The organism is Ruminiclostridium hungatei (assembly GCF_002051585.1).
GTDB classification, from domain to species: Bacteria; Bacillota; Clostridia; order Acetivibrionales; family DSM-1351; genus Ruminiclostridium; species Ruminiclostridium hungatei.
On sequence record NZ_MZGX01000021.1, the window covers coordinates 1 to 57671 of the forward strand.

Annotated in this window: 56 protein-coding genes and 3 tRNA genes (1 of these 59 running past the window's edge); 9 read left to right on the forward strand and 50 right to left on the reverse strand. The window is 41.5% G+C overall.

The genetic code is table 11. The features are described 5' to 3' along the window. From CLHUN_RS14865 to CLHUN_RS14915, 11 genes are all read right to left on the reverse strand, one after another. The coding region (locus CLHUN_RS14865) for a glycine-rich protein (protein WP_207559172.1) at positions 1-1835 on the reverse strand (1835 nt) is incomplete at its 3' end. A 534-nt stretch (positions 1836-2369) separates the two neighbouring features. Further along, positions 2370-2987 (reverse strand): 5-formyltetrahydrofolate cyclo-ligase, encoded by a 618-nt coding sequence (locus CLHUN_RS14870; protein WP_340148341.1) that lies wholly within the window; start codon positions 2985-2987, stop codon positions 2370-2372. A 28-nt stretch (positions 2988-3015) separates the two neighbouring features. After that, on the reverse strand, positions 3016-3441 hold the full coding sequence (locus CLHUN_RS14875) for a hypothetical protein (RefSeq protein ID WP_080065423.1): 426 nt from the start codon (positions 3439-3441) through the stop codon (positions 3016-3018). Positions 3442-3559: 118 nt separating this feature from the next. Continuing rightward, positions 3560-3877 (reverse strand): hypothetical protein, encoded by a 318-nt coding sequence (locus tag CLHUN_RS14880; RefSeq protein ID WP_080065424.1) that lies wholly within the window; start codon positions 3875-3877, stop codon positions 3560-3562. Positions 3878-4037: 160 nt separating this feature from the next. Continuing rightward, on the reverse strand, positions 4038-5345 hold the full coding sequence (locus tag CLHUN_RS14885; RefSeq protein ID WP_479692032.1) for an amidohydrolase: 1308 nt from the start codon (positions 5343-5345) through the stop codon (positions 4038-4040). 11 nt (positions 5346-5356) lie between these two features. After that, positions 5357-6604, reverse strand: a complete 1248-nt coding sequence (locus CLHUN_RS14890) for an adenosylhomocysteinase (protein WP_080065425.1) — start codon at positions 6602-6604, stop codon at positions 5357-5359. Positions 6605-6744: 140 nt separating this feature from the next. Next, entirely contained in the window at positions 6745-7911 is a 1167-nt protein-coding gene (locus CLHUN_RS14895) for a polysaccharide deacetylase family protein (protein WP_080065426.1), read from the reverse strand. A 97-nt stretch (positions 7912-8008) separates the two neighbouring features. Then, entirely contained in the window at positions 8009-8431 is a 423-nt protein-coding gene (locus CLHUN_RS14900) for a carbohydrate-binding protein (RefSeq protein WP_080065427.1), read from the reverse strand. Between the two features lie 122 nt (positions 8432-8553). Continuing rightward, positions 8554-9723 (reverse strand): class I SAM-dependent methyltransferase, encoded by a 1170-nt coding sequence (locus CLHUN_RS14905; protein ID WP_080065428.1) that lies wholly within the window; start codon positions 9721-9723, stop codon positions 8554-8556. Positions 9724-9804: 81 nt separating this feature from the next. Continuing rightward, positions 9805-10539, reverse strand: a complete 735-nt coding sequence (locus CLHUN_RS14910; RefSeq protein WP_080065429.1) for a pseudouridine synthase — start codon at positions 10537-10539, stop codon at positions 9805-9807. A gap of 40 nt (positions 10540-10579) precedes the next feature. After that, a complete protein-coding gene (locus CLHUN_RS14915; RefSeq protein WP_080065430.1) occupies positions 10580-12010 on the reverse strand; it encodes an RsmF rRNA methyltransferase first C-terminal domain-containing protein in 1431 nt (476 codons plus the stop codon). A gap of 1342 nt (positions 12011-13352) precedes the next feature. Here CLHUN_RS14915 and CLHUN_RS14920 point away from each other — a divergent pair. Beyond that, a tRNA-Glu gene (locus CLHUN_RS14920) sits at positions 13353-13428 on the forward strand. 133 nt (positions 13429-13561) lie between these two features. Here the strand turns inward: CLHUN_RS14920 and CLHUN_RS14925 are convergent. From CLHUN_RS14925 to CLHUN_RS14950, 6 genes are all read right to left on the reverse strand, one after another. Then, positions 13562-14263 carry a M23 family metallopeptidase gene (locus tag CLHUN_RS14925; protein ID WP_080065431.1) on the reverse strand — a complete coding sequence of 234 codons (702 nt, stop codon included), beginning with the start codon at positions 14261-14263 and terminating at the stop codon, positions 13562-13564. A 109-nt stretch (positions 14264-14372) separates the two neighbouring features. Beyond that, positions 14373-14828 carry a peptide deformylase gene (def, locus tag CLHUN_RS14930; protein WP_080065508.1) on the reverse strand — a complete coding sequence of 152 codons (456 nt, stop codon included), beginning with the start codon at positions 14826-14828 and terminating at the stop codon, positions 14373-14375. Between the two features lie 28 nt (positions 14829-14856). Further along, on the reverse strand, positions 14857-15111 hold the full coding sequence (locus tag CLHUN_RS14935; protein WP_080065432.1) for a helix-turn-helix transcriptional regulator: 255 nt from the start codon (positions 15109-15111) through the stop codon (positions 14857-14859). 281 nt (positions 15112-15392) lie between these two features. Continuing rightward, positions 15393-16064 (reverse strand): GntR family transcriptional regulator, encoded by a 672-nt coding sequence (locus CLHUN_RS14940; RefSeq protein WP_080065433.1) that lies wholly within the window; start codon positions 16062-16064, stop codon positions 15393-15395. 118 nt (positions 16065-16182) lie between these two features. Next, the gene (locus CLHUN_RS14945) at positions 16183-18108 is read right to left on the reverse strand and encodes an aconitate hydratase (protein ID WP_080065434.1); all 1926 of its coding nucleotides are present in this window, start codon (positions 18106-18108) and stop codon (positions 16183-16185) included. A gap of 80 nt (positions 18109-18188) precedes the next feature. After that, on the reverse strand, positions 18189-19559 hold the full coding sequence (locus CLHUN_RS14950) for a beta/alpha barrel domain-containing protein (RefSeq protein WP_080065435.1): 1371 nt from the start codon (positions 19557-19559) through the stop codon (positions 18189-18191). 370 nt (positions 19560-19929) lie between these two features. Here CLHUN_RS14950 and CLHUN_RS14955 point away from each other — a divergent pair, with 370 nt between their 5' ends. Continuing rightward, on the forward strand, positions 19930-21183 hold the full coding sequence (locus CLHUN_RS14955) for a methyl-accepting chemotaxis protein (RefSeq protein WP_080065436.1): 1254 nt from the start codon (positions 19930-19932) through the stop codon (positions 21181-21183). A 94-nt stretch (positions 21184-21277) separates the two neighbouring features. Here CLHUN_RS14955 and CLHUN_RS14960 read toward each other — a convergent pair whose 3' ends face one another. From CLHUN_RS14960 to CLHUN_RS14970, 3 genes are all read right to left on the reverse strand, one after another. After that, a complete protein-coding gene (locus CLHUN_RS14960) occupies positions 21278-21481 on the reverse strand; it encodes a type II toxin-antitoxin system antitoxin (RefSeq protein WP_080065437.1) in 204 nt (67 codons plus the stop codon). A gap of 18 nt (positions 21482-21499) precedes the next feature. Beyond that, on the reverse strand, positions 21500-22369 hold the full coding sequence (locus CLHUN_RS14965; protein WP_080065438.1) for an SPFH domain-containing protein: 870 nt from the start codon (positions 22367-22369) through the stop codon (positions 21500-21502). Positions 22370-22450: 81 nt separating this feature from the next. After that, positions 22451-23152, reverse strand: a complete 702-nt coding sequence (locus CLHUN_RS14970; RefSeq protein WP_080065439.1) for a Crp/Fnr family transcriptional regulator — start codon at positions 23150-23152, stop codon at positions 22451-22453. 154 nt (positions 23153-23306) lie between these two features. Between CLHUN_RS14970 and CLHUN_RS14975 the strand changes: the two genes are divergently transcribed. The 4 genes from CLHUN_RS14975 (at position 23307) to CLHUN_RS14990 (ending at position 26337) form a co-directional block, all read left to right on the forward strand. Then, positions 23307-24062: an ATP-binding protein gene (locus tag CLHUN_RS14975; RefSeq protein ID WP_080065440.1), complete on the forward strand. Its 756-nt coding sequence runs from the start codon at positions 23307-23309 to the stop codon at positions 24060-24062. Between the two features lie 234 nt (positions 24063-24296). Further along, on the forward strand, positions 24297-25064 hold the full coding sequence (locus tag CLHUN_RS14980; protein WP_080065441.1) for a 5'-methylthioadenosine/adenosylhomocysteine nucleosidase: 768 nt from the start codon (positions 24297-24299) through the stop codon (positions 25062-25064). Between the two features lie 411 nt (positions 25065-25475). Beyond that, entirely contained in the window at positions 25476-25919 is a 444-nt protein-coding gene (locus tag CLHUN_RS14985) for a cell wall hydrolase (RefSeq protein WP_080065442.1), read from the forward strand. Between the two features lie 52 nt (positions 25920-25971). Beyond that, positions 25972-26337: a hypothetical protein gene (locus CLHUN_RS14990; protein WP_080065443.1), complete on the forward strand. Its 366-nt coding sequence runs from the start codon at positions 25972-25974 to the stop codon at positions 26335-26337. 321 nt (positions 26338-26658) lie between these two features. On the opposite strand, the gene CLHUN_RS14995 is transcribed toward CLHUN_RS14990, so the two are convergent. Beyond that, the gene (locus CLHUN_RS14995) at positions 26659-26925 is read right to left on the reverse strand and encodes a DUF739 family protein (protein WP_242656529.1); all 267 of its coding nucleotides are present in this window, start codon (positions 26923-26925) and stop codon (positions 26659-26661) included. Positions 26926-27085: 160 nt separating this feature from the next. Here CLHUN_RS14995 and CLHUN_RS15000 point away from each other — a divergent pair, with 160 nt between their 5' ends. Further along, a complete protein-coding gene (locus tag CLHUN_RS15000) occupies positions 27086-27718 on the forward strand; it encodes a S24 family peptidase (RefSeq protein ID WP_080065445.1) in 633 nt (210 codons plus the stop codon). Between the two features lie 132 nt (positions 27719-27850). Here the strand turns inward: CLHUN_RS15000 and CLHUN_RS22155 are convergent, their stop codons facing one another. From CLHUN_RS22155 to ruvC, 28 genes are all read right to left on the reverse strand, one after another. Then, positions 27851-28027, reverse strand: a complete 177-nt coding sequence (locus CLHUN_RS22155; RefSeq protein WP_165755767.1) for a hypothetical protein — start codon at positions 28025-28027, stop codon at positions 27851-27853. Positions 28028-28506: 479 nt separating this feature from the next. Further along, positions 28507-29796 carry a nitrogenase component 1 gene (locus CLHUN_RS15005; protein ID WP_080065446.1) on the reverse strand — a complete coding sequence of 430 codons (1290 nt, stop codon included), beginning with the start codon at positions 29794-29796 and terminating at the stop codon, positions 28507-28509. A 2-nt stretch (positions 29797-29798) separates the two neighbouring features. Then, entirely contained in the window at positions 29799-31247 is a 1449-nt protein-coding gene (locus tag CLHUN_RS15010) for a nitrogenase component 1 (protein WP_080065447.1), read from the reverse strand. A 64-nt stretch (positions 31248-31311) separates the two neighbouring features. Beyond that, positions 31312-32067, reverse strand: coding sequence for an amino acid ABC transporter ATP-binding protein (locus CLHUN_RS15015; protein WP_080065448.1), 756 nt, complete (start codon positions 32065-32067; stop codon positions 31312-31314). Next, on the reverse strand, positions 32060-32770 hold the full coding sequence (locus CLHUN_RS15020; protein WP_080065449.1) for an amino acid ABC transporter permease: 711 nt from the start codon (positions 32768-32770) through the stop codon (positions 32060-32062). The genes CLHUN_RS15015 and CLHUN_RS15020 overlap by 8 nt, the downstream gene beginning before the upstream one ends. A 20-nt stretch (positions 32771-32790) precedes the next feature. Beyond that, a complete protein-coding gene (locus CLHUN_RS15025; protein ID WP_080065450.1) occupies positions 32791-33510 on the reverse strand; it encodes an amino acid ABC transporter permease in 720 nt (239 codons plus the stop codon). Positions 33511-33513: 3 nt separating this feature from the next. Further along, positions 33514-34353, reverse strand: a complete 840-nt coding sequence (locus tag CLHUN_RS15030; RefSeq protein ID WP_080065451.1) for a transporter substrate-binding domain-containing protein — start codon at positions 34351-34353, stop codon at positions 33514-33516. A gap of 73 nt (positions 34354-34426) precedes the next feature. Continuing rightward, positions 34427-35179 carry an ABC transporter ATP-binding protein gene (locus CLHUN_RS15035; RefSeq protein ID WP_080065509.1) on the reverse strand — a complete coding sequence of 251 codons (753 nt, stop codon included), beginning with the start codon at positions 35177-35179 and terminating at the stop codon, positions 34427-34429. Between the two features lie 2 nt (positions 35180-35181). After that, a complete protein-coding gene (locus CLHUN_RS15040; protein WP_080065452.1) occupies positions 35182-35949 on the reverse strand; it encodes an ABC transporter permease subunit in 768 nt (255 codons plus the stop codon). 21 nt (positions 35950-35970) lie between these two features. Beyond that, positions 35971-37053, reverse strand: a complete 1083-nt coding sequence (locus CLHUN_RS15045) for an ABC transporter substrate-binding protein (RefSeq protein ID WP_242656530.1) — start codon at positions 37051-37053, stop codon at positions 35971-35973. A gap of 14 nt (positions 37054-37067) precedes the next feature. After that, positions 37068-38159, reverse strand: a complete 1092-nt coding sequence (hisC, locus tag CLHUN_RS15050; RefSeq protein ID WP_080065454.1) for a histidinol-phosphate transaminase — start codon at positions 38157-38159, stop codon at positions 37068-37070. Then, on the reverse strand, positions 38152-39255 hold the full coding sequence (locus CLHUN_RS15055) for an iron-containing alcohol dehydrogenase (protein ID WP_165755768.1): 1104 nt from the start codon (positions 39253-39255) through the stop codon (positions 38152-38154). Before CLHUN_RS15055 ends, hisC begins: the two co-directional genes overlap by 8 nt. Before the next feature lie 48 nt (positions 39256-39303). After that, positions 39304-39762, reverse strand: a complete 459-nt coding sequence (locus CLHUN_RS15060) for a NifB/NifX family molybdenum-iron cluster-binding protein (RefSeq protein ID WP_165755769.1) — start codon at positions 39760-39762, stop codon at positions 39304-39306. A 16-nt stretch (positions 39763-39778) separates the two neighbouring features. Beyond that, on the reverse strand, positions 39779-41077 hold the full coding sequence (locus CLHUN_RS15065; RefSeq protein ID WP_080065457.1) for a nitrogenase component 1: 1299 nt from the start codon (positions 41075-41077) through the stop codon (positions 39779-39781). Beyond that, positions 41077-42540 (reverse strand): nitrogenase component 1, encoded by a 1464-nt coding sequence (locus CLHUN_RS15070; RefSeq protein WP_080065458.1) that lies wholly within the window; start codon positions 42538-42540, stop codon positions 41077-41079. The genes CLHUN_RS15065 and CLHUN_RS15070 overlap by 1 nt, the downstream gene beginning before the upstream one ends. Positions 42541-42567: 27 nt before the next feature. After that, complete coding sequence (gene nifH, locus CLHUN_RS15075; protein ID WP_080065459.1) at positions 42568-43416, reverse strand: nitrogenase iron protein; 849 nt, start codon at positions 43414-43416, stop codon at positions 42568-42570. Positions 43417-43693: 277 nt separating this feature from the next. Beyond that, entirely contained in the window at positions 43694-43762 is a 69-nt protein-coding gene (locus CLHUN_RS22930) for a DUF2292 domain-containing protein (protein ID WP_422785065.1), read from the reverse strand. A gap of 943 nt (positions 43763-44705) precedes the next feature. Further along, a tRNA-Arg gene (locus CLHUN_RS15085) sits at positions 44706-44782 on the reverse strand. Positions 44783-44885: 103 nt separating this feature from the next. After that, positions 44886-44959: transfer RNA gene (locus tag CLHUN_RS15090), tRNA-Gly, on the reverse strand. Positions 44960-45242: 283 nt separating this feature from the next. Beyond that, positions 45243-45722: a metallophosphoesterase gene (locus tag CLHUN_RS15095; RefSeq protein ID WP_080065460.1), complete on the reverse strand. Its 480-nt coding sequence runs from the start codon at positions 45720-45722 to the stop codon at positions 45243-45245. Positions 45723-45976: 254 nt separating this feature from the next. Then, positions 45977-46570, reverse strand: a complete 594-nt coding sequence (locus CLHUN_RS15100; protein ID WP_080065461.1) for an XTP/dITP diphosphatase — start codon at positions 46568-46570, stop codon at positions 45977-45979. Between the two features lie 3 nt (positions 46571-46573). Then, positions 46574-47290, reverse strand: coding sequence for a ribonuclease PH (rph, locus tag CLHUN_RS15105; RefSeq protein WP_080065462.1), 717 nt, complete (start codon positions 47288-47290; stop codon positions 46574-46576). Between the two features lie 157 nt (positions 47291-47447). Beyond that, entirely contained in the window at positions 47448-48629 is a 1182-nt protein-coding gene (locus CLHUN_RS15110) for a GerMN domain-containing protein (RefSeq protein WP_080065463.1), read from the reverse strand. A gap of 136 nt (positions 48630-48765) precedes the next feature. Beyond that, a complete protein-coding gene (locus CLHUN_RS15115; protein WP_080065464.1) occupies positions 48766-50580 on the reverse strand; it encodes an N-acetylmuramoyl-L-alanine amidase in 1815 nt (604 codons plus the stop codon). A 383-nt stretch (positions 50581-50963) separates the two neighbouring features. After that, positions 50964-51476, reverse strand: a complete 513-nt coding sequence (locus tag CLHUN_RS15120; RefSeq protein ID WP_080065465.1) for an epoxyqueuosine reductase QueH — start codon at positions 51474-51476, stop codon at positions 50964-50966. A gap of 59 nt (positions 51477-51535) precedes the next feature. Continuing rightward, positions 51536-52534 carry a Holliday junction branch migration DNA helicase RuvB gene (gene ruvB / locus CLHUN_RS15125; RefSeq protein WP_278247549.1) on the reverse strand — a complete coding sequence of 333 codons (999 nt, stop codon included), beginning with the start codon at positions 52532-52534 and terminating at the stop codon, positions 51536-51538. Positions 52535-52865: 331 nt separating this feature from the next. Then, on the reverse strand, positions 52866-53471 hold the full coding sequence (gene ruvA / locus CLHUN_RS15130; protein ID WP_080065467.1) for a Holliday junction branch migration protein RuvA: 606 nt from the start codon (positions 53469-53471) through the stop codon (positions 52866-52868). A gap of 29 nt (positions 53472-53500) precedes the next feature. Further along, a complete protein-coding gene (gene ruvC, locus CLHUN_RS15135) occupies positions 53501-54001 on the reverse strand; it encodes a crossover junction endodeoxyribonuclease RuvC (protein WP_080065468.1) in 501 nt (166 codons plus the stop codon). A 377-nt stretch (positions 54002-54378) separates the two neighbouring features. Here ruvC and CLHUN_RS15140 point away from each other — a divergent pair, with 377 nt between their 5' ends. Together CLHUN_RS15140 and argH are read left to right on the forward strand one after the other, a co-directional pair. After that, positions 54379-55608, forward strand: a complete 1230-nt coding sequence (locus CLHUN_RS15140; RefSeq protein WP_080065469.1) for an argininosuccinate synthase — start codon at positions 54379-54381, stop codon at positions 55606-55608. Between the two features lie 111 nt (positions 55609-55719). Continuing rightward, positions 55720-57099 carry an argininosuccinate lyase gene (argH, locus tag CLHUN_RS15145; protein ID WP_080065470.1) on the forward strand — a complete coding sequence of 460 codons (1380 nt, stop codon included), beginning with the start codon at positions 55720-55722 and terminating at the stop codon, positions 57097-57099. A 289-nt stretch (positions 57100-57388) separates the two neighbouring features. Here the strand turns inward: argH and CLHUN_RS15150 are convergent, their stop codons facing one another. Next, on the reverse strand, positions 57389-57671 hold the end of the coding sequence (locus CLHUN_RS15150) for an MBL fold metallo-hydrolase (protein ID WP_080065471.1). The gene runs 482 nt beyond the window's last position; 283 of the gene's 765 nt are visible here — the last part of the coding sequence; the start codon falls outside the window, past its right edge — the gene reads right to left on this strand; it ends in the stop codon at positions 57389-57391.

The following is a 57671-nucleotide window of genomic DNA, read 5'->3' on the forward strand; positions in this document are numbered from 1 at the left end:
ATCTCAGGCAGTGCCTTCTTGGTTGAGACTTTTATGGGCAGGCTCCATTCACTGATATTTTCTCCGTCCCGGGACCGCACTCTGTACGTATGCCTTGTATTTTGCTGAAGTTTTGAGTGGGTGAAGGCTAAAGCACTTGTGGTTGAAAGAACTCCATCTGCATTGATTTCATATTCGGCGGCCTCTGGTACGGGAACCCATGAAAGAGTTATTTTACTGCTCTCAGAGTAACTAATGATTCTCGGTATTTGCAATTGGCTATAACCAGTTTCGCACTCTAATGTATTGTATGCTACACCATATATTTCATCTGAGTGCCTGGCTTTTATTTGAACCTTATATTTAGTTCTTGGATCTAGTCCCACAATTTTAATTGCTGATGTAGTAACAGAATTATCCGCTCTTCTTATCCACATAGGAGTACTTGTCAATGTACCTTCTTCTGTAACATATGCATTGTTGAAGGATAACTGGTATTGAGTGTTTAAGAAGTCGTTATCCTGTATGCTTACTTCTATCGCAGTTGATAAAGCATTTACAGGAATTATTCTCAATGCATCAATTTTTTTAAAATTATACGTTAGTTTATCCGATAACCACCCGGTTTCATCAGAGGTCCACAAGTGCAAAGTATGGTTTCCTACCTTCAAAGCTCTGATATCAATGCTTGTTATATCAAATTCAATGCTAGTTCCCTTGCTTGTAATACTCTCCATAGCTACTTTTTCATTTCCATCATCTATTTGATATTTAAATATAATTTCTTCTGAATAGGTATTGTTTAGCATACCTTTTAATAATAAATTAGTCGAAAATGTATCATTTTCATCAGATGTTATGGAAATAGAGGGTGACGTCAGCAACGTGATTTTCACAAATCCGTCTCCAGCTTGTGCACCCTGCAGTATTTCCGTTTGAGTGAATGCTAACCCGCTACTATGAACAGGTTGACCAGTGGGATTTCCATTTGAATCTATAGCATTGCAACCTGTATGTCCTGATATGTATGAGGAACCTCCAGCACCACCTGAGCATCTATACGTATTAGCTATATCGCCGCTATAAGCAATTCCTCCGCCACCGCCATAGTAACCGCCTCCACCTCCGCCGCCAGTTATTCTGCTTCCATAAATACTGTCGCAGCCGTCTCCTCCATATCCCAACCCGCCATTTGTATTACCTGTGCCACCGGACGTCTGTGTTCCTCCGTATACGGTCAAACCAAATTTTGAGGCAATTCCTCCGGACACCCCTCCACCTGCACCTCCAGATATATCAGTTCTATATAAATTTCCTCCGCCACCTCCACCGGCAACCATTATTCTACTTTTTAAAGAAGCAGAGTCATTCCAGCTTCCGTTTACAAGTCTTATATCTGATGCGCCTCCACCACTTGAAGAAGATATCCCATCGGTATTTGTGCCTCCACTTCCCCCTCCATTCCATCCTCCCGGCGAATTTTTATAAGGTTGTGCATTCCTTCCCTTTTGTCCAACATATATATATAAAGTCATATCACTCTGTATGTAAAGTGCACCTTTTGAATATCCACCCTTACCTCCACCATTATCTCCTCCCTGGGCACCATAGCACTCAAATAAATATCTTCCTTTTTTGAGGGCCACATTTTGTACATTACCAGTATAATTAAATGTATACACCGCTTGTTCATAAGCATCATTTGTTGTATAGGCCAGCATGCCGGTTCTTTCAACTTTAGCAGCAGCATTTGCTCTATTTCTCAGTTCAACACCACCGATATTGGCTGATAAAATTATTGAACTGAATAAAATACAAATTGCAACAACTACAGCTATTTTCTTCATCATGTTCATAAGAATCTCCTTGTTTATGTATTTTAAAAAATAATATTAATTCCTTTGGTTCTAAGTGTAGTGTAAACAATAGAACCAAGAATATATCGCAAAATGCAACTACACACGTTAAATTACGTTAGTTAAGTACTAAAGCTAAAAATATCATGCTTGTTTCCTCCAATGAGACTGGCTCCATCGTCGCAACCGCTTATAGATGAATATTTGATTCATTTTCAATTTTGATTAACTGGTTTTATCTTCTGAAATGTACAAATTTAAACAGAACTGCTTAAAAATATTATCACATTAAGCATAATATTGTAAAATTAAGAATTATTTGATTTAGTGGAGAAAACCATAATTTACTTATTTTTTCAAAGCTAGACATTAAAATTTACTTTTTTTAATTTTTTTGTAAAATTAGTTCCCTGTTACCACTAAATAACAGGTATATAAATCTATTTACAGCTTTTGAAGTTTCCTGGCACAAAAAAAGATTGAGGTACCGGCCCGACGCCGACACTTCAATCCTTGTCTGTTCTTCATATATTCCTATATTATTCTTTTTTCAGTAACTATCAAATCCAGAGGTATATCGTGGTTTTCATGGGGAATATGAGCAATTACCTGAAAATCAAAGCACAAACCTATATTCAGACATCTGTCTGATGTACCGGTCAGGTATCTGTCATAGAATCCCCCTCCATATCCCATGCGGTTCCTGTTTTCATCAAAGACACTGCCAGGGACTATTATGACATCATGTTCCTGGGGACTGACAATATCACTTTCAGCCAACAGGGGCTCAAGTATGCCAAAGCTGCCCCTGGCCTTCAATTGGCTGAAATCTCGAATCTGGACGGCATGCATCCGGCTGTTCCCATCCTTATGCTTTTCCAGGCAGGGTACACTTACCCTTTTCCCCTGAGAGAGCCAGCTCCTTATAAGTCCATGAGTGTGAACCTCACTTCCAAAGCTGACAAAGCACATGATAGTCCGGGCTTCAATAACAGCCTGCACAGCCATTAATCTGCAATATATACTTTCAGACCGGTTAAGGAGTTCACACCTATCCAGGTTATCCCTTAACCCAAGGTATTGTTTTCTTATTTCGCTTTTAATTATTCCAAGCTTCCTTTCTGTTGGTAAAATAAAAAGTGTACAGTTAATAAACTGCTATGAGCCCATAAACCTGCTGCTAAAAGCTCAAATCCGGCCCCAGTGACAGTGCCAGCAAAAACCAAAAGATCAGTTGCAGGACAAATACTATAAGAGATACTGTCAGCAACGCCGCCCCGAAAGACCTTCTATCCGAGTCACAATCGTTTGCAACCAAAACCAATCCGGCTATAAGTCCTATTATCTGCCCAATACCCGGGAGAATAACAGACAATGCACAAAGAAAGGTCTTTGACCAGTTACTCATCAGACTTCCACCTGCAGCGGCGGTGTAATTGTTCAACAGAAGCTGTCTTTCAAGTCCGGTCACCTGGCGGGTTTCCCCTGGAAACTGCTGTTGACTTCCGCAATATGACGGTGAAGCAGTATCAGTATTGCTGTTTTTATTGCTCTGGCTACCTTCTGTGTTTATGTCAACTGCTGTATTGCACTGCTCCTGTTCCATCTGCATATCCTCCATGAGCCCTCATTTATCAGTGATATTATACCATAATGCACCAAAATAGAAATAAGACTTTTTATTCATTTTTAAGCCTTAAGTTATGAAGCTCAAGTCTGATAAATCAGGAAACCTCAAGTCCCGTATCACATTCCACCGGAAGATAATATATTCCAATCAAGCCTTTAATAACGTCGTCATAATTGCCTTCAGTGATTTTATGTAAATATCCATTTTCCATATGTATGTATAAGGTTACTTCATAGTTTTCAAAATTATCCATTAAAGCACTTATCATATCTATGGAGTCCATCGGGTTGTAAAAATTTCCTACCCACCGGCGGGAAAATTCTTCATTTTTAAAATCCTTTTGATAGAAGCTGTGTAAAAACCTCCGTATTTCTCCCTGCTTAGTTGACCATATACTCAAAGTTACCGACATTGTAGTTCCCCCATACTCATTAGTTTATCCGACCCTAATAATATTTGACGTTTATCCATAAAAACCTTTATGTATTTTTTGACAATGCAAAAACCCTGACATCAAACAGTGCCAGGGTTTAATTATATAATTATTTGACTGTTATGTCACCCGTAAATGATTACCTGCTAAGGAGCCTTCCGGACAAAGCTTGTACCTCATACTTTATTTTCTCTTCATCGATGCCGGTAAACTGTCTGTTTTGCATGAGTATGTTTCCATCAACAATTACAGTATCCACATCCGATGCCTGCGCGGAGTATACCACTGTCGATAAAGGATTATTCTTCGGGTAAAAGTGAGGCTTATCCGTATCAATCAGGATAATATCGGCCTTCATGCCCTCCGCCAGCACTCCTGTATCTTCAAACCCAATGGCCTTTGCGCCGTTTGCGGTTCCCATTTTCAGCACTGTGGCTGCCTTCATCAACTGCGGGTCCATGGCCGTACCCTTGTGCACAAGTGCCGCCAGGTTCATCTCCTCAAACATGTTAAGGTTGTTGTTGCTGGCTGCACCATCCGTACCCAGGCATACATTTATGCCCCTTTCAAGCATTTCAGGTATCCTGGCGATTCCACTTCCCAGCTTCAGATTGCTTGCAGGATTGTGAGCGACGCTTACACCTTTTTCCTTCAGTATCTCCAGATCGCTGTCTGTAAGATGCACACAATGGGCTGCCAGTACAGGAACGTCCAGAACTCCGGTTTTCTTGCAGATTTCAACAGAAGTCATACCATAGTCCCTCTTGCTGGATTCCACCTCGGCAGTTGTTTCCAGCAGGTGAATATGAACGCCGGTATTAAGCTGTTTTGCAAGCGAGGCCGCATTGGCCAGTGTCCTTTCATTGAACATGTACGTGGAGTGAATTTCCACAAAAACCTTTATGCGGCCCTGTGCGCTGTTGTGGTATTGGTTGTAATAGTCAACGGTTCCCTGGCTTTTATCCAGCCGCTTCAACTCTCCGTCTTCGAAGAATTGAACGGGACTTTTGCAGAGATTCGCCTTTATGCCGGTCTCTGTAACAGCCCTGGCCACCTCATCCATAAACATATACATATCTGCAAAAGCTGTGACTCCAGACCTGAGCATTTCTGCAATGCCCAGCATCGTGCCCCAGTACACGTCCTTGTCGGTAAGTTTTGCTTCGACCGGAAAAATATTATCAAACAGCCACGACTCAAGAGCTATATCGTCGGCATAATTTCTCATCAAAGTCATGGCGCTGTGGGTATGAGTATTGACAAGACCGGGCATGGCAAGCATGCCTTTTCCGTCCAGCTCCTTTTTAAAAGCAGCATTCTCAGGAGGTTTTTGAGAAAGGTAGCTGATCCTCCCGTCGGATATTCCCAGGAAGCCATCATGGATGACCATATTCCGGTCATCCATGGTTATTATATCAACATTTTTTATTAATAAATCCAGCTTCATTATGCCTCCGCTTATTCCGCCCAACTGTTAAGGTATTTTTTCTGTTCCCCGGAAAGCTTGTCAATCTTTACTCCCCAGGATTTAAGCTTCATTTCGGCCACGGCAATGTCAATTTCGGCAGGTACGTCTATAACCTTGTTTCCAAGATTACGGAAATTTTTCAGCATATATTTTGCAGAGAGTGCCTGCAATGCAAAGCTCATATCCATTATCTCGGCAGGATGTCCATCTCCTGCTGCAAGATTAACCAGCCTTCCTTCTGCCAGCAGATTTATCCACCTGCCGTTATCCATTTTATAGCCCATTATATTTTTTCTCTGTTCCTGCTTTTCAACGGCAAGCTTTTCAAGCTGTTCAACTGAAACCTCAACATCAAAATGGCCGGCATTGCATAGAATAGCACCATCCTTCATGTACTTGAAATGCTCCTGGGTTATTACATCACGGCAGCCTGTAACAGTAATGAAGACATCCCCCACCTTTGCCGCCTCGGTCATCTTCATAACCTTATAGCCGTCCATTACAGCTTCCGCAGCCTTTATAGGATCAATCTCCGTAACTATTACATCCGCGCCGAAGCCCTTGGCTCTCATGGCTATCCCCTTGCCGCACCAGCCATAGCCGGCTACTACAACATTCTTGCCTGCCACAATAAGATTGGTGGTTCTGTTGATACCATCCCATACAGATTGACCTGTTCCATATCTGTTGTCAAAAAGATATTTGCAATTTGCGTTATTTACAGCGACCATAGGAAATTTAAGGACGCCTTCCTTTTCCATGGCTTTAAGACGCAGCACTCCGGTAGTGGTTTCTTCACAGCCTCCCATAATATGAGGTATGAGTTCTTTTCTTGTGGTGTGCAGGAGATTGACAAGGTCTCCTCCATCATCAATTATTATATTGGGCTTATATCCGAGAGCCAGGTTCAAATGCTCCTCATATTCCTCCTTGGTGGAATTATACCAGGCATATACATCAAGACCGTCTGCAACAAGGCCGGCAGCCACATCGTCCTGCGTGGATAGAGGATTACTTCCTGTAACGGAAACTTCCCCGCCCCCAATTGCAAATAATTTTGCAAGGTATGCGGTTTTAGCCTCAAGGTGAACCGACACAACCACTCGCACTCCTTTGAAAGGCGCTGTCGCTCTGAAATCCTCCTCAAGGCTTCTCAGGATGGGCATATTTCTTCTAACCCACTCGATTTTCTGCTTTCCCTTGTCAGCCAGTGAAATGTCACGTATAATACTTTTCATAATTATTAACCCCCGTCCTCTTTTGTTTTACCATAAAATTATATGATACATTATATACTGTTTCAACCTGTTAATATTATTCAGCAAATAATGATTTCATTATATTCCATCACTTGTGTAATACCTCACCCTTCCGGGCGTTATTTGCCTATAACCTCCGTAACGGTCTTCATGCTGTAGCCTCTTTTTTTAATGCCTGCAACTATTCCATCCAGCCTGGGAATATCATACTGATTAAAATGAAGGAGAATGATTGAGCCTTTGGAGCAATTATTTACAATATGCTGTTCTATCTTTACGGAAATCTCAGCAGACGTGTGATTTTTTTTCATAGGATTTATAATGCTGCTGTTGGTTTCCAGATTCCAGCCTATGACCTTATAGCCGCAGCTTTGGGCAATTGAAAGTATCCTGTCGCTCTTGTTGCCGCCGCCTCCCGGCAGCCTCAGATATGGAAATTCCTTTTTCATCCTGTCCAGATATTCCTGCCCCAGAACCTTTTTTACGCTGGTTTCCCAACCGGTTATTTCGTTTCGCACCTGCTGATCCGAAAGCTTGGTAAGTGAAGCGTGGTTCAAGGTGTGGTTGCAGATTTGATGACCTTCGGCAATTGCCCTCTTCCATACCTCCGGATAGTCGTCCAATACACTTCCTATAATAAAAAATGTAGACTTGACCTCATATTTTTTCAGTATATCCAGAACCTTTATAACGGTTTTTTTATTGTAGCCGTCATCAAAGGTAAGTGCAACCTTCGTAGTATTTGCACCCTTGTAAATAGTTTTTTGAACCTTTTGGGCATCCATGGCAGTCTGTACTTTTGCTGCCCCTGTGTCCTGAACCTTTTTTTCCGGCTCCTTCACCTGCTCCTTGGGTTTTATGGCGGCACCAGTGCTGTTGACAGCACCGGCTGCCTTGTCACTGCCGATTTTACTGTTTTCCGACTCTTTGCCGTTGGTCACGCTGCCGCTGTTCACACTGGCACTTGTCACACTGGCACCTGTCACACTGGCACCTGTCAAATTGCCTGTACCAGCGACTTTACTGACAGCCTCCGGCTCTTTCGTGGTAAAGGTAATTTTCTGCTGCGCTGCTTGAACACTGTTTTCCATAAATATTTCCGGCAGTAAATTTTTTTGGTGCTTGGCACTCAGATTTACTATTCCGCAATACCAGATAAATATTATTGCCGCAGTACACACCGACAAGGTATATACTGTACGGATAAATATTCTTTTACCTTCACGTGTTACCAGCTTGTTGTATTTTTCGTAAATATTGAGTTTATGTATCAGATTTTTCAGCATATATGTATATCCCTTTGGAAAGCTTTGATATCTCTATTATACTTGGAAAAACCGTTTTGGAACATACTAGAAATAACTTTTTGTAAACTTTATAAGCTTAGCCTGTGACCTTTTTGGCTTTCCTTTTTGTTTCGCCGGTTTTTACTGCTGTACCCCGGGCCTTACCGGGCCTCTCTCCGTCTCCCGCCCCGGCGGCAGCCTTTTTCTGTCTTTTTGCGGATATTTTGTAGACATAATTGTTCCCCGAATTATTATCCCAGTTATTTGCAGAATCCTTAAAGCACAACTCCAGGCTCTTTCCATCCTGAACCTGTATTTCAGCCAAAAATCCTTCCGAAATACGCTCCATTTGAATATAGGAGCTGCTGTCCCAGCCGTCTCCGAAACCAAAATGCAAATAGACACTTTCCGCACCCTCGCTTGCCAGCAATCCCCTGTAGGTTATTTTCAGCCTGTCTCCGCTGTAGAAGGCCTTCCTTGATAATATGACTCCGTTATCTTCATACGTCTTTACTGTCATCCAATCACTCCTGTACATTAATAATATAAATAAAACCAATATTCCTTCCGATTATATATAGAATTTTTAACATTATAACATGCCGGAAACATTTACGTCAATTTTACATAAATGTTATATCTTTACAAGTATGGGGTAATTATCTTCTCCAAAGTGGGATTGACACCCAATAGCCTTTTGATTGTGAGATATTCTTCTATGGCGGCTTTATTGGCACTTCCCGTTTTCTCGGCCCTTATCATGAGATTTTTTGGAGTTTCAAGCGGAGAAACATACTCTACTACCGACACCTTGTAGCCCACCGCCTCCAAAAGCATCACCCTTATGCCGTCGGTAAGCACATCCGCAAGTCTTGCTTTCAATACTCCGTGCCTTATTACATTCTGCAGCGGTTCAAATGAATACTGGCTGAGAATTTCCTTCTGGCAGCAGGGAACCATGACAATGGCTTTGGCATTATTTTTAACGGCCAGCGCTATTGCTTCATCAGTAGCGGTATCACAGGCATGAAGGCTTATGGCCAAATGAATATCCTCCTCCGAAGTATAATTTCTGATATCGGTAACCCGGAATTCCATATTTTTATAGTCCAGCCGGCTGGCAATACTTTGGGATGCTTCAATTACAGTTTTTGAAATATCCAGGCCGGTAAAGTGGCAGTTCTTTTTCAGAACCTCCTTGATATAATAGTTCAGGACAAAAGAAAGATAGGATTTCCCGCAGCCGCAGTCTACCACATTTATTTTTCCATACTTCCCGGACAGGTTTTTCAGCATGTCATCCACCAGTTCGATATAGTGGTCAATCTGGTTATATTTCCTTATCATGTCGTTTTTTATTTTGCCGTTTTCTCCAAGAATACCTATGGCCTTTAGCAATGCATCCGCTTTGCCCACTTTAATGTAATAGTCCCTGTTTGCAATCTGAGAGGTTTCATTATGGCCGCTGCAAGCCTCTGCTGCTTCCTGGTCCCTGGTCTGCATCCTGACATTCCTGTCATCGGCATCTATATGGATGGTGGTTCCCCTTTCCTCGTAAATCAGATTCATCGCTTCATATTGTTCGGCTATTTTGCAGATTCTTGCCCCCAGCCAGGTAATCTCCATTTTGTCATTTCTCCCGTTATACTGGAGAAACAGCCTTTCTTCCTTCAAGGTGACTATTGCCTCATAAAACTTTGTACCGGATTTCAGCTTTATTGTTATTTTCTTAAAGAAATCACCATTTTCTACTATTCTTTGTTCAAGTCCGGATAAAAACAGACCTATTTTCTGAATACTTTGCTTGTTCATTTTTCAGCTCCTTTACAAATTGCCGGCAGGAAGTCGCCAAAAAGCAGCGGCACCGCACCTTTTAATGCCTTTTCCCTATTATTAATGTTTTTGTACAGAGTCCTTGAGGAGCTCAACCTCCTCCGGGGCCAGTTCCCTGCACTCCCCCAGTTCCAGACCTTCGTCCAGCTCAAGCCTGCCCATGCTAAGCCTTTTAAGATAAATAACCTTTTTACCCACTGCTTCAAACATCCTTTTTACCTGATGGAACTTGCCTTCCACAATGGAAAGCCTTATCTCGGACATCTGGCCGGTGCTGAGTATCTCCAGCTTTGCAGGCAGAGTTTTATAGCCGTCGTCCAGGGTTACTCCCTCTTCAAAAGCAGCGGCGTCGGCCTGCTCAACCCTGCCCTCCACACGGGCATAGTATTTCTTGGTAACATGCTTCCTGGGAGATAATATTTCATGCGCGAGCTGCCCGTCATTTGTCATGAGGACAAGCCCCTCGGTATCAATATCCAGCCTGCCGGCGGGGAACAGCTCAAAGCATTTGTACTCCTCAGGCAAAATGTCAAATACCGTCCTCTGTCTGGTATCGGTAGTTGCAGAAATGACTCCCTGGGGCTTGTTCATCATCAGGTATATATATTTCCTGTACTCCAGCTTGATTCCATTCATCATTATTACACTCCCGGCAGGATCAACATGAACTCCGCTGTCTTTTGCAACCTGTCCGTCAACTGTAACCAATCCTTTTTTTACTGCACTTTTTATCTCAGTTCTGGAGCCAAAACCAAAATTGGATAAAACCTTGTCCAGCCGCTGCTTTTGTTTCAAAAATCAAACCTCCCCTAAACAACTGCCCTTTGGATATCTGTCATGCCATTTTTCTCCACCCTTTGGGGTAAAGGTTTTTCAGCATGTCACCCGTCTGCTTCGCCCAGCCCAGTGTATGTCCGTCAACACAGATACCGGTATAGCCTCTTTCCCCAGACTCCTCAGACTCAGTCAGGGTCTCGCCCTTCAGGTAACTGTTTGCCTCTCTGGAACCGGCAGCAAAATTTATTTTTCTTTTCATTTCCTCATATTTCATGGACACAGCCAATGAATGAGACGGAACAAAACCTTTTGGGCCGTTCTCCCCCAGATACCAGCCGAATTTAGCCACCTTCAGGCCCGCCAGGTCCGGGCATGCCCGGGGCAGGTGATAGAAATTGTTTCCTTTCTGAAAAGCAACCCCCTTCAAGTCCAAAGTTGTACTTTCATGAATAAATTCCGCCAATTCCCTGTTAAAGTTCCTTAAATCTTCCATAGTTTCAACAGAATAAGATTTTTCCCATTTTATAGGCCTGCTGTCAGCAGGGGTATCCTCTTCATTTTCAACGCCCTTTTTATTAATCTCCTGCTTTCTCAGCAGGGCTGCAAAATGCCCTTCCCCGTTGAGCCTGTGCGGCCATAAACGGGCTGCCCTTGAAAAATCATATCTTCCGCCCGCCCACTCACTGCGTCCGCCTTCAATACCACCGGCCTTGGGTATTTCCAGGAGCTCATACTCTCCCCGGTGGGCATCCATAAATCCTTCAATCATCAGCTCGTCCTCTTCCGGAGAGAAGGTACAAGTGGAATACAATATTACACCGCCCGGCCTCAACATTTTGTCAACCTCTTGAAGTATATCCCACTGCATGCTGCTGCATTTTTCACATTTGAATTTTTCCCAGCTTTTTACGGCATCCTCGTCTTTTCGGAACATACCCTCTCCCGAACAGGGTGCATCCACCATAATCCTGTCAAAAAACCCTTCAAAGTTCCTGGCCAGCTTATGGGGTGATTCATTTAAAACTATTGCGTTTCTCACACCGCAAAGCTCTATGTTTTTAACAAGGGCCTTTACCCGGTCGGCATTAATATCATTTGAAACCAGCAAGCCCTGCCCGTTAAGCTGGGCCGCCATCTGAACAGATTTCCCTCCGGGAGCTGCACAAAGATCAAGAACCCGTTCTCCGGGCCTGACTCCGATTACCGCCCCCGGCAGCATGGCGCTGGGCTCCTGTATATAATACAAACCTGCGTAATAATAGGGATGTCTGCCCGGATTGTCCCCCTCCCTGTAGTAAAAACCGTCTGTAGTCCATGGAACAGGCTCCAGTTGAAATGGAGAAATCTTAAGAAAATCTTCAACGGATATTTTCAGGGTATTGACTCTCAACCCATAAAATCTAGGCTTTTTATAAGATTCCAGATAGCTGTCGAATTCATCACCCATCAGCCCCTGCATTTTGTTAACAAATTCTTCGGGTAGCTTCATATATAGTAAACAAACTCCTGTCATCAAATTAAACTCCCGTACCCATGCCGTATTACAGGCAATCCGATACAGGAGTTATTATACCACAAAATATGGTACTTTAAAGAAGCGTTCACCATATTTATATTTTTAAGGCTCCCGCCTGCAAAATCAGACTATCCTTGATATTATACCGGTTTGGGCTTCATGTCCATTATATCTGAATAAAATAAGCATAAAATTACCCGCATGTACTGGATAACTTTACCATAGTTAAGTGTACCATGATTATGTAATTTACAAAATATGTATAAGCTCTCTTGGCATTTATCCTACATATATTGGAACAGTTAATCACGAATGGGGGTTAATTCTTTTAAATCCTATCACCAATTACTACGATTCACAATATCAAAGCTATTTAAGCGAAGGATATGCCAGTAACCAATCTGCTGTTTGGGCTTTTTCAGATGCTGTAAATTACATACCTATCATGAAGTCGCAGTCAGTTGCTTACTGCAAGAATGGCTACAGTTTTTTTAGTGGTTTAATGTCCCCTGGGAATATCATGGATTTTATGAATAATTTCAAAGGCAGATATTACGCCTTGGGGATAGTACTAGCAATTGTAAAGGTGCTTTTGATAGAGCTCTTAGTGCTGGCGTAATTATAAAAAGTGAGAGTTCGGTGGGGAGATTCTCAAAAAAGGAGTTTATGGAATTTAGGTGCTTATTATTAACCATTAGTTAAAAATAAAAGGAATGACATGGTATAATTATACCGTGTTATTCCTTTATGATTTGAATATGAAAGGATAAGAATTATGTTCTATGTAATTTGGTTAATACTAACTTCTGTTTTATCAGTTTTAGGAATAGTCCGGTTTAAACCCCACTACCACAATGATGATATGGCATCACCCCTGCTCACTGATATTACTACTGTAACTGTTTTTTTACCCTGCTATTTTATATTATTATGGTTACTCATTCATATAGTATATGCACATGTAAACAGTCTCAAAATAAAAGCAGCCTTAATTTCGTTTTTTTCAATCTCCGGGTTTCTATTATCTCTTTTATTTTTAGATTTTTACTCACTAACTTTCAGAACTTTAATATCTTTTGTATTAATGACTGTAACTTTTATTTATTTTTATATAACAGCCTTTATATATAGAAAAAGTAATTTTTTTCGAAAGAATTAATAACTCATTTGAAAATCATATCAAAGGCAAATGTGGTGATAAATATAAAGAGTATATTTCTCTTTATATGGTGAATTTTACCGTACTCACTTCTTGACACCAAATATTGCCCGTGCTATAATAGCTTTTGTCATTAAGCTGGACAACAGCATATATGGCCCATTGGTCAAGTGGCCTAAGACACCGCCCTCTCACGGCGGTAACAGGGGTTCGAATCCCCTATGGGTCACCAATTGGCGCCTGTGTTTTCTGCGGAAAACACAGGCGTTTTTGCTTTTCAAAAACGTGAAGCGCCTTACGGGCGAGACCAGTCTCCCCGTATGCCCCACTGGCCTCCGGCGGGGTTATGAACTGATGCTGGGGATTCATATGGATTGGGAATCAAACCTTATTCTATCCTTATTGGTGGGAATACCGTCAACTACTTTTTGCCACTTTCCCTCCCGGAATACTTCATACTGTTCAAAAGCACAGGGCAACCCGTTTGCAGTAGCTATGTCACTGCTATCCATAAGCTGAAAATGCAGATGTGGAGCAAAGGAATTGCCTGAATGACCCACCCTGCCAATAACTTCACCCTTTCTTACACTCTGGCCGGCTGTCACCTGGATAGACCCTGTTTGAAGGTGGACCAGCGCAGCATATACCCGGTGGCCGCATTCCAAAATTATGTAGTTGCCCGCAACAGACTGTATATTGTCTTTTTTCGGATTAAAAAGACCGGCATTTTTATAAGCCTTATACAAATCTGAAAGCAAATTTGTTCGTTCCCGTTCTTTATAACCATCCTCAGCTTGGACAACAATCCCATCGCACGGTGCATATACTTCCTGTCCCCAACAGTAATATTCCTTCAGAGGAACTCCCAGAAGAAGATATTGCAGAAAGCTAACGCCATAAGCGGGCCAGCCCCTTCTTTCCCAATCCACTTGTATAAAATCATATGCATATCTTGTTCCAAACCGGTTTGTTCCATGGCTTGGTATTTTTGCTCCAGGAGTGTTTGGAGAGAGCCATTCTCCCCGCAAATGAAACTCTACAATTATGGGTTCACGCGTTTCACTCATCTTTTCTCCTATACGTTCATTGTATGATTACATATCATATCAAACATTTGACAGTAACATGCAAATACATGGTGTTTTTAATATTTTTATGCTTCTGAACCTCTGCCCGTTATCTTCTGATGTATTCCGTCACCTTATCGGTAAACAAAATCCCGTCCAGATGATCGATTTCATGGCACAGGCACTTTGCCAATTCCCCGGTTCCTGTGAGCCTGACACTCTCTCCCTTTTCATTAAGCGCCTCCACAGTAACCTTTGCAGGGCGCTTCAACCTGCCGTATACATTGGGTATGCTGAGACAGCCCTCTGTCACTTCCTGGCTCCCCTCCATCAATGTAATCACAGGATTTACAAGTTTTATAAGCCCCTGCCCCATATCCAGCACCACCAGGCGCTTAAGTATTCCAACCTGTGGTGCGGCAAGCCCCGCACCATTCTCGGTACTGTACATTGTGTCAGCCATATCGGCAAGCAATTGCCTGATCTGGTCATTAACCTCCTCCACAGGCCTGCTCTTCTTTCTCAATATTTCATCCTGTGACAGCCTTATCTGCCTGATTGCCATCAATCTCACCGCCTTTCCGTTTTTGCTCCTAAAGCGCTCTTTTTTCAACGATGTCACCTCTGCTTTTTTCAGCTCTTGACTTCCTCTCACTTTCTTCAAATATAAAGACTTCTTCAATGGTGCTTTCAAAAATCCTGCATATATCATATGCAAGCCATATGGACGGCTCGAACCTTTCATTCTCTATGGCTATAATCGCCTGCCTTGACACGCCTACAAGCTCTCCAAGCTGCTCCTGCGTCAGCCCCATTGTCTCCCTCAGCTCTTTAATCCTGTTTTTCATCCGGAATACTCCTTCCACTATTGTATGCTATATTTTTACAAGAGATTTCATATCACTATATTTCTGCTGTAATTTTCCGCTGTTGTTCAAAAAGCACAGTATGTAATGTTTACCTTACAGCAAGGTTATACCACATCATGAAAAATGTCAAGTCTACCTTACACCATTTCTGCATAAGGGTATGCAGCTCACCACAAAAAAATACCCTGAGTGATTTCTCAGAGTATTTCATAATATCATTTCTCATTAAATTAACCTGTTTAAATTAACCTGTTGTCCACTCATTTGTGATGAGTTTCGTTAAAGTTCTTGCTGGCATTGGTTATATGCTGGATTGTCAGCTTTTCAGCAGTATCCCCATCCTTGTTTTTTATGGCTTCAAAAATAGCACGGTGCTCGTCAAATGACTTGGCCGGCCTTCCCGGAGTCTCAAAGGAATTGTTTCTGGCACTTTGAATATAAAAATGAAAGGTACTGAGCATATGCATCAAGGGCCTGCTTTTGCTGGCTCTGAAAATGATGTCATGAAATCTTGAGTCATATGTCATCAGATGCTGTGCATCGTTCTTCATAGTGTAGAACTCCTCAAACTCAAGAGCCTCCTGCAGTTCCTTGATCTCTTCTTCTGTTATCTTCTCCGCCGCCCATCTGGCTGCAAGGCCTTCAATCATGGTCCGTATTATAAAGATATCTTCAACATCCTGTTCAGATACCCCCTTGACGATAACCCCTTTATTGGGTATGGACTGAACAAGCCCCTCCAGCTCGAGCTGCCTGATTGCCTCTCGTATGGGTGTCCGGCTTACGCCAAGCTCCTCTGACAATCTTAACTCAATCAGACTGTCACCGGGCTTGTATACTCCGGTTAAAATCTGTTTTCGAAGCTGATTAAAAACTTTTCCCCTGAGGGAATTCACCAGGTTTTCATTTTCATCATATTCAAGCCTAGCCATTTTTTGATTTCCCCATCCGCATTCCGTGCCAATGCACTTCACGCCATTATTAAGAACAATTTACCTATATATAATCTTTAATCTATCTTTTATTTATCTTCTTATTATCTTTAATTTATCAGTTGCTGACTTTGGTATAATTCAGCAGACCTCCGGCAAGTATCATTTGAACCTGCCTGTCGGACAAGGACAGCTTGGCGCTGAATTCACTCTGCTTTGTCAGGTTTTTCACTATGACAGCACCTGCTTCTTTAACCTGCTCTATTGCATCTTCTATTAAAAGCTCGTCATTCATATCAATACTATCATAATCCGTTTCATTTTCAAAGGTCATCGGAAGTATTCCCGAGTTAATCAGATTTGCCATGTGAATCCTTGCAAAGGATTTGGCAATAACACCTTTGATCCCGAGCTGCAACGGAGCCAGCGCAGCATGCTCCCTGCTTGAGCCCTGTCCATAATTTGAGCCCCCTATAATGAAGCCTCCTCCATTTGCCTTTGCTCTGGCAGGAAATTCCTGGTCACAGGGCGTGAGGCAGAATTCAGCCAGATAAGGTACGTTTGAACGGAACGGAAGCAGCTTTGCATTTGACGGCATAATATGATCAGTCGTTATATTATCTCCAACCTTTATCAATGCCTTTCCCGTTACCTCTTCGCCCAACGGCCTGTTTACAGGGAACGGCTTGATATTGGGGCCTCTTACTACCTCAACCGTATTTCCCTCGGGAGCAGGTGCCACCACCAGATTGTCATTGATGACAAATTCCTTTGGCATTTCTATTTTAGGAGCTTCACCCAACTGGCGCGGATCGGTCAATACCCCTGTCAACGCACTGGCAGCAGCCACCTCAGGACTCACCAGATAAACTTTTGCGGAAGTTGTTCCGCTTCTGCCTTCAAAGTTTCTGTTAAAGGTCCTTAATGACACCGCATCAGTGCATGGAGCCTGACCCATTCCTATGCAGGGTCCGCAGGCAGATTCAAGTATTCGTGCCCCTGCCGCCACCATATCCGCCAGCGCCCCGTTCTGCGCAAGCATGGTAAGCACCTGCTTGGAGCCGGGAGCAATGACCAGGCTTACATTCTGAGCCACAGTCCGGCCTTTTAGTATGGCAGCAACCTTCATCATATCCATATATGAAGAGTTGGTACAGCTTCCTATTGCTACCTGGTCAACCTTTATATTTCCTATTGCCGAAATCCTTTCGACATTGTCCGGACTATGGGGCATTGCAGCCATAGGTTCAAGCGTTGCCAAATCTATAACAACATGTTCGTCATAGACTGCATCGCTGTCCGGCAGCAATTCAACCCAATCATTTTCCCGGCCCTGTGCCCTCAAGAATTGAAGGGTCACCTCGTCACTTGGGAATATGGAAGTGGTAGCACCAAGCTCCGCCCCCATATTTGTGATAGTCGCCCTCTCAGGAACAGTCAAGGTTCTGATTCCTTCTCCCGCATATTCTATAACCTTGCCAATGCCGCCCTTGACAGACAGCACCCTTAATACTTCCAGTATGATATCCTTTGCAGCGGACCAGGAGTTCAGCTTTCCCTTAAGTTCAACCTTACAGACCCTGGGCATGGTCAGATAATAAGGTCCGCCGCCCATGGCCACTGCCACATCAAGCCCGCCTGCTCCGATAGCCAGCATGCCGATTCCGCCGCCTGTGGGAGTATGGCTGTCCGAACCAAGCAAAGTCATGCCCGGCACACCAAAGCGTTCCAGATGCACCTGATGGCAAATTCCGTTTCCCGGCTTTGAAAAGTACACTCCATACTTTTCTGCCACAGTCTGGATATATTTGTGGTCATCAGCATTTTCAAACCCTGCCTGTAAAGTATTATGATCAATATAAGCCACGGATTTTTTTGTTTTGACCCTTGGTATACCTACGGCTTCAAACTGCAGGTATGCCATAGTACCTGTGGAATCCTGGGTCAGCGTCTGATCGATTCTTATGGATATTTCACTGCCGGCTGTCATTTCCCCGGTCACCAGATGATTTTTTATTATTTTCTGTGCTATGTTCAAGCCCATTTGCCTCTACGACCCCCTAAATAAATATATGAACAATTGCTAAATATTTTTAATAAAATGCGGTATAAAAAGTCAATTTTTTAAGGAATGAGGCTTGGTGCAAGCTCCCTTATGACTTTCAGCATTTCCTTATCACTGATGGAGGTATTCCTGCCCGTCTGATACTGAGCATCAATCCATTCCTTAATTACAGCCACCCTCTCATCCTTCTTGTCGATAAGAGCATCCCCCGAAAGACGGAAGTAGTTGTTTGCCCACAATGCAATGCCAGCCAGACCGGAGGTCTGTGTTATTGCAACTCCTATGGGCCTGTTCAGCAGCTTGCCGGTATTAAATATGTTGTATATTTCTTCGTCCTTTAAAAGACCGTCCGCATGTATTCCTGCCTGGGTCACATTGAAGTGCCTTCCCACAAACGGTGTTCTTGGAGGTATTTCGTAGTCAAGCTCCTTTTCATAGTACTCGGCTATTTCAGTTATAACTGTCGTATCCATACCATCGGTAGTTCCTCTTAATGAAGCATATTCAAACACCATAGCTTCAAGCGGCGTATTTCCGGTGCGTTCCCCTATTCCCAGCAGTGAACAGTTTACTGATGAACAGCCGTATAACCAGGCTGTGGATGAATTACAGACAGCTTTGTAAAAATCATTGTGTCCGTGCCATTCAATGAGCTCGCTTGGGAAACCTGCATGATGACGCAAACCGTATATTATTCCTCCCACACTTCTGGGCAGCGCGGCTCCCGGATAGGAAACGCCGTACCCCATTGTATCGCAGGCTCTGAGTTTTATGGGCACTCCGCTTTCATCCATAAGCTTTCTGAGTTCAAGAGCAAAAGGAACTACGAATCCATAGAAATCAGCCCTTGTAATATCTTCCAGATGGCATCTGGGCTTTATGCCCACGCTTATGGCTTCCTTAATTACACTCAGGTAGCTGTCCATTGCCTGTCTTCTTGTCATCTTAAGCTTGTTGAATATGTGATAATCGGAACAGCTTACCAAAAAGCCTGTTTCCTTCATCCCCATCTGCTTTGCAAGCTCAAAATCCGTTTTTGAGGCACGTATCCAACTGGTTATCTCAGGAAATTGATAGCCTCTTTCCATGCACTTGTATACGGCTTCCTTATCCTTGTCACTATACAGGAAGAACTCCGTCTGCCTTATGATGCCGTTGGGTCCTCCCAGCCTGTGGAGGTAATCGAAGAGGGTAACAATCTGTTCCACGGTATATGGTGCTCTTGACTGTTGTCCGTCTCTGAAGGTGGTATCTGTTATCCATATCTCGTCTGCAGGGTTCATGGGAACTCTACGATGGTTAAAAGCACACTTGGGTACTTCATCATAGGAATATATCTCTCTGTACAGATTGGGTTCTGCCACATCCTGAAGCGCATATCTGTACTGCGTCTGTTCAAGGGTATTGGACTTCTTGTTAAATTCGATCATTCTGACCTCCGTTCTGCTGCTGTGCAGCTCTGCAAATAGCACATGAATATTTATTAAAGATGGAATCTGTTTTCAGATTCACTTTATTTCTGGTATTTATGTATGTGTGTATTATTGTATACAATTATACACACAGTGTCAATCTCAAGGAGAACTAAAGCCTATCCAATTTTTCCGGTGCTTTTATTTCGTATTCTGTACGCAATTACTAAAAATTTTGTACTATTTTCTAGCCAAATTAAAAAGGATTTTGATTATTTTTGTAGAATAGTAGATAAATGAAGTTACATAAAGGTGTTTTTATCTGAGGAATGGGAATAAACAGATAATTACCATTTTTAAACACTTGTCATTTTCGGGGGGATTAATAATGAAAAAATCAGAGACAAATGGCAGCAAGCCCAGTAATTTATATGTTATTGGTGCCATAATCAGTATTGTTCTATGCGTTGTCGGCGGTATCATCAGCGGCAAGGTAGTTTTTGCCTTTTACACCTTGTTCGCCAGCCTTGTAACTTGTATTGTTTTTATTATTTTGACCGGGTTGCAGTACAAGAAGACTATCAAAACATTCTCAAAGGATTTGGACAGCTTTAAATCGGGAGATTTTTCACACATGATCGAACCAAAGGCTTATGGACTGCTGGGTCACGTGGCTTCGGTGGTAAATCATGTCATAAGTGATGTGCGTTCGTTGATAGAGAGCTTCTTCAATCTTTCACTGTCCATCACCCAGGCCTCCAGAAAGGTAACCTCCACTTCAGACAATGCCACCGGTGCGATTGAAGAAATCGCCAAAACCATTGATGAAATCGCCAAGGGGGCCTCTTCACAGGCTGAAGAAGCCCAGATGGGTGTACAGGTCGTTGACAAACTCTCAGACCAGATAAATTTCGTATATGAAAGCTATAGCGGCATAACAAATGAAACCAACAAGATAATTGATCTTAACACTGTTGGATTAAAGGCTGTAACCACCCTGAGAGACAAGTCAAAGGAAACCTACGAGACCTCTGAAAAAATCTTCGCAGTAGTAGAAAACCTTACAAATACTACAAAAGATATCGGTTTATTCGTTGAATCCATCGAAAATATTGCAGAGCAAACAAACCTGCTGGCCTTGAATGCAGCCATAGAAGCTGCAAGAGCCGGTGAAGCCGGAAAGGGCTTTGCAGTTGTTGCAGATGAGGTCAGAAAGCTGGCCGACCAGAGCAGAAAGTCAACCGAGGAAATCAATAATATGATGCAGAGTATCCAGGAAGAATCAGCCCTGGCAATTTCCTCCATGGAAATAATGAAAAAGGTTTCGCAGGAACAGAACCTGGCTGTTGACAAGACAAACAGTTCCTTCAGTGATATTGCAAACGCCATTGATTATATTGTTGAAAAAATCAACGATGTAAATAAGGCAGTCATAAAGATGCAGGAAGACAAGAGCGAAGTTATCAGCGCCATTGAGAACATTTCCTCCGTTTCCCAGCAGACGGCAGCCTCCAGTCAGGAAGTTGCCGCAACCACCGAAAACCAGCTCAAGACTCTTGATGACATGAAGGTGGCATCACAAAGTCTTGATCAGCTTGTAAAGCAGCTTGACACCAAATTGAAAAAATACAAGCTCAGGTAATTTAATAATCAAAGTCAAAAAAGCTTACTCGGTCGAGTAAGCTTTTTTAGTTTCTTAAATTTTCTTTTGCTTTGTTATCTTGGTTTTCATGGTATTATTCCAAATTGTCTTCCGCTTCAGAATCCGGACTGTCATCCCTGCTTTTATTATTGCCTGATTTACTGCGCTTTCTTAGCGCGTCACTGATCAGGTATTCAATCTGGCCATTTACAGACCTGAATTCGTCATCAGCCCACCTTGATATATCTTCCCACATCTTTGGGCTCAGCCTGAGTAAAATACTTTTCTTTTCTGCCATAATATCAGCGCCTTTTAATTAATTGTGCAAGGTTCCGGTATTGATAACCGGCTGGGTATTTCTTTCTCCGCAAAGTACCACCAGCAGGTTGCTTACCATTGCAGCCTTTCTTTCTTCGTCCAGTTCAACTATTTCATTTTCGCTGAGCTTGTTCAAAGCCATCTGTACCATGCCAACCGCACCTTCAACTATCTTCTGACGGGCTGCAATGATAGCTGCCGCCTGCTGCCTTTGGAGCATGGCAGCGGCTATTTCGGGAGCATAGGCCAAATGTGAAAGCCTTGCCTCTTCAACAATTACTCCGGCCTTGCCCAACCTCTGCTGAAGCTCGTTCTTAAGAGCATCCGACACCTCATCGGCACTCCCCCTCAAGGATATGGTGTGAGTGTCCTCGGTATTGTCATAGGGGTACATGCCTGCAAGATGCCTTAACGCCGACTCGCTCTGTACATTTACATAGTCCACATAGTTGTCTACATCAAAAACGGCTTCCGCAGTATTTTCCACTCTCCAAACAATAACAGCGGCAATTTCTATGGGGTTTCCCATCTCATCATTAACCTTGATTTTCTCGCCGTTAATGTTCCTGGATCTCAAGGATATCTTTTTCTTGGTATAAAAAGGATTTGCCCAATGCCAGCCGGCTTTTTTTATGGTTCCCGCATACTTTCCAAACAGTATGAGTACCATTGCCTCATTTGGCTGTATTGTAAAAAAGCCCGGCAAGATAAAGACATATACCACAAATATTACCACACCCAAAACTGCCAGAAACTCAGGACCCTTGGCTATGGCATATACAAAGATTACAACACTCAGAATCAATACCAGAAACGATATCAGAAGGACGAGGCCCCCTGCTTTTGTTTTTCCTGCTATCTCGTTCATAATATCCCCTCCATTTTAAATAATATTAATATGATATCAAAATGATATCATATTAATATGGCGTTGTCAATAATTGCATATCTACTCCTTTATCATCTCTTTTAATTTATCTGCCTTAAGTATGCGTATTGCCTCCTTCTGAAATTCAATTATTCCGCTGTCCCTCATTACTCCCATCTCCCTGGACATGGAGGGCCTGGATATGTTCAAAAAATCAGCCATCTCATTCCTGTTCATAGGCAGGCGGAAGGTATGGCTTCCCGACCTTTCCATATGCTCCAGCAGCAGACAGGCCACCTTTGAGCTAATGCTCTTCATGGACAGGTACTCCACTCTTCTGTTGAGCATAATTGCCCGGTTTGAAACGGTTCTGAGCAGATTTTTTATAAGCTGCGAATGAAAGCTGCAAGCCTCGCTGCATTGATTTATAATCTCGTTATTCTCAAGGAATAAAACAGAGCAGTCAGTTTGTGCCTGTACATTTGCGGGCCACTGTTCCTTTCCCGAAAATGCAATCACCTCTCCAAACAGCTCCCCTGCCGCTGCCACTCCAAGCATTACCCTGCTGCCTGCCGCATTTTCCTTGGTAATGACGGCACTCCCTTCAACAATTATTCCCAAACCGTGATAGCGGTCTCCGGCAATTACAATATAATCGCCCTTGCTGTAGTTAAATATTCTGGGGCTGAAACATTCCAGCATGCTGACCAGTTGATTATTGTCAAAACCGTCAAACAGCTCACATTTCAGTATCCTTTTTGCCAGAGCTTCATATTTTCTCATGGAATTACCTCCAACATTACCTTTTGTATCTCAGGATACCGATTTCTTTTTAATTATACCCTATAATTGTCTCATGGTCATTAACGAACAAAAAACTACAGTAAATATTCAATCATAAAGCAAAATTATTTTACGGCAATCAGGAGGATATATTATGAAGAGAAATATTATCAAAATTGATGAAGAAAAATGCAACGGCTGCGGACTTTGTGTAAATGCCTGCCATGAAGGTGCACTTGTTATGGAAAACGGAAAGGCAAAGCTAATATCCGACAGCTATTGCGACGGGCTTGGAAATTGCCTTCCGGAATGTCCCACCAATGCCATTACCATAGAAGAGCGTGAGGCAGACGCCTTTGATGAAGAGCTTGTAAAAGAGCATATGGAAAAGAAGGCTTCAGAGTCTGGCAGACCACAGCCCGCCGTCCATGCCCACACAGCTCCGCAGCCCCCCTTCCACGGCGGCTGTCCTGGTTCGAGAGCCATGGCTATTAAAAGGAGCCCTTCCGAAGCTGTACCTGCCAGTCCGGCGCCACAGCTCACTTCCGAGCTGATGCAATGGCCCTGCCAGATTAAACTGGTTCCGGTGAATGCACCATATTTTGATAACTGCGATTTATTGATTGCAGCCGATTGTACCGCCTTCGCCTACGCAAATTTCCACAAGGATTTTATGAAGAACAGGATTACAATCATCGGCTGTCCGAAGCTGGATGAAGGTGATTACTCCGAAAAGCTCACAGCGATTCTTGCCAACAACAATATTAACAGTGTCAAAATATTGAGAATGGAAGTGCCCTGCTGCGGCGGTATTGTAAATGCTGTTAAAACAGCGCTGATTCAGTCCGGCAAAATGATACCCTGGAGTATTGTGGTTGTGGGAACAGACGGAGAAATAAGACAGAATTGATGAAAAACCCTGACAAGTGACGTCACCACCCCCAAATCACCAGATAGGTTATTTAAAAAATGGAAGTTTTCTATTATAATAGGTCTGTGGGCATTTTAGCCCCCAGACCTGTTTTCTATATCTTTAACTAAACCTGTATTATCTGCAGAAGCCCCCCTGCCTGCCCAAGACCTGTGCAAGCATTGAGACCGGCAAGCCTGCATACTTGACTTACAGGAGAAATGGAGAGACAGCATGTTGATAGGAATAATTGGAGCAATGGAGCAGGAAATCAAGCTCCTTGCAGAAAGTATGGTCATAGCTGAAACAAGGACTATCGGAATGAGGGATTATTATACAGGCAGGCTTTTCGGCCAAGAGGTTGTTCTGGTTTTTTCCAAATGCGGCAAGGTCGCGGCTGCATCGGCTGTGACTACACTGATTGAAACCTTTGAGGTCAAACTGGTCATATTTACGGGAGTGGCAGGCGGCACCGACAGCGGACTGAATATCGGAGATATCGTCATTGCAGACAAACTGGTGCAGCATGACATGGATGCAAGCCTTCTGCCCGGATGTAAAAAGTTTGAAATCCCTTTGCTGGGAGTGGATACCTTTGAGGCAGACAGCAACCTTACAGCACTTGGAGTCAAGTCTGCGCAGCATTACATATCCCGGCACCTGAAACAGGATGTAGCCCCTGAGGATCTAAGCGAGTTCAGAATATCCATCCCCAGTGTGGTGGTGGGTACTATTGCCAGCGGAGATCAATTCATAGCCGACAGCCATAAGGTCAGAACCCTTAATGCTGAAATACCCAACCTGAAGTGTATTGAAATGGAGGGAGCGGCTGTGGCCCAGGTATGCTATGAGCACAATATGGATTTTATCATATTCAGGGTAATATCCGACAAGGCCGATGAACATGCCGGCATTAATTTCCCCCTGTTCATAGAAAGGGCTGCCAGTCATTTTACCCGCGGCATAATCCAGCAATTTATATCGGAAGCGGGATACCTGTAACAGCAGTCCTGCTCATACAGCCCATAATAAGACTTGCTGACTGAAAAAATGTATGTGTGAGATGCGTAAGTCCTATGAGGCCTGGACGCCTCACACATCTTCAGCCTCCGTTCTTTTTTATTACTCCCCGTAAATCTATTTTGACTCTAGCTTTCCAATCAGCCCAACCGGTTAAATCAATAGTCAGATTAATGAAATCAATCAAATCACTATAATCAGATAATTGAGCAATATCCCTCCGTTAAATTTACATAATTCCATAATAATGTAACAATATCAAATACCCTTTAATATACTGCTATTAGAAACAGTGGGCTGCAGCATCTAAATTGACACATTACCGGGCAATATGAGTTTCAGATGTCATAGCCCACTAGCCAGAGTTAAATATTTGCAATAAAGGTGATAAACATGCCATACACAAATAGAGAATTATTTGCAAGACTAATCCAATGTGAAGCCGAGGGCGAAGGTGATAACGGTATGCGAGGTGTTGCATCTGTTATCATGAACAGGGTAACCGTACCGTATGGCGAGTTCTTCAAGTTGATTCACGGCGATGTAAGAGCTGCCATATTGCAGGCAGGACAGTTTACATGTGTCAAGGAAGTAGTGGCCGGCCAATATAACCCCCAAAACATCTATAATATGAATCCGCAGGATATACATTATGACATTGCAGATTGGGCACTGTCCGGGGGTATACTTGGAGCCGTGGCAAACAGCCTGTGGTATTATAATCCCTTCAGGCCTACCTGCGGTTCTTTTTTCCCGCCTGGAAATACCGGCGTAATATTCACCAGGATAGCACAGCATTGCTTTTACACTCCAACTCAAAAGTATGCGCAAACATAAAATCACAATTTCATTAATAAGAAATCATTAAAAGAAAGGAAGTTAAACCTATATGAAAAATCGGCCAACCCCATATTATACTCTCCCCTTTCTCTGCTACGAGGAAAGACCTGACGGAACAGCCTCAGAGGTCATGACTCCCGGACAGGGTTCTCAGGACCAGTTTGCTCCAATAACACCTACCACACAGCCTGAACCGCTGACACTGACCAGCACTGAGTACTTGAACGGCTTTTTGAGAACACAGATAGGCAGAAGAGTACGGGTTGAATTTCTCATCGGCACAGGCACTCTTTTAGACAGAACCGGAACCCTGGTGGGTGTTGGTGCCAACTATATAAACATGAAGCTTATTGAAAGCGATGATGTTATGACCTGCGACTTCTTCTCTATTAAATTTATAACCTTCCTGATGTAGCAAAATGTGTTTATTTGAGCTCTCCATCTGAAAAAAACAACCCTGCCGTTAATGCAGGGTTGTTTTCTCAGGTGGAGATAATGCAGATGTATATATGATAAAGACTTCACTTCCAGGAGTTCAGGTTTTAATCATATATCCCTCCGTGGAGCAGGATATGTATTGTGAGAGCTCTGTAGACGTGCCTGAGTGGGTAATATTCAACATCTTATTTGAAAATCAGAGTCCAATTCTTATCATAGGTGCAAGGACAAATACAAAGCAGCGTCCAATAGAATTATGTTTTTCAGCAAATCATACAACGAAAATATGTCCTATATATTATATTTTTATGTTACGTTTTGCAATAATGCTGGGAAAAAAATACTTTACAATATCATTTGCATCAATATCCAAAACTGCTGCAAGCTTCTGAACCTCGTCAGTGTCCATTGCCGTATATCCGTTTATTTTGTTATTCAGAGCATTAACTGATATCCCAGTGGCTTCACTCAATCCGCGATAAGATGTCTTTTTCTCCCTTATCCGGCCCTTGAGGGCTAAAAGCTCATCATGTACTCTATCCTTTCCACGTCTGTATCCCATCATTCTTCCACCTCAAATCGAACATTACGTTCTGCAACTTAATAATACACCAGGCAGTTCCAGATAGTCAATACTTTTTGCAATAAAAATATTGTATTTTTTTGTTTAGTTATTGCATTTAGTAACAAGCGGCTATATAATATCTCTATAAGGAGGTCTACAAATGAAAAGTATTTTTGATAAAGAGCTGTTTATTAAGCGCCTGAATGAACTGATAGACGCCAACGATGATAATAATTATACCCTGGCTCACCATTTGCACTTATCTGCGCCAACCATTCTGAGGTACAGATCCGGTGAAATATCTCCCAAAATAACCACCATACAGGCTATGGCCTCCAAGTATAATGTCAATCCCTCCTGGCTTATGGGGAATGACGTTGAAAAGTATCTTGAAAACAGTGACAGCAAATTCAAAAAAATTCCTGTCCTTGGTACAATTTCCGCAGGTCAGCCCATACTTGCCGAAGAAAACATTGAAGCCTATGAATTTGTAAATAGTGATTCCAAGATAGACTTTGCGCTGAAAGTAAAAGGTGACAGCATGATTAATGCCCGTATCAATGATGGCGATATTGTATTTATACGCCAGCAATCGGACGTGGAGAACGGCGAAATTGCCGCTGTTATTATTGATGGCCGGGAAGTCACCCTTAAAAGAGTCTACAAATATCCGGGCACAGTGATTCTTCGTCCTGAAAATCCACGGTATCAGGAATTAATTTATAATAAAAAAGACTTAAGAGATGTAAAAATCTTAGGAAAATGTATTTTCGCAAAGTTTTACCTTACCTGATTTAAAGCAGTGGCAATAACAAGCATTTACAAGCCATGCTGTGCTTATTTGAAGGGCATGGCATAAAGCCGGCAGGCAGCTATCGTACCTTCACGGCTCTATTAATTAATGCTTGTTATTTCATTTCTTTTATTATCGCTTATAATTTCTGAAATAATTGTCTGCTAATTTCTGGTACTTGCTATTAAGTTCCTTCACTCTGGTATTTTTTTCAGCATATGTTTGTGAGGCTTGCTCCATAAGGTCTGCTCTTTCTTCCTCGTTCATTTCGATGATATTCTTGCTGATATCCTTTATTTCGGTATTCATTGCTTTTAACAGCTCAAGTGCTTCAAATACTGGTACTTTTCACCACCCATATCAGGGTTTTTCAAATATTTGTCGGTCGCCCCGGCGAGCTGATATAACTGATACCCTTCAGTACTCATTTGCCCAGCCTGCTGATTCTTAAGCTCATTATTTTTTATAAATTACATTAAAAACAATTGATATGCTAAAGACGGCGGTCAAGGCTATACAAATGACAGGTAATATTTTATTATTGGATTTTGCCATGTATTCCCCCAGTATGCTTATTTATCTTACACAGGATTATTATATCATAGAAAAAGTACCTTATAAAAATTGGCGGGTACTTTACTAAAAAATCAATTATTTTATTGCCCTCTTTACGGGGAGCACACCATTTTTGATGCGGAGCTGCTTTTTCAGGGTACGGTATGTGTTCCAGCGCTTACCTTCAATAATGCCTGTTCTATAAATGTTTTCATAAAAGCTATTAAAATTTCCTACAAATTATCATATAGATCTTCTGTAAATGTTAAACTTCCTCGATATCCTGCATAAGTACGGTTGAATATCAGGCGTTCATTTATAGGAAACGACGCTGTAATAAACTGAATGTTCTTTTGTAAACCAACTTCTCTTTCACTACTACTTCCTATTAGTAATGTTAAATCTTCCTCCTCGTCAATAATAGCCTGGTTGATTTCGTACTGATCAGCCGTAAACACAATTCGCGGTGGTTTTGCATATTCCAGCGCTGTTATTTGCTCTATGATTCTTTGCTTATCTTCTTCTCTAAAAATTGATTCTGAAATAACAACCAGCACAGGTGTAAAACTGTAATCATTTGCCAAATATCGTGTAAAACCTATGGCACATGAAGCATCAGCAACAACTGCAAATCGTTTCCAACTAAGGGCTCCAATGGATTGTGCAAGATAGCTGTATACATAATCTTCTTCCTGTGCAATTATTTCATCAACCATGGTTTTGTTCAGTTTTAAAGCTTCTGCCACTTTTCTGACAAAGCTTGTTGTGTCTGTTGCCCCAATTGGCATCCCTGATATCCTGATTGAAGGCACTCCGAATTTCTCTTCAAATTTTCTGGCAGGTTCTTTAAATATCCATGGATTAATGATAATATTCAGAGCAGCCGAAGAACATTTTCGTATGTCATCTATTCCCTGATGGTTTGTAAAAAAAGTATTTACCGTCAATCCCAAAAGATTCAAAATTCTTTTTATTTCATCTAAATTTCCACTCCAAAAAGGATCATGGTACGGAACAATACCAAAAATATTCACCAATTTTTCATTCTTTGGCAGATTTACTTCTATAATCTGATCCAGCATTGTATTCCAAACCACTTCATATCCCAAATTGCTGTCACCTGCAAATCCGGGCGTTTCGATTGGATACACATTATATCCTTCAGCCTTGAATTCCTCTGCAACGCTTGCAATATCATCTCCAATAATCCCCGCTGTACATCCTGTCAATACAAAAAAATCATCTGCATCTATAATATCCACGGCTCCCTGAATTGTGGTTCTGAGTTTATTTACACCGCCAAATACCACTTCTCTTTCCAGCATATTGCTAGATGGTAATGAAACACCGCTAACAAAGCTGGCACTCTTATGACCCGATTGTCCCTGATCAGATGCTGTTGTCTGCATACAACACCCTGGTCCCGCATGATACACCGGGCAAACTCTGTCAATTGCTCCCAATACAGAATTAATGCCCGCAAGTACACATCCGCCTCTTGGATTTTCTAATATTTGAGACATATTTACTCCCCTCCTACTATATACTTGAATGCATCTTCTTCATACCAACTATCTTTATACGGCAGTTTTACATGCTGTGATAATTTTATATTGAAGCCTGGATTTTCAAGCTGATCCGCTATCTTATTCCCCAAAAATAATAGCCCGTCATAGCCCATAGTCGGTCGTTTTCCATCCAGCACATGAGTAGTTGGTATTCCCAGCTTTGCTGCCCATTGCGGTACTCCTATAAATGCATCCGGCTTTAACTTTTTTAATAAATTCACCTGCTCAAAAGGCTGCATATTTGCAATGTCCAAAATAAAATCCTCATGAATTTCATTTAAATATTCAATATCCACTTGGGCATCCTCGTCATAGGTTGGTGTTTCCAAGCCTACCAACTCCATGCCAAAATCATCAATCAAAGCTGCTGCCGCAAATGAACGACCTGTTCCGCCACATATGAATACTCTTTTTCCATGTAGGCGAGCTTTTAATTTTTCAACTAATGGTTCAATTCTTTCATGCTCTTTCGCAATAATTTCTTCAACTTCTTTTTCTTTGCCAAGTACCTTTGCAATGCCTCGATACCACTTATCTGTATTATGTATACCAATTGGCATCACAGTATGTGAATATGGAATCTCATAATCTTCCCAAAGTGTTTTCATAAATTCATCTGCAAATACTTTACATATTGAAGTAGATGCTTCTGCCTGTGGTATTGTTTTAATTTTATCCAATGAACTATAAAATGGAATATAATTTACTTTTACATCAATCAGAGACAGCATTCTCTCCATTTCTGTCTGATCTGCGTAGCTTATTGTGGTTGGTGCAAATAAATTTACCAGTCCTTTTTCCTTTGGTAATTTTTCATATTTTAATATATGTTTATTAATCGCTAAAAACGCTGCATCAAATCCGGAGGCGCATATTTTTGATTTGAAGCCTTCACAATGAATGGGTACTATTACACTGTTGGTTTCCTTCTGTAAATCTGCTGAAATCGCATCAATATCATCTCCAATAATACCTGAAGCACACGATGCGTAAATAAATATCAATTCAGGATTATATCTTTCGATTGCTTTTTTCACAGAATCCCTTAATTTTTGCTCGCCGCCAAAAACCACAGACTTCTGATCTATATTTGTAACTATAATTTTAGGATTCCTTATGTTTTTTATTCCTCTATGCGCCTGCCCTACCCGGTACATATCTACCGCCATGATAGAGCAGCCCACACACCCCTGGGGTGAATGTGAAATAAAAACCGAATCCTCTAAGGACATTAATGCTGACATACTATTTATCTGCTGGCATTGTAAGCCTTGTGCAAAACTTCTATCCGCTATTTTTAAACATCCTTTTTTAAAATTATTCTCCGCTTCCTTTCCAGTAGTTCCTAAATCATTTATTCTGCCGGGTCTGCTTTCTCTGACACCTGAATATTGTTCTCCTGCCATACCTGCACCTTCCTTTATTTTTCTCTTCCATATGGTTCTTCTACGTTTTAGATGTTACAGACCACTAGATTGAATAATTTGATTCCAGTGATATTATTCTTGATAAAAACTGCTTGGTTCTTTCTTCTTTCGGTCTTGAAAAAATCTGAGCCGGTGAACCCTCTTCCACTACTACCCCTTCATCCATGAATATAACTTTGTCTGCCACATCCTGGGCAAATGACATCTCATGTGTTACCACAATCATAGTAATCCCCTTTTGTGCAACTCGCTTAATCAGGTCAAGAGTCTCACCAACTAATTCGGGATCAAGAGCCGAAGTAGGCTCGTCAAAAAGAATGACCTCCGGATTCAGAACGAAAGCTCTTGCAATACCCACCCGCTGCTGCTGTCCTCCAGAAAGCCGGGAAGGATAATAATCATATTTGTCTGATAATCCAACCCAGTCCAATGCCTCTTTTGCCTGTTCCTTCGCCTTGTCCTTAGGAATCTTTCTTGCTGTAACAAGACCCTCCATCACATTCTCCAATGCTGTTTTATTGGCAAACAAATTGTAATTCTGAAATACAAAAGCCATCTTACGCCGTATGTGGAGTATCTGCTTTTTATTGGCTTTTTTCAGATTCACACTGATGTTTCCCATAGTCAGTTCTCCGCTATCTGCTGTTTCCAGAAAATTAATACAGCGTAACAAGGTTGTTTTACCTGATCCACTGGGTCCCAGGATAACCACGACTTCGCCGTCCTCAACATGCACTGATACCCCTTTAAGCACCTCTGATTTTCCAAAGGATTTTTTTACATTATTTACTTCAATCATATGAACTCCTTTTGAACTTACCCGTATGTTTTCTTAATCGTCCTGCAAGATACTCAATTAACACTGTAAATGTCCAATAAATCAGAGCTGCTGCCGCATATCCTTCAAAGAAGGAATAGGTTCTTGAACCCGGAATAATAGCCCCTGCTGCAATTTCTGTAATCCCTATTGCCATTACCACAGATGATGCCTTGATAAGTCCCACAATATTATTAATCATCATGGGTATGGCTACTGGTACCATTTGCGGAACTATGATCCGACGTATAGTCTGGACTTTTGTTAATCCCACAGAGTACCCTGCCTCATCCTGTCCTTTATCAATAGAAAGCAGCGCCCCTCTTATCACTTCAGACATAGAACAGATGGCAGTCAGAGTTAAAGCAAAAATTCCCACCCAGATATTGTCCACATCTTTTACCGTCTTACTTAAATTTAAAAACTTTGCCAGATTATTAAATTCCAGCATAAAAAGCAGATTATAGAGCAGTAGGGCAACTACGATAGGAACTCCCTGATACACAGTTACAAATATGGCCAGAACCTTGTTTATAACCGGAACCTTATAGACTCGTATGAGTGCTATGATGGTTCCGAATATAAATCCTGTTAATAACGAAATAAATACCAGCTTTATTGTATTTGGAATATATATGATTCCAGATCTGAGACATTCCCAAAAATAATCTGAATTAAAGCCCATCTGTCATTCCTCTTCTTTTTTTAGATTTCATCAAGCATTATCGTTTTACGTGCTTTTCCAAATTCAAATTTATCATTTAGATATTTGAATAGGCCTCGAACAATCAAACTAATTATTATGTAAACAATTGCAACAAAAACATATGCCTCCAACACATGTTTTGTTGCAGTACCAATGGTCTTGGCTCTTCCCATGATATCCGTTACACCAATCAGAAATACTAAAGATGAATTCTGGAATAAGCCTACCAGATCAGAGCCGAAAGGAGGAAGAGCAACTCTAACCATTTGCGGAAGAATAATTCGTTTGAATGTCTGAATTTCAGTCAAACCAACACTAAGTCCAGCTTCTGTCTGACCATATGGAATGGAAGTGATTGCACTATAAAAAATAGCTGAAAGAAATGCTCCTTGATTCAATATAAATGTAATATATGCAAAGGTAATTGCACTCCATTCACGGTTGATATTAGTACCAAACGCAGAATCAATCAATACCGGCAATCCATAGTACACAAGCATCAGTTGTACCAGCATCGGTGTTCCTCTCATGAATGAAACGTATACCTTAAAGAACTGATGCAGTACCGGTATCTTCTTCATATTGACAAATGCAATGACAATTCCCAATAAAACTCCAAGCACTGTTGCAAAAATGACAATTGCAAATGTTACTGATAGATATGGAACTATTTTCGGTATATTTTCAAAGAATCTATCCCATTTGAACAATTCTCCCATGATTTACTCGCTTTCTGTATAGTCTCCGCCAATAACATCAATGGATATTTTTGAAAGCTTTCCATTGTTACGAAGTTCCTTTACAGCACCATCTACAGCTTTCTGAAGGTCTGTGTTTTTCCTGTCAAAAATAAAGTATGTTGAGGAGGACTGCACGGGAGCTCCTACCACTTTCAGCGCATCTTTTTTGTCCCCATAGCTTTCATTCAACTTGGCAACATCTCTTTTTGTATAAATAGTCGCATCCCACACTCCATTTAAAAGACCGGTTACTGCCTCTTCATCAGTTGAATTATTTACAAAAGCTATTTTTATTGGATTGTCTGCGTGTTCTTTATTATAGCTTTCTAAAATATAAGTTGAATTAGAACCTGTTGAGCTCTTTACTGTCTTACCCCGAAGATCATCAAGTGATTTTATATCGTTTCTGCCGCCGGCAACAGTGATATAGGTTACATAAGTTGTATAAGCTTCCTTACCGAAAAGATACTTGGAATCTCTTTCTTTATTCCATTCATACTGATGAGCAGCAATGTCAATTTTTCCTGCGTCAAGAGATATTAATACATTTGCAAAATCCGATGTCTGGTAAATAAATTCATACTGCGGGAGAAGTTCATCAACTGCTTTTAATACCTCATACTCATAGCCTGTAAGATTACCTTTTCCATCCAAGTAGCAATATGGCTCATACGCATTACCAGTACCTACGATTACTTTGGTTACTTTTGTTTTGGAGTCACCTGTTTTGTTGTCTGAGCTGCTTTTTCCACATCCTGCTGCAGTTGCACCAAGTGTCAGAATCAATACGAATGCTATTAATTTATTTATTTTTGTTTTCATAATTAAAATCCTTTCTTATTCAAGTTTTATAATAAGAATATGTAAACCATGTTGTATTCTCTTTGTATTGCAATCATATTGCATAGTCTTTAGTTGTTTCTTCCTGATTCATAATATTGGATAGAATAATTTTTTCATAATAGCTGCTATCGTTGCCGGTCACTCTCGGTCTTGTCAATTGTATTTTTATATCCAGTCTAATTTCATTTTCATCAATTACGATTACTCTGTCAGCAAGTTTTACTGCTTCACTCACATCATGAGTTACAATGATAGCTGAAAAGCCAAGATTTGCCCACAGTTTCTCAATCAATTCCTGCATATCCAGCCTGGTTAATGCATCCAATGCCCCCAAGGGCTCATCCAATAAAAGAACCTTGGGGTGCCCTGCCAACGCTCTGGCAAGTGATACTCTTTGTTTTTGTCCTCCGCTTAATGTATAAGGCCATACATCCTCCTTATCCTTTAGTCCGACATTTTCCAACGCTTCAGATGCTAATGCTTCATTTTGATGATGCGCTCCAAGCTGAACATTTTTTAATACCTTTTTCCATGGGAGAAGTCTTGGCTCCTGAAATACAAATCTGATATTACTATCTACACCTTCTTTTTCCTTTCCGTTTATTTTAATACTCCCTTCTGTCAACGTATCAAGACCTTCAATGAGCCTGAGTAAAGTACTTTTCCCGCAGCCGCTTTTACCAACGATTGCCACAAATTCTCCAGGGTTTATTTCAAGATTAATGTTATTTAATACAATCAGATTTCCGAATTTTTTGACTAGCTTTTCTATTTTAATACTGTATCCATTTGCTTTGTCTTCCATTATCAAGTCTCCCTCCATCTGATTAAAATCTTTTCTAAAAATGTTGCTGCAACATCAGAAAGCTTACCTAATATTGCATATAAAATAATCGCCAGCACAATCTTATCCATTTGTAACAGCTCTCTTGCCGTCATTGCCATATACCCAATACCAGCATCCGTTGCAATCTGTTCCGCCGCTATTAAGACCAGCCACATAGTACCGAGAGAAAGTCTAAACCCAACAAGCATAGAAGGAAGGGTTCCGGGAAGTATGATATCCGCAAATATTTTTATTGGCTTCAAACCGTATACTCTTCCCATCTCCATAAGCCCTTTATCTATTGATTTAATTCCATGATAGGTATTAATATAGATTGGAAAAAATACTCCAAAAGCAACCATATAAACTTTAACTTCTTCGCCAATACCAAACCAGATAATCATTAGTGAAATAATTGCCAGTATCGGTATGGTTCTCAGCATTTGTATCGTTGTATTAAGCGCCAAATTCAAAATTTTAGAAAGCCCTGTTGCAAATGCTAATATCAGCCCAACCATACCTCCAAGCAAAAGTCCTTTTCCTGCACGGATAGCGCTTATGGAGATGTATTCCCATAAGCTTCCATCCTCAATCATCGTAACCGTTCTTTGAAGCACTTTGTCTGGAACTGGTAATAATGTAGTATTCTTACCAGGAAGTGTTTCATAATACCACAATATGATTACCAATATGGGGACAAGCCATGGGACTATTAATCTGACTATTTTAGCCGTTTTTTTCCAAGCCATTATCATCCTCCATTGTTGCATTTAATTATATTTAGACAATGCCTTTTCATATTTTTTATAAAATGTATTATCATATAAGGTGGATGCATCTATCTTTTTTTCTAAAAGTCCTAATTCGTAAAAGGAATCTCCCACTCTTTGCTCCGATGCAATAACCTTTTCATCCACTCTAATGAATTTATTTAAATATCCTCTGTCTTTATATGTTTTTTGTAAAAGGTCAAGAGACTCTTTATATGTACTTCCTGTTGGTTCTGCCTGAAGCTTTGCCCATTCTTCTATATTTTTTTCTGCCCATATATATGCCTTTTGCACTCTAACTAAGTAATCAGCAATCGCCTCAGTTTTTGCCTCATCTGCAAGGGCTTTATTGGAAATCTCAACCGGAAAGTTGCCGGAGAGAATATTCACTGCACTCTTAATCGTTATAGCTCCATTATTTTTAGCTGCATTAATGGAGTTACCATAGCTTGCAAATGCATCTATATTTCCCCCTATCAAGGCTGTAACACCATCTGCCGTTGTAATTCCAACCGGTTTGATATCATCCCATGTTAAATGAGCTTCTTTTAACATTTGACTAAGAAAATACTGTGCGGTGGTACTTTTCACATAGCCGACCTTTTTTCCTTTCAAATCAGATACCGTCTTAATCACTGAGCTCTTTAAAGCTACTAATTCCTGATTTTGAGGACTGCTGCTGTTAACCAGTATAATTTTGAAATTACCTTTGTTTTCAGAAAGAGAGGCATAAATTGGAGGAATCTCACTGCTTCCGGTAAAATCAATCTGATCTGCCGCAAGTGCTTCCAGACAAAGATTCCCTCCCTGAAATACGCTGTATTCTACTTTATAGCCGTCAAAATTATCAAGTCCGGCTGCTTTTAATAATATTTCATAGGTCTTCCAACCTGTTGAACCATATCGTAATACAACTTTCTCTGAATTTGCCGAAGAAGTTGGATTGACAGTATCCTTGCTGCTACTCTCCGCTTTGCTACTGCCGGTTGTACTGCCATCTGATGCTGCACACCCGGTAAAACCAGCCGCTATTAATGTCACAAGCAAAAACCCTGCTAATACTTTTTTTATAACTTTTTTCATTTGCATTTTCCTCCTTACCTATTGGTATGTATAATTTTTTTTAATACCTGAATAACCTTTTCATTCTCCTCAAAAGTTCCAATGGATATTCTAATCCATCCATCAAGACCAAATTCCGAAGCATTTCTTATCATGATTCCATTTTGTAAAAACTCTTTTTCGGAAACAGCACCAGCAATTCCAAGATAAATCAGAATAAAATTTCCATTGGAGCGGACATATTTGATTCCTTCTTTATCCAGCTCTGTATAATATAAATTCAAGCTGTCTCTATTGTTTTTTAAAACTAAATTTTTGAATTTGTCATCCTCAAGGCTTGCTTCCGCTGCTTTTTGTGCCAAAAGATTAACATTTATGGGCAGCCGGACTTTATTGATTTTTTCCAGGATATCTTCATCCGCAATCCCATATCCGATCCGAAAGGAAGCCAATCCGTATAGTTTTGAAAATGTACGCAGCAGGATAATATTCTTATTCTCCTTAATCAGGGAGACTGTGTCAAAATAGTCTGATTCAACAAAATCAATATAGGCTTCATCCAGGACAATCAATATATTATCGGGGACTTTTTGAATGAATTCTTTAAGTTCTCTCTCTTTTAAAATAGTTCCTGTGGGATTATTTGGATTACATATCCATATAATTTTAGTATGCTTTGTAATACTATTTAAAATTGCAGTTGTATCAACCGTGAATTCCTTAAGAGGAACTATTACCGGTTCTGCATTCATTTGCAATGTAACATTTTTATACCAGCCAAAGGAGGGGTATGAAATGATTGACTCATCTGTTGATTCCAGATAAGCTAAGGCAATCAACGAAATAAGTTCAAAGGAGCCGTTACCAAATACCAAATTGTCTTCTTTCATTCCATGTATGGTACTAAGCTTATTTTTTAAAATAGTACAATTCATATCGGGATAAAATGAAAACTGTTCTTTATGCTTTTCGATAATTTTTATTACATTTTCTGAACAGCCTAATCTGTTCTCATTTCCTGCAAGCTTAACAATATTCTCTATACCAGACTCTCGCTTTACCGCTTCATGATTTTTTGCTGCTTTATATGGGGCAATTATGTCTAGTCCTGCTCTTTCTTTAATCATCCTTATGCCCCTCTCTGAACCTTTTTACATATTCATCTGCCAGATATACCGCTTCTACTACAGCTTCCTTCTTCTTGCCCGAAAGAGCATTCAGTTCTGGGAAAATTTCATTAATCCTCTCTGATATAGTATTTAATTTATCTTCCAAAGCTTCTGTCAATCCTATTTCTTCAAGTGTAAAGGCTACCTCCAGCCGGCTGAACTGTTCAACTATCTCCAGCAGTTCTTTTTCTTTCTTTTCTTCCAAAACTGCCTGAACAATCAGCCCAAAGGCCACTATCTCTCCATGGAGCTTATTTCGAGTTTCTCTAATGATTCTGGAAGAATGATAAAATGGATGCGCAAAACCAGAATATGCTTTCTCTCCTACATAGCTCCCAACATTCCCTGCCAGAAAAATAATCGCATCAATAGTACGTACCGAATTTTCATCAATAATTCCTGCTTCGAAATTTCTGATAACTTTCTCTGCTTTTTCAAGGAGAAAATCATACGCCAAACGTGCTCCATTGACAGAATTCATGTAGGACAGGCTGCTGTTTTTTACATCATAGCCTACAGAGGTTTCATACCATTTTGCCAGAGTATCTGCAATTCCGGCCTTTAAATATCTCACCGGTGCCTGTGCCAGAATGGTAGTATCTGCGACTACAATTTCAGGTGAACGCCTATTCGCTCTGAAATGATCAAAATTCCCTTCTTTGGTATACATAACAGATAACGCTGCCCATGCCGCACACGTAGCGGCAATGGTCGGAACTGCTATAACCGGAATATTTGCAATATCTCCCCCAGCCTTTGATGTATCCAGTACTCTTCCGCCCCCTATGCCGACAATAAAATCCACTCCGTTATTAAGTGCTAATATTGCAATAGCACTGGCAGTATCAATGTTGGGATACCCTGCAAATTCATATTGAATCATGGTAATTCCCTGATTTTCAAAACTCTTACAAACGTCTTTTTGTGTTACTTTTTTAGCTGTTTCCGACCAGACTACAACTGCCTTTGCCGCAGCTTTTCCCATAAGAGTCCCCAACAAATGAATTGCGCCCGGTTCACTAACATATAGCTCAGGTGTTTTCACATTAATCATTTTGTCTCCTTTCAACTCCCACATGTCCTTCAATCTTGTCTTTTAAAATCATACAGGTTCAGCATCCGTCACCGTTTTTTTACTTCCTGCTCCTCTAAGCGATTGACATTTATCTATCTTGCCATAATAAAATAAAATCTTTTCAAGCGCCTGATTTACTGTGCAACTCACATCAAATACCGTTATTGCTTTCCTTTCTAACTGCTTTTGTATCTGAAATCCTATCTTTTTACATATCACACAGCGACAATCAGCTATTAACTGTACTTTTTTTGAGTTTCCCTCATTTCCGTTGCAGCCGCTGCTTACTGCTGAATGACAGCCTTCCCTGCTGCATCCGCCTGAAACACCGCATTGTGATTCCTGATTATTTTCATTTGCAAAGCGCTCTTCCACCTTTTCATACTTTCCATCATTTATTTCAAAAATGTGAAATAGCTTTGCAGCTCCAAAGGTTTCATCAATGTGTATTTCATCAGAAGAGGCTATAGCTATTTTATAAGCCACTCTTTTCACCTCCGAATTAATTCCATCTCTGAGCTGCCACAGAATAAATATCCTCAATCAGACGGATTCCACCAGTATAGCCTACGTAAAAATCATCCAATACTACTTTGTCTTGCACCGGCCAAAAGATATTCAGGTAATGTCCAAACATTTTTTCCGTTACCTCTTTTTCATAATAGCTGCCAAGAATGAGTGGATATCCATGATAATCATGCGCTTTGATTTCATTATGTATCTTGTATCCATCCGTTTCAAAGCTTACCTCTGCTTTTATTCCGTAATTCAAATTTTCAAATTCCTCTCGTATCTGTTTCCTGAACTGCTTTGGTGTATCATCTGCAACAAATTGTTTCGCAGGCACAAGTCCAAGATCATTTACCAAAAACTTAGTAATGCCTAACGTATACTGAGCATCTGCAACGACAGAAAATTGCTTTGCCATAACACGTGTTTCAAGAAACATATCTGCATATCGCTCAATGAGATAGTAATAATATTTCTCCTGTTCATTAATAATTGCCTCAACCTTATTTTTTTCAACACCTGCAAATTTTCCTACTTCTCTTAGAAATTTACTGGTCTCAAATGCACCGATCGGAAGCGTTGGATAATGGAGATATGGAATACCGAGCTTTTTCTCCATCTTTTTCATATTACCAACTGACACCCATGGTGATACGAGCAAATTAAACTCCGCATTTGGAATTTTATTGACATTATCAATTCCTCTCTGATATCCGAATATTGTATTTGGTGTCAAGCCTAATTCCTTCAAGAGTTTTTCAAGTTCTCTTATATTGCCTAACCAGAACAAATCCTGATAAGGTACATCAGCCCATATATTCACCAGACCTTTTTGTCTGTCTTCCGACTTTTCCAGATACTGATCAATAATTGCATCAATTACCAGTTCATGACCAATGTAATTGTTACCCTTAAATCCAGCGGTAGATGCAAAGAGTACTGGTTTTTCAGAATCAGCAAATTCGCTCACCACTTCTTCAGTATCATCCCCGACAATTTCCGGGATACAACCTGTCAGCACAATATACAAATCAGCATCAATCACTTTCAATGCATTTTCTATTGTTGAATGAAGTTTCTCCATACCACCGAACACAACGTCCTTTTCATTGATACTTGTGCAAGGAAAAATGTTCGGTGAAAAATAACCGGAACTTCCAATAGAGTCTGACAATTTCTGTGCACAACCAGGTCCGGAATGCAGAACTGGAATTGCTCTATCAATTGCCTGAACTGTCTGCATCGCACCCATTGCACATTTATATCTTTGTTTATCTAATAATTTTGCCATTACCTCTTAGCCTCCTCTAAGAAATTATCAACACTCTGTTCATACCACCAACTGGTATAAGGTAGTTTTACACGCCTTGCGAGATTTTTCTCAAAACTTCGGTTATGAATACTATCCAATATGGATTGAGCAAATTCTAAAGTATGTTTATACCCGAAAATCATATATTCATCTGCAACATAAACTGCCGGTGTACCATTTTTTATTGCCCAGACAGTAGAGCCCGGATGCCGGGAAAGATACACATCCGGCTGATATTTATTCAGAATATTCATTACTTCATAATTCTGCTGATCTGCAACACTTGCCTCAAAATCCACATCATGCTCAAGGAGATATTCCATAGCTGGCGGTACATCTCCATTTTCATATTTTTTGTCATAATGCCATGCCAGCGCCCATTCAACCTCTATTCCCAATTCATCCAATACTCTGGATACTTCAAATGTATAACCAGGTCCCATACCAAGAACCGCCTTAAGGCCCTTTAAATCTTTCTTAATTTCTTCAATCTTAGGGAAATATATCTCTCTTTGTTCTGCAATATATCTCTCTATAGCTTCGGTTTTTTTTGTTACCCTTCCAATCTCACGGAGCCAGCTCTCAAATCCCGCAATTCCCAAAGGATTAATGGTTCTTATATATGGCACTCCATATTTTTCTTCCAATCCATTTCCAAGATAATTACCTAATGTTCCACAGATACATGTAGTTGCTAATGATTCTGAAATGTGTTCTAATTCTTCCACTGTAGAATTGCAATATAAGAAGATTGGTTCCAAATCAAAATTCTTAAACATTTCAATAATTTCTGGTCTTGCACTCTCATAGAAATTTTTAAAATTGATGGTATTTCTCTTTTTCTTTGGAGGCTTTACAATGGAACTTAGTACTGCATGGTCAGAAATATCAAAACCTGTCGCCCAAATTCTCGACTTAAAGCCTTCGCAGTGAACAGCCACAATTGGAACATCTACTTCATCCTTAACCTCGTCCACTACACTATCGATATCTTCTCCGATAATTCCAGTTGCACAGGAACTGGTGACGAAAATTGTCTTTGGCTTATACCTCTTATTTACCTCTGAAATAATCCTTCTAAGACTATCAGCAGAACCAAATATGGTATCTTCCTCATTCATATCTGTTCCAACGTAGACAGTATTATTTGTAATACCACGCTTCTTAGCCATAACCTTATCAAGGTAATAGGCTCCGGCACTTGCCACTGAACATCCCGAGGGTCCATGATGAATTACGGCAACGTCCCGAATTGCAGAAAGCTGCCCCAAAGCGCATTGTGAAAGGCAGGTACTTGACTGGGAAAAGCATCTGGAACACCCCTTCAAGGTTCCACACTCGCTTTGATTTGCTAAGTCGCTTAAGCTTCCTATATAACCTGTTATGGAACCTATTCTGTTTTCTCTTGTACCCACATTGGAGCTATCTAAATTAATTGCCACCTTACAACACCTCCTAATTTTAAGTTGCTAAATGCGATAGTCATCCGAAGAATCCATAAGTCCATATTCCAATAATATTTCTTCTAATCTTTCCTGAGTCATAGGTGTCGGTATTGTAAAATCAGTATTACTGATTACTGCATCCGCGAGATTTCTATATTCCTGTGCCTGCACCGAATCCGGCTTATATTCAATAACTGTCTTCTTATTAATTTCAGCTCTTTGTACAATATTATCTCTAGGCACAAAGTAAAGCAGCTTTGTTCCTAATTCTTTTGAGAAAGCTCTAAGTAAATCTAATTCTCTATCAACATTTCTGCTGTTGCAGATAATTCCTCCAAGACGTACACCACCAGTTCTGGCATATCTTTTAATACCTTTTGCAATGTTATTAGCTGCGTATAATGCCATCATTTCTCCGCTGGCTACGATGTAAATTTCTTTTGCTTTACCTTCTCTGATTGGCATTGCAAAACCACCACAGACTACGTCACCTAATACATCATAAAATACATAGTCCAGCTCATTTGTATAAGCGCCAAGATTTTCCAACATATTAATAGATGTAATAATACCTCTTCCCGCGCATCCTACACCCGGTTCAGGACCACCGGATTCCACACACCTTGTTCCCCCGAATCCTTCTCTCATTATTCTATCAAGTTCAATATCATCACCTTCGTCACGAATAGTATCCAGAACTGTCTTTTGTGCCAAACCACCCAACAAAAGTCGTGTTGAATCAGCCTTTGGATCACAACCTACAACCATAACCTTCTTCCCCTGCTCTACAAGTCCAGCCGTTAAATTCTGTGTTGTCGTGGATTTTCCAATTCCTCCCTTTCCATAAATAGCAATCTGTCTTATTTTGCTCATTTTTCATATCCTTTCTTAAGTCATTTTATAGATGCAGTAATCAGTAAAATCTGATATTTTTGACTTTTTAACTGAAACGATGCTGATTGGATTCGAGCCAACAAATTCAGCTTTTCAAGCCTATGCCGTTTCAACGGCTGCAGCATCCTGCATACAAAAAATCAGAGGTTCTGCTTATTATGCTGCAACTGCATATCACAGTCACAATCATATTTAGCAAAACCTCTGGTTTTTCAGTCAGCTTTTAATTCTCCATCTTTCTTTCTGTTTTATCTATCTAGCTTATTTTACAATCCTGTATACTAATAGTTAAACTTCCGTGTTTTATTTGCTTAATCATTTTCACAATGGTTTTATGTATGAATCAGCAGATGCATTATTGTCATTTTCCTGCATACTTTACATTCTCCTCCAAACAAGTGTAACTGTTCCCGATCTTACTGCGGACATTTTTTGATAGAAAAACAGGCGCTCTATACATGGCACTGCTCAAAGTTCAACATCACAGTTACTTAAAATTCAGGTACAAAATGCATATAAAAATTAACTGTACTACTGCATACAGGCTTACGACAACAACAACGATAACGATTACTACACATCTTATACATTTTCTCTACTCTGTCTACAGCCTTTTTCATAACATTATATCCTTATAAAACTATTTCATAGTAATACACTATTAATACTATGTTTAATAGTATAAATTATGCTAGCTTTGATGTCAATAGAGTATCACCTCAAAACTGTTAGTTGAGTATTCGTTCTGGTTTTTGACATGACCAATCGGTCTTCTTTGTTTTTTATTTAGGAAACCGTTGACTTATTCAAGTACAAATAGAAATAAAAAAAGCCTTGCAATACAATGATCACAAGACTTTTGGCGTGCCCATGGGGATTCCCGCATGCTTACGCATGCTAATGACGTCGCCCACCGCTCGCTAATCAAGGGCCCCCGCAAGTTGTAGACTTGTGGGGAAAAGGAGAAGCGATGTAGCGGTACTTAAAATCCACGAGCAGTATAAGATTAATGGATTTTAAGTGGAGCGTAATCTGCTCCGACGTGGTGCCGGGCTCCTACTCGAAGCTAAAAAAGTGCATTTAGCACTTTTTTGCGTGCTTCCAGCACGCTATGCCCCGAGCCCTCCCGGGTTCGAATCCCTTCATCAGTTCATTCCCCGCCGGAGGCCAGTGGGGCCTACGGGGAGACTGGTCTCTCCCGTAAGGCGCTTCGCGTTTTTGGAAAAACAAAAACGCCTGTGTTTTCCGCAGAAAACACAGGCGCCAGTTGGCGTGCCCATGGGGATTCGAACCCAAGACCTACGGCTTAGAAGGCCGTTGCTCTATCCAGCTGAGCTATGGGCACATATTAGATATCATCAGTAAAAATTTAAAGCCCTCTCGCGTCCGATTCCTGAGCATCTATATATTTCAATAGAAACTTGATAATCAAACCTTTGAGTTTTTTATGGAGCGGGTGATGGGAATCGGACCCACGCAATCAGCTTGGAAGGCTGATGTTCTACCATTGAACTACACCCGCATACACCCTGTATATCAGCCTTTGCAAGTGCTATCGCCAGCCGACTCTTGATATTATACAGGGTACATTTTAGTTTGTCAACACAAAAAATTATATTTCTTATTGATTTTTATAAATTAACATAAACCTCTTCACTTGCTCAGAATGACCTGATTTCAAGGTATTTACGCATATAAAAGGTCTTCGGGCAGATAAGTATGATATTTTTTAACCGCTTTAAATGCAATCACCGCGTGGTTATACAGTAATTGCAACAGCAATGGTAAAACGCATATAAAAGCAATCAAACATAATAAATATCCGCATTGACCTTTCCGTCCGCAACCTCCATTATCACGTAGGATTCGGATTTATTGCTTCTGGATTCGCTCATACTTCCAGGATTGACAACCAGCTTGTTGTCAACATTATCAATAACCGCCACATGTGTGTGCCCGAACAGGACAACAGACGCATTTTCTGCGTGGGCCTTGGCCACTATGCGGTTATAGTCCCACTTAACACTGTACTTGTGCCCATGCGTCATAAAAACCGTAATGCCCTCGATTTCAATAGTCCTTTCGGCACTGATGGTACCTACCCCTATATCACAGTTGCCATAAACATATTCAAATTTAACATTTGGATACAACTGGCTTAATTGTACCGCATCCCTGCAATAGTCTCCGAGATGCAAAACCATTTCAACTTCCGGATGCCTGTCCAGGGCTTCCTTTGCGTTGAATATGTAGCCATGAGTATCACTCATTACCAACACTTTCATTATGTCCTTCCCCCATAGAGTCAATAATACAATAAATTAACTACAAATTTGATAAATATAAGCTGCATATAAAATATAAAGCAATAAATAAACTACGAATAAGCTAAAAATAAAAATGTTAACAAGCCAATTAACAACCGGAACCCACCCACAGCCTGGTATGAACTGCTTAAAAGCACACCTGCGTATATTCCGGATTCCGGCACTCAACCGCAATTGACCTGCTATAAGCTATAAAAGGAAGCTTCATAACATCACAGGTAGTCCTTAATGACAACTGCCATTTTCTCCAAGGCTTTTGCACGATGGCTTATTTTATTTTTTATATCCATGCTTAACTCAGCCATGGTCTTTCTGTATTCGGCAACGTAAAAAAGCGAATCATAGCCAAAGCCGTTTTCACCCTTGCACTTAAAATCAACGAAGCCCTCACAGGTATCCTTTACAACAAACGACCTTCCGTCGGGAAAGGCCACAGCTATTGCACAAACAAACCTGGCCGTCCTCTTTTCATAAGGTACGTTCTCAAGCATATGCAGCAGCTTTGCATTTCTGTCCTGGTCTGTTGCATCCGCTCCGCCAAATCTGGCAGAATATATACCGGGTGCACCGTCAAGATAATCAACCTCAATGCCGGAGTCATCGGCAATCACAACAGACCTGCATATATTGCATATCTCCACAGCTTTCTTAAGGGAGTTCTCCTCGAAGGTTTTCCCATCCTCAACTATATCGGCCGCAATCCCTATATCGCCCATGGACAATACTTCAAACGGCATCTCCTGCAAAACCTTTTTTATTTCTGCAATTTTACCCTTGTTCTTAGTCGCAACAACCAGTTTCACCATCTTTTACTCCAGTGCCTTTTTCTGTATTTGTATAAGCTGCTCGATACCTTTCTGCGCCAGGATAAGCAATAGATCAAGCTGGCTTTTGCCAAAGCTGCTTTTTTCACCGGTAGCCTGAATCTCAATAAATTCAGCCTTGTCCGACATGACTACATTCATGTCCACCTCTGCCGAGCTGTCTTCTGTATAGCACAGGTCCAGAAGCTCCTGTCCCGCTGCCACACCCACACTGGTTGCGGCAACAAAGCCAGTTACCGGCATTTTTGCTATCAAGCCGTTATCCCTCAGTTTCCGGCAAGCATCTACCAAAGCCACATATCCTCCGGTTATAGATGCAGTTCTTGTGCCTCCGTCCGCCTGTATAACATCGCAATCAATGGTTATGGTTCTTTCTCCCAGCAGCTTTAAATCTACTATGGTCCTCAGCGAACGGCCTATAAGCCTCTGAATCTCCTGAGCCCTGCCGTTAAGCTTCAGCTTGGAAATATCCCTTTGGTTTCTGACTCCCGTGGCTCTGGGAAGCATGGAATATTCTGCTGTTATCCAGCCCTCTCCGGAATCCTTTTTAAAAGGAGGTGTCCTTTCCTCAACCGATGCAGTACATATTACCTTTGTATCTCCAACCTCAATGAGTACTGAGCCTTCTGCATGCTTTATATAGTTTCTTGTTATTTTAACAGGTCTGAGCTGCGAATGTGTCCTACCGTCCTGCCTCAGCATAATACCTCCATCTTTAAATCCGAAAGTCGATTACTATCTGTTTAAAGATTGTAATCGACTTAATAATATCTTAAAATTCTTCAAAAATCATCAGCGTATTTAGATAAATAAAAAGATAAAAACTTATCTGTTTTGTATATTGTAACTAAAATTCAAGCTACTTATCCATCACTGGATTATAGGTATTTGGAAGACTTTTGGCAAAAGCTATTTCAGAGCCTTCCGGCAAGGTAGCTGCTTTTCCGTCAACCAATATCTTGGCCTTGGCAATACCCTTTAGCTGATTGACTGTATAATAAATCTGATTCAGCAGCCCATCCTCTTTTTCATTTCCGCCGTAGTTTGTGAGCTGGGAAGAGAAATCCAGCACGGCCAAATCCTCCTGCATGCTGCAGGACAGCAATCTGGTCCCCTCCGGTACTGAGGTAAAAAACCTGTTTCCACTTGGCTTCTTGCTCAATTCTGCAAACATGACAGCCGGCAGTTGATTTTCATCTGCATTCTGCAGTTGTGTTGAAACCGGAACGATATAATTATACTGGTCATTGCTTGTGGTCATGTAATAAAGGTCACATTTTATATATCCGTCTTTCAGTTCAGCATCACTTGAGTTGATAAAGGTGTTCCCCCTGTTTCTCATACCGGACAGCTCTGTGCCGTTTTCAAGCGTGCTTACGGTTTTCCCCTCCACCCTGATACTTACATCAGCTATGTTTTTAAAGCCTGTCAGAGTGTATACCACTGAAGCTACGGCCAATTGCTCGGCATCCCTGCCTGTCAGGTTCAGAAATTCTTTTGAGAAATCAATTACTGCACTGCCATTTTTAATGGTCATGCCCTTGATTTTCGTTCCCTGGGGCAACACCGGATACAGTCCGTAATAATCCAACTGCTCCCTGGTCACAGCCTCGTCAACCAGTCCGCCTACTGCCGCTTTTGCAATGCCCTCCTGTTTTGCCACTTTTCTTGTGACAGGAATCAGAATTCCAGCTTTATCTCTATAATATAAGGTTACCAATATGCTGTCCTTGTCACCTGTAATGGACGATACTCCTTTTCCGGTGCCATTATCCACCGGCAGATTATTGCTGTATACATCCCCCGCTTCCATACTTATGGAAGAGCCTGAAACTGTGGAGTTGCCTGCGGCCTCGCTGTCCGTATTGTTGTTTGACGCTATGGCAGCCGGGGTAGAATCGGAGAGCACATTCCGGTCACCTGCCGAGTCAACAGCTACCGGTATTATAGGTTCATCATCGTCTGAACTTTTTTGTCCGATAAAAGAGCAGCCTGTAGTCAAAAGCATGATTATCAAGACCAAGCACAAAATTCTTTTCATAAAAAATAGTCCTCCTTATTTTAGAAAAAATTTCCATAAAATAATTATAGACTATATTTTATATTTTTATTATTTCCCGTAAGCTTTGATACTTATGGCCTGCAAACTTTTTGAAGGTTCCTGCCTGAAGCTGTCTCTATTCCGGCTGCTGCTCGGCATCTCCTTCGGGTACTTCGGTATTTGTATCAGGCTCGGGGGTTTTTTCATCTTCCAATTTGTCTACAACTTTCTTTTCTGACTTTATGGTGTCAAGTGCTTTTAATATGGCATCGTTCAAGGCCTCGGCAGTCATTTGCTGGTAAGCAGGGTCAATCAGCTTTTTCACCTCTGCGGCATTGGTTACAAAACCCACTTCTGCAAGCACAGCCGGCATTTTTGTATATTTCAGTACAACCAGCCCCGGTCTTTCCACAGTTTTTCTGTTTACCGACTTGAGCTTATTCATCAGGGAATCCTGAACCAGCTTTGCAAATTTCTCACCAGTAAATTTGGTATCTCCCTTGGCCTCGGGATAATAAAGGGTCTCTGTGCCGCTGACTTTCGCGCTGTCTATTGCATTGTTGTGGATGCTTACAAATAAAGTGGCATTTAAGGCATTGGCAATATAGGGTCTGTCATAAAGTCCTACAAAGGTATCATCCTGCCGCAGCATAAAAGTTTTCACATTGTTTTTCTTCAACTGGGCTTCCAGCTTGAGAGCTATATCCAGGTTTATATCCTTCTCCAGTATTTTTCCGTTATTTGCGCCCGGGTCCTGTCCCCCATGGCCTGCATCAATAACTACAAGCATTTCATCCTCTTTTGCCGGTGTCAGCAAGTTTATTTCACTCTGCATCCGTTTGTCATTATAAGAAGTAAGATATACAAAATCCTGCTTGGCATTGATTATAATCTTTGTATCCTGTGTTTCCTTATCCCTGCATATTTCAACCGTACTTACCCTGTCGTCGTTTATGTGGTATATATCGTCCTTAAGACTTACTGCCGCCTGGGATGCAATTGTTATGGTGTATTTAAGATTCTCCTTGTCATACTCATGCTTATACTTCTCGGCAATATAGCTCTTATTGTTGGCCTCTTTTATTTCTGCCAGCTTGATGCCCTTAAGTGAAAAATAAACCCTGTCAAAACTGTTTTCATATGAAAGGTTTACATTTACAGGCTTCTCAATAGTTATTTTACAGCCGTCCTGTATATCGGACACTGTAAAATTAGCCATTTCATTCAGATTTATTGTGATTCTGACGGAAGCCTCCGTCACGGCTGAAACGCTTATGCCGCTGATTCTGCTTGATACTGCCTGTATCTCTCTGGGAGCCGCCTTTATATTTTTAAAATCAACTACAATCCTGTCAGGGTTAGTCAGACGGGAATATACATAGCCTTTATGATTATCCATGGTCAGGGTAACCACTGTCTTTTCTCCCACGTTTGTACTGCTGATTTCCTTCACGGAACCCACATAATCTGTTGAAATGCTTATGATATTTGCTTTGGCGTCAGCAGAAGCAGCCAGCCCCTTGATATTCTTCATAAAATCCACAGGCACTATAAGCCTTTCGTTTATCTTTTTGGCAGGTGCCGACATCTTTATAGCCTTACCGTTTATTTTAGCATTGGAGCTGTTATTCAGGAACTGATATTTGACTCCCTTATATGTAATGTCCATTATTTGAGTTTTTGCATTCCATACCACCGTACCCCCAAGCCCTTCAAAGACAGCTCTCAGTGGGAACATAACGGTTTTATTCAATACTATGCCCGGAAGGTCGGTTTTTATCTCTTTGCCGTTTATGTTTATTTTGTATGCAGCATCAGAATATTTAACCGTTTTGCCGTCATAATTCAATGTCAAGCTTTGTGCTGCAAATACTGTGTTTTGTACTATCATAAAAACACAGAACAAAATCATACCAGTAATAAATTTGTATAAGCCCGATTTTTTTTTCATTTGTCACCCCGTCAAATCATTTGTAATATTTTGTCATTAGCAGTGCCTCTGGTGGTCTGTAACTTATATTAACTGCCGGCAATGCATGAATTCAGATGTTACAGGCCACTAGTACAACCCTTCCATAAATAGGGTGCATAAATTTGGAGGAGATTTTTGGGAAATACAAGGCGGAGGAGTTCGGAATAATTGGTTTATTCCAATCAGGAACAACAATGTTGTTCTTTTCGACAGCGATGTAGCTCAAAAAAATATACCCAAATTATGTGCCAGGATTTACCGGATGTTGTACTAGTATTAATTATACTATTGTTTGGCTAAACCTGGCATTTATTTCGGGAGTTTTAAAAAAAATGTAATTGTTTTGTATAAACTTTGTAATATTAACCATTTACAGATAGTATACAGCCACAATACTTCTGACGGTACAGACCCATTTCCTTTGCCATCTGCTGTCCCTGTCTGAAGCCTGGCCTGAAATCCCGGTATATAAAGTCTATCCGGTACTTTTGAGCATAGACCTCACACAGTTCCCTTATCAATTCATGCTTCTGATACGGGCTTACCAGCAGTGAGGTGGTAAAGGCGTCAAACCCGTTTTCAGCAGCATAGCGTGCCGCCTCCTCCATTCTGAGGTCATAGCACCTTCTGCATCTGGAGGTTCCTTTATCCTCAAGGTTTTCCCATTCCTGCTGCCTGAAATCCTCGCTGTAAATCACGGGAAGGCCGGTGATACTGCTCAGCTTTTCCACATTTTCCTTCCTTCTCACATGTTCTTCAATGGGATGTATATTGGGGTTATAAAAAAGACCCTGGATTTCAAAGTCTTCCTTCAGCAGTTCCTGAAGGGGATATGTGGAACAGGGCCCGCAGCACATATGCAACAGCAGTTTCATGGCATTCTCCCTTCAAATTGGTATTTAACACGTATGGCATATAATATATTTGAAGCTTTTCAGCCTTCAAATTCAAGTCCGAAGTGGCTGTATGCATTTTTGGTAGCCATCCTTCCTCTGGGTGTCTTATTAATAAACCCAAGCTGTATCAGATATGGCTCGTAAACATCCTCGATTGTACCGGGGTCCTCACCGATGGAGGCCGCCAGGGTGTCAAGGCCCACCGGTCCGCCGCTGAATTTGTTTATTATGCTCAGCAGCATGTTCCTGTCCACACCGTCCAGGCCTATTTCATCCACTTCCAGAGCATCCAGAGCATGCCTTGCCACCTTCAGGTCTATAACGCCTCTTCCCACCACCTGTGCAAAATCCCGTACTCTTTTGAGCAGCCTGTTGGCAATTCTGGGTGTACCTCTGGAGCGCCTGGCAATTTCATAGGCACCGTCCTCCTGAAGTTCAATATCAAGTATTCCGGCAGAACGCTTTACTATCTGCTTCAGTTCCTGAGCCGTGTACATTTCCAGCTTGTTTATCACCCCAAACCTGTCCCGGAGAGGAGCCGTGAGCAGACCTGCCCTGGTGGTGGCCCCTATCAGCGTGAATTTTGGAAGGTCAAGCCTGATGGAGCGGGCACTTGGGCCCTTTCCAATGATAATGTCAAGAGCGTAATCCTCCATGGCTGGATACAGTATTTCCTCGACACTTCTGTTCAGCCTGTGGATTTCGTCAATAAAGAGCACATCATGTGTTCCAAGGTTGGTGAGAATAGCAGCCAGGTCCCCTGCTTTTTCTATGGCAGGGCCGGAGGTAATTCTCAAGTTGACTCCCATCTCGGCGGAGATAATACTTGCAAGCGTGGTTTTTCCCAGGCCCGGAGGGCCGTAAAGCAAAACATGGTCCAGCGCCTCATTCCTTTTTCTGGCCGCCTCGATGAATATATTCAGGTTGTTTTTTACCTTGGATTGGCCTACATATTCTTCAAGCCTCTTGGGCCGCAGGCTGACTTCATCAAAATCATCCACCCGCGATTCACCGTCTATCAATCTTTCCTCGGACATATTATCTCCCATCTACGCGCATAGCGCGTACACAAATAGTAATGAAAGGCACGCAGTGGCTTTCGCTGCGTGAAATCCACTTTGACTTACCACATATATCTTTCACGCTACCCTCCGTAAAATTTGAAATAAGTGTCAGTATATGAACCTGAAATATTACTTAATCGGTACTTCCGTACAAACTTACCTCTCTGGGTTGCTCACAGGTTCAGCACAACAAGTTTATTTAAAAGTACTGCACAAAACTGCTTACTAAAGTCAATTGCGTTTCAAAGCCTTCACATTTCAGGAAATCGTGCTTTTAAACCGGTTTTGCCGCAGTCAATCTAAGCTATTTTGAAAGCGACTTCAACGACAGCATGATGAGTTCTTCAACTCCCATACCCTCCCGGTACGCCTTGTTCACGGCACCTGACGCCTCAAAGGAGCTGTAGCCTAAAACCATAAGAGCACTTACTGCCTCGGTGGCCGCTGACTGGCTTCCGTCCGGCAGCACAGGTCCTGCCTCCTGCTGACTGCCAGCTGTTAGCTGTTCCTTTGATATCTTGTCCTTCAGCTCCAGAATAATGCGCTGAGCCATTTTGGGGCCAATCCCCGGAGCCTTGGACAGGGACTTTGTGTCCTGTGCCACCACCGCCAGGGCAAACCTTGAGGGCGACAGCGTTGAAATCATGGATATTGCTGCCTTAGGGCCCACCCCCGACACGGAAATGAGCATATCAAACATCCCCAGCTCTTCCAGGGTGTGAAACCCGTAAAGAACGGCAATATCCTCTCTGACGTAATAGTGTGTATATATTTTGACCTGTGAGGACAACTGTCCCACGCTGTTTATTGTTGACAGGGCGGTAAATATCCTATAGCCTATGCCTCCGGCTTCTACGATGATGCTGTCATTGCTCCTGGCTTCCAGGGTTCCCTTTATGTATGCAAACATGCAAACCTCCGTTAATTTAAAAAATCCGGTTAATATGCCTTATTTCCAAGTATTGCGCCCATCCTGTGCGAATTTCCGTGACATATGGCCACGGCAAGTGCATCGGCAACGTCATCGGGCTTGGGAATGACTTTTAAATTCAAAAGGGCTTTTACCATCTGTTGTATCTGCGCCTTTTCAGCCCTGCCGTAACCTGCCACAGACTGTTTAACCTGCAAAGGGGTATACTCAAATATGTCAACTCCGGACCTGGCTGCCGCCAATACGGCTACACCCCTGCCATGACCCACCGTAAGCGCTGTCTTAATATTTTTGTTAAAAAACAATTCTTCAATAGCCACTGCATCAGGCTTGTACTTCTGGATTAATTCCTCAAGTCTGTTGTTAAGCACCAAAAGCCTTTGAGACAGCTTCATAGACGCCTCTGTAGTAACTGCTCCGTAATCCAGAACCGAAAATTTGTTCCCTTCATATTTTACAATACCGAAGCCTGTAATTGCAAATCCGGGGTCTATACCCATTATTATCATTTGTTTTAGCCTTTCCGCCCACAGGAATTATGTATACACGCGCCGCCTGTGGTGAGCCGGAAAGGCGGCGCGTTCAGTTCAAGGTATTTCTCAAAAAAACGACAAACTTTTATTATGTATAAATATATAACATATTGCATATTTATGCATAATGATATATAATACGTCTATGGTTTTTAATATCAGTGCCAGCTTAGGATTGATATATTCCACAATGATATTTATAATATATTTTAGCATAATTTTCATTGGTTGTTTTTTTTATTTCTATATTTGTGTCATGCTGGGTCCAATCAGAGGAAAGGGTGTCGGCTTGACCCGTGAACGGCTTTTATTTTATTTTGCATTGCTGCATAGCAGCGGAAAGGGTGGTAGAAATGAGTACTCAAAAAGAAAAGGTTTTATTGGCATATTCCGGCGGACTTGATACCTCGATAATTATTCCATGGCTTAAAGAGAACTATGGCTATGAAGTTATTGCAATGGCCGGAGACGTGGGACAGGGCGAAGAACTGGAGCCCTTGCATGAAAAGGCTATAAAGACAGGTGCTTCCAAGCTTTACATAGAAAATTTGCAGGAAGAATTCATAACAGACTTTATTTATCCCACCTTGAAGGCTAATGCGGTTTATGAAGGAAAATACCTGCTGGGAACCTCCTTTGCAAGACCAATCATAGCGAAAAGAATGGTGGAGATAGCGTTGAAGGAAGGCTGTACCGCCATTTGCCACGGTGCTACCGGAAAAGGAAACGACCAGGTACGATTTGAACTGACTGTGAAGGCTCTTGCCCCTCACCTTAAAATAATCGCTCCCTGGAGAATCTGGGACATTAAATCAAGAGAAGATGCCATAGACTACGCGGAGGCAAGAAATATTCCCATACCCGTAACCAAGAAGGACAACTACAGCATGGACAGGAACCTCTGGCATCTCAGCCATGAAGGCTCCGACCTGGAAGATCCCTGGAACGAACCCCAGTACGACAAATTGCTCAAGCTGATGGTTTCTCCTGAGAAGGCTCCGGATGCTCCAACCTATGTTGAAATATATTTTGAGCAGGGCATACCAAAAAAGGTTAACGGAGTTGAATACAGCCCCATAGAATTGATGGATGTACTCAACAAGCTGGCAGGTGCAAACGGTGTTGGCATTATCGACATGGTAGAAAACAGGCTTGTGGGTATGAAATCCAGAGGAGTTTATGAAACCCCCGGCGGAACGGTGCTCTATGCCGCTCACAGGGAATTGGAACTGCTTTGTCTCGACAGGGACACCTTGCATTACAAGGACATAGTTGCTCAAAGATTTGCCGAGCTGGTTTATTTCGGACAATGGTACACACCTCTTCGTGAATCCCTGTCAGCATTTGTTGACAAGACCCAGGAAACCGTAACAGGTACTGTGAGAATGAAGCTTTACAAGGGCAATTGCATGCCTGCAGGTGCTAAATCGGAGTACTCCTTGTACAGTGAAGCAATTGCCACCTTCAGCAAGGACGAAGTATACAACCAGAAGGATGCCGAAGGCTTTATAAACCTTTTCGGGCTTCCTCTCAAGGTCAGGGCACAGATGCTTCAAAACCTGCAGAACAAGGAACAGAAATAATTGCAGATACTTTAAATATTATTTTCATTTTAAGGGGACAATCCGAAAGGGACTGTCCCCTTATCCGGTAAAATATCAGCCATATAATAAATGATAGATTGAGGTGTTTTTATGAAACTTTGGGGCGGAAGATTTGAAAAAGGAACGGACAAGCTTGTGGATGATTTCAATTCCTCCATAAGATTTGACTGCCGTATGTACAGGCAGGATATTCTGGGAAGCATAGCCCATTCAAATATGCTGGGGAAATGCGGCATTATTTCTATTGAAGAAAGTACGCTTATACAAAATACCCTGAGGGATATCCTCAAGGATATTGAAGACGGTAAAATAGAGTTTGAAGTGGATGCCGAAGATATTCATATGAATGTGGAAAAAATCCTTATCTCCAGAATCGGAGATACCGGAAAGAAGCTGCATACCGGCAGAAGCAGGAACGACCAGGTTGCATTGGATATCAGAATGTATCTCAGAGATGAAATAACTGCAATAAGCCGGATGCTTATTGCCCTTAAAAAGAATATCTTAAAGATATCCGAAGAAAATACCGCAACAATCCTTCCCGGCTATACCCACCTGCAGAGGGCACAGCCAATAACCTTCGCCCATCATATGATGGCTTATTTTGAGATGTTCAGACGGGATTATTCAAGGCTAAGTGACTGCTATTCCAGAATGAATATGCTGCCGTTGGGTTCGGGGGCCCTGGCAGGTACCACTTACCCCCTTGACAGGCATATGGTTGCCGCCGAACTGGGCTTCAGCGATGTGACCAGGAACAGCCTTGATGCGGTCAGCGACAGGGATTTTGCCATCGAGCTGGCCTCCTGCCTGTCCATACTTATGATGCATGTAAGCAGGCTCAGTGAAGAAATTATTTTATGGTCTTCCCACGAGTTTGGCTTTGTGGAACTGGACGATGCCTACAGCACAGGCAGCAGCATCATGCCCCAGAAGAAGAATCCCGATGTGGCAGAACTGGCCCGTGGTAAGACAGGACGTGTATATGGCAGTCTTATGACGCTGCTTACCGTCATGAAATCGCTGCCGCTGGCGTACAACAAGGATATGCAGGAAGACAAGGAAGCCATATTTGACGCAGTGGACACGGTTAAAATGTGCCTTCCCGTCTTTTCAAGCATGCTGGCAACCATGAAGCTCCGGAAAGCCAATATGTATAAGGCTGCCCAGGGAGGTTTTACAAATGCCACCGACATTGCGGATTATCTTGTTAAAAAGGGAATTCCCTTCAGAAGCGCCCATGAAATCATAGGTAAAATGGTGCTGTACTGTATTGATAAAAATAAGGCCATTGATGAAATGACCATGGAGGAATTCAAAAGCTTTTCAGACAAGATACAGGAAGATGTCTACACCGAAATAAGCCTTGAGAAATGTGTTTCGGGCAGAAGCCTGCCAGGCGGGCCCGCTGCTGAAACAGTTCTGAAGGCTGTACAGGAGGGCAGGGAATACCTGGCTTCGTTGGAGTAAGTTAAGGAAGAATAAATATTTGAAAGAGATAGCTGGCAGTCAGCTATCTCTCTTTTTATCCGTATATGGGTGTTAAGCTCAAGGGCTGCATGGTCCATTTCCTGTAATCCGCCAGCATAATTATTTACCGGTATCCGGGCTTATATGAATACAGGAATAATCATTCCGATTATAAGTGAAAATAAAATCATTAAAACCGGAGCACTGCCGGCGGTCAGGGAAATATAGATTAAATAAAATATCGAGGTCATCAGAAAGCTGCTTGGCACTGAAACAAGGCAGAGTTGTTCTACAGCAAAGATATCCATTCACCCTGATTGAATACTTTTAACCCCTGGCTCTCAATTTCATCCTTTGATGTTTCATAATGTGTAAAGTCATCATAATGTATGGGAACAACTACCCTTGGACTTATTTTATTCACCATTTGCTTCAGCATGGGAACCGACATGGTTAAAGGTCCGCCATTCATATCCTTACGGACCTCTCCCAGATTTGCAATAAGAATGTCTATCTTTTCTTTTTCAAGTGGTTTCAGAACCTTACCATGGTAAACTGTATCAGAGGTAACA

Excerpts from the sequence above, each read along its gene's own strand:
- CLHUN_RS15095 (WP_080065460.1), bottom strand. The coding sequence starts at position 45,722 with ATGAAAGTGTTGGTAATGAGTGATACTCATGGCTACATATTCAACGCA.
- CLHUN_RS14875 (WP_080065423.1), bottom strand. The coding sequence starts at position 3,441 with ATGGAACAGGAGCAGTGCAATACAGCAGTTGACATAAACACAGAAGGT.
- rph (WP_080065462.1), bottom strand. The coding sequence starts at position 47,290 with ATGCTGAGGCAGGACGGTAGGACACATTCGCAGCTCAGACCTGTTAAA.
- CLHUN_RS14890 (WP_080065425.1), bottom strand. The coding sequence starts at position 6,604 with ATGAAAAGTATTATACGTGACATTTCACTGGCTGACAAGGGAAAGCAG.
- CLHUN_RS14980 (WP_080065441.1), top strand. The coding sequence starts at position 24,297 with ATGTTGATAGGAATAATTGGAGCAATGGAGCAGGAAATCAAGCTCCTT.
- CLHUN_RS15035 (WP_080065509.1), bottom strand. The coding sequence starts at position 35,179 with ATGGAAGACAAAGCAAATGGATACAGTATTAAAATAGAAAAGCTAGTC.
- argH (WP_080065470.1), top strand. The coding sequence starts at position 55,720 with ATGAAACTTTGGGGCGGAAGATTTGAAAAAGGAACGGACAAGCTTGTG.
- CLHUN_RS14905 (WP_080065428.1), bottom strand. The coding sequence starts at position 9,723 with ATGAACAAGCAAAGTATTCAGAAAATAGGTCTGTTTTTATCCGGACTT.
- CLHUN_RS14885 (WP_479692032.1), bottom strand. The coding sequence starts at position 5,345 with ATGAAGCTGGATTTATTAATAAAAAATGTTGATATAATAACCATGGAT.
- CLHUN_RS15045 (WP_242656530.1), bottom strand. The coding sequence starts at position 37,053 with ATGAAAAAAGTTATAAAAAAAGTATTAGCAGGGTTTTTGCTTGTGACA.
- CLHUN_RS14995 (WP_242656529.1), bottom strand. The coding sequence starts at position 26,925 with ATGATGGGATACAGACGTGGAAAGGATAGAGTACATGATGAGCTTTTA.
- CLHUN_RS15140 (WP_080065469.1), top strand. The coding sequence starts at position 54,379 with ATGAGTACTCAAAAAGAAAAGGTTTTATTGGCATATTCCGGCGGACTT.
- CLHUN_RS14950 (WP_080065435.1), bottom strand. The coding sequence starts at position 19,559 with ATGATCGAATTTAACAAGAAGTCCAATACCCTTGAACAGACGCAGTAC.
- def (WP_080065508.1), bottom strand. The coding sequence starts at position 14,828 with ATGGCAATCAGGCAGATAAGGCTGTCACAGGATGAAATATTGAGAAAG.
- CLHUN_RS15055 (WP_165755768.1), bottom strand. The coding sequence starts at position 39,255 with ATGATTAATGTGAAAACACCTGAGCTATATGTTAGTGAACCGGGCGCA.
- CLHUN_RS15100 (WP_080065461.1), bottom strand. The coding sequence starts at position 46,570 with ATGGTGAAACTGGTTGTTGCGACTAAGAACAAGGGTAAAATTGCAGAA.
- CLHUN_RS14985 (WP_080065442.1), top strand. The coding sequence starts at position 25,476 with ATGCCATACACAAATAGAGAATTATTTGCAAGACTAATCCAATGTGAA.
- CLHUN_RS15110 (WP_080065463.1), bottom strand. The coding sequence starts at position 48,629 with ATGAAAAGAATTTTGTGCTTGGTCTTGATAATCATGCTTTTGACTACA.
- CLHUN_RS15030 (WP_080065451.1), bottom strand. The coding sequence starts at position 34,353 with ATGAAAACAAAAATAAATAAATTAATAGCATTCGTATTGATTCTGACA.
- CLHUN_RS15020 (WP_080065449.1), bottom strand. The coding sequence starts at position 32,770 with ATGGGCTTTAATTCAGATTATTTTTGGGAATGTCTCAGATCTGGAATC.
- CLHUN_RS14975 (WP_080065440.1), top strand. The coding sequence starts at position 23,307 with ATGAAGAGAAATATTATCAAAATTGATGAAGAAAAATGCAACGGCTGC.
- CLHUN_RS14935 (WP_080065432.1), bottom strand. The coding sequence starts at position 15,111 with ATGAAAAACAGGATTAAAGAGCTGAGGGAGACAATGGGGCTGACGCAG.
- ruvC (WP_080065468.1), bottom strand. The coding sequence starts at position 54,001 with ATGATAATAATGGGTATAGACCCCGGATTTGCAATTACAGGCTTCGGT.
- CLHUN_RS15065 (WP_080065457.1), bottom strand. The coding sequence starts at position 41,077 with ATGGCAAAATTATTAGATAAACAAAGATATAAATGTGCAATGGGTGCG.
- CLHUN_RS15005 (WP_080065446.1), bottom strand. The coding sequence starts at position 29,796 with ATGTCTCAAATATTAGAAAATCCAAGAGGCGGATGTGTACTTGCGGGC.
- CLHUN_RS14945 (WP_080065434.1), bottom strand. The coding sequence starts at position 18,108 with ATGGGCTTGAACATAGCACAGAAAATAATAAAAAATCATCTGGTGACC.
- CLHUN_RS15025 (WP_080065450.1), bottom strand. The coding sequence starts at position 33,510 with ATGGGAGAATTGTTCAAATGGGATAGATTCTTTGAAAATATACCGAAA.
- ruvA (WP_080065467.1), bottom strand. The coding sequence starts at position 53,471 with ATGTTTGCATACATAAAGGGAACCCTGGAAGCCAGGAGCAATGACAGC.
- CLHUN_RS22155 (WP_165755767.1), bottom strand. The coding sequence starts at position 28,027 with ATGAATACCGAAATAAAGGATATCAGCAAGAATATCATCGAAATGAAC.
- hisC (WP_080065454.1), bottom strand. The coding sequence starts at position 38,159 with ATGATTAAAGAAAGAGCAGGACTAGACATAATTGCCCCATATAAAGCA.
- CLHUN_RS15120 (WP_080065465.1), bottom strand. The coding sequence starts at position 51,476 with ATGAAACTGCTGTTGCATATGTGCTGCGGGCCCTGTTCCACATATCCC.
- CLHUN_RS14940 (WP_080065433.1), bottom strand. The coding sequence starts at position 16,064 with ATGGCTAGGCTTGAATATGATGAAAATGAAAACCTGGTGAATTCCCTC.
- CLHUN_RS15040 (WP_080065452.1), bottom strand. The coding sequence starts at position 35,949 with ATGGCTTGGAAAAAAACGGCTAAAATAGTCAGATTAATAGTCCCATGG.
- CLHUN_RS15000 (WP_080065445.1), top strand. The coding sequence starts at position 27,086 with ATGAAAAGTATTTTTGATAAAGAGCTGTTTATTAAGCGCCTGAATGAA.
- CLHUN_RS14990 (WP_080065443.1), top strand. The coding sequence starts at position 25,972 with ATGAAAAATCGGCCAACCCCATATTATACTCTCCCCTTTCTCTGCTAC.
- CLHUN_RS14915 (WP_080065430.1), bottom strand. The coding sequence starts at position 12,010 with ATGAAGCTACCCGAAGAATTTGTTAACAAAATGCAGGGGCTGATGGGT.
- CLHUN_RS14900 (WP_080065427.1), bottom strand. The coding sequence starts at position 8,431 with ATGACAGTAAAGACGTATGAAGATAACGGAGTCATATTATCAAGGAAG.
- CLHUN_RS14880 (WP_080065424.1), bottom strand. The coding sequence starts at position 3,877 with ATGTCGGTAACTTTGAGTATATGGTCAACTAAGCAGGGAGAAATACGG.
- CLHUN_RS14965 (WP_080065438.1), bottom strand. The coding sequence starts at position 22,369 with ATGAACGAGATAGCAGGAAAAACAAAAGCAGGGGGCCTCGTCCTTCTG.
- CLHUN_RS14960 (WP_080065437.1), bottom strand. The coding sequence starts at position 21,481 with ATGGCAGAAAAGAAAAGTATTTTACTCAGGCTGAGCCCAAAGATGTGG.
- CLHUN_RS15015 (WP_080065448.1), bottom strand. The coding sequence starts at position 32,067 with ATGATTGAAGTAAATAATGTAAAAAAATCCTTTGGAAAATCAGAGGTG.
- ruvB (WP_278247549.1), bottom strand. The coding sequence starts at position 52,534 with ATGTCCGAGGAAAGATTGATAGACGGTGAATCGCGGGTGGATGATTTT.
- CLHUN_RS15010 (WP_080065447.1), bottom strand. The coding sequence starts at position 31,247 with ATGGCAGGAGAACAATATTCAGGTGTCAGAGAAAGCAGACCCGGCAGA.
- CLHUN_RS14925 (WP_080065431.1), bottom strand. The coding sequence starts at position 14,263 with ATGAGTGAAACGCGTGAACCCATAATTGTAGAGTTTCATTTGCGGGGA.
- CLHUN_RS14970 (WP_080065439.1), bottom strand. The coding sequence starts at position 23,152 with ATGAGAAAATATGAAGCTCTGGCAAAAAGGATACTGAAATGTGAGCTG.
- CLHUN_RS15115 (WP_080065464.1), bottom strand. The coding sequence starts at position 50,580 with ATGAAAAAAAAATCGGGCTTATACAAATTTATTACTGGTATGATTTTG.
- CLHUN_RS14955 (WP_080065436.1), top strand. The coding sequence starts at position 19,930 with ATGAAAAAATCAGAGACAAATGGCAGCAAGCCCAGTAATTTATATGTT.
- nifH (WP_080065459.1), bottom strand. The coding sequence starts at position 43,416 with ATGAGCAAAATAAGACAGATTGCTATTTATGGAAAGGGAGGAATTGGA.
- CLHUN_RS14895 (WP_080065426.1), bottom strand. The coding sequence starts at position 7,911 with ATGCTGAAAAATCTGATACATAAACTCAATATTTACGAAAAATACAAC.